Annotated in this window: 51 protein-coding genes and 2 pseudogenes (2 of these 53 cut by a window edge); 22 read left to right on the plus strand and 31 right to left on the minus strand. The window is 70.1% G+C overall.

All coding sequences use genetic code 11. The features are described 5' to 3' along the window. Both ald and AB0J58_RS04365 read right to left on the minus strand, forming a co-directional pair. Nucleotides 1–745: the 5' portion of an alanine dehydrogenase gene (ald, locus tag AB0J58_RS04360; RefSeq protein ID WP_364210078.1), read on the minus strand. It extends 371 nt beyond the left edge of the window; the window shows 745 of its 1116 coding nt (coding positions 1–745); it begins with the start codon at nt 743–745; its stop codon lies off the left edge, out of view. Nucleotides 746–827: 82 nt separating this feature from the next. Then, a complete protein-coding gene (locus AB0J58_RS04365) occupies nt 828–2222 on the minus strand; it encodes an aspartate aminotransferase family protein (protein ID WP_364210081.1) in 1395 nt (464 codons plus the stop codon). A 292-nt stretch (nt 2223–2514) separates the two neighbouring features. Here AB0J58_RS04365 and AB0J58_RS04370 point away from each other — a divergent pair, with 292 nt between their 5' ends. The 5 genes from AB0J58_RS04370 to AB0J58_RS04390 all read left to right on the plus strand — a co-directional run bounded on the left by AB0J58_RS04370 (nt 2515) and on the right by AB0J58_RS04390 (nt 9228). Continuing rightward, nucleotides 2515–3861, plus strand: a complete 1347-nt coding sequence (locus AB0J58_RS04370) for a M20/M25/M40 family metallo-hydrolase (RefSeq protein WP_364210084.1) — start codon at nt 2515–2517, stop codon at nt 3859–3861. Between the two features lie 152 nt (nt 3862–4013). Continuing rightward, on the plus strand, nt 4014–5807 hold the full coding sequence (locus AB0J58_RS04375) for a substrate-binding and VWA domain-containing protein (RefSeq protein WP_364210087.1): 1794 nt from the start codon (nt 4014–4016) through the stop codon (nt 5805–5807). Nucleotides 5808–5917: 110 nt separating this feature from the next. Continuing rightward, on the plus strand, nt 5918–7741 hold the full coding sequence (locus AB0J58_RS04380; RefSeq protein ID WP_364210090.1) for a substrate-binding and VWA domain-containing protein: 1824 nt from the start codon (nt 5918–5920) through the stop codon (nt 7739–7741). Next, nucleotides 7741–8472, plus strand: coding sequence for a hypothetical protein (locus tag AB0J58_RS04385; protein ID WP_364210093.1), 732 nt, complete (start codon nt 7741–7743; stop codon nt 8470–8472). Before AB0J58_RS04380 ends, AB0J58_RS04385 begins: the two co-directional genes overlap by 1 nt. Before the next feature lie 9 nt (nt 8473–8481). Then, nucleotides 8482–9228 (plus strand): PspA/IM30 family protein, encoded by a 747-nt coding sequence (locus AB0J58_RS04390; protein ID WP_343973552.1) that lies wholly within the window; start codon nt 8482–8484, stop codon nt 9226–9228. Nucleotides 9229–9401: 173 nt separating this feature from the next. Here AB0J58_RS04390 and AB0J58_RS04395 read toward each other — a convergent pair whose 3' ends face one another. Beyond that, nucleotides 9402–9926: a cysteine dioxygenase family protein gene (locus tag AB0J58_RS04395; protein ID WP_364210096.1), complete on the minus strand. Its 525-nt coding sequence runs from the start codon at nt 9924–9926 to the stop codon at nt 9402–9404. Nucleotides 9927–10001: 75 nt separating this feature from the next. Between AB0J58_RS04395 and AB0J58_RS04400 the strand changes: the two genes are divergently transcribed. Beyond that, nucleotides 10002–10877 (plus strand): LysR family transcriptional regulator, encoded by an 876-nt coding sequence (locus AB0J58_RS04400; RefSeq protein WP_364210099.1) that lies wholly within the window; start codon nt 10002–10004, stop codon nt 10875–10877. A 44-nt stretch (nt 10878–10921) separates the two neighbouring features. Here AB0J58_RS04400 and AB0J58_RS04405 read toward each other — a convergent pair whose 3' ends face one another. Together AB0J58_RS04405 and AB0J58_RS04410 are read right to left on the minus strand one after the other, a co-directional pair. After that, nucleotides 10922–11875, minus strand: a complete 954-nt coding sequence (locus tag AB0J58_RS04405; protein WP_364210102.1) for an aldose epimerase family protein — start codon at nt 11873–11875, stop codon at nt 10922–10924. A gap of 30 nt (nt 11876–11905) precedes the next feature. Further along, entirely contained in the window at nt 11906–12889 is a 984-nt protein-coding gene (locus AB0J58_RS04410; protein WP_364147459.1) for a LacI family DNA-binding transcriptional regulator, read from the minus strand. A gap of 257 nt (nt 12890–13146) precedes the next feature. On the opposite strand from AB0J58_RS04410, the gene AB0J58_RS04415 reads away from it, so the two are divergent. The 8 genes from AB0J58_RS04415 (at nt 13147) to AB0J58_RS04450 (ending at nt 22649) form a co-directional block, all read left to right on the plus strand. Continuing rightward, nucleotides 13147–14061, plus strand: a complete 915-nt coding sequence (locus AB0J58_RS04415) for a sugar ABC transporter permease (protein ID WP_364210105.1) — start codon at nt 13147–13149, stop codon at nt 14059–14061. Further along, on the plus strand, nt 14058–14939 hold the full coding sequence (locus tag AB0J58_RS04420; RefSeq protein WP_343973570.1) for a carbohydrate ABC transporter permease: 882 nt from the start codon (nt 14058–14060) through the stop codon (nt 14937–14939). The genes AB0J58_RS04415 and AB0J58_RS04420 overlap by 4 nt, the downstream gene beginning before the upstream one ends. Before the next feature lie 48 nt (nt 14940–14987). Continuing rightward, nucleotides 14988–15872, plus strand: coding sequence for an NAD(P)-dependent oxidoreductase (locus tag AB0J58_RS04425; RefSeq protein WP_364210108.1), 885 nt, complete (start codon nt 14988–14990; stop codon nt 15870–15872). Beyond that, nucleotides 15872–16744 (plus strand): 5-dehydro-4-deoxyglucarate dehydratase, encoded by an 873-nt coding sequence (locus AB0J58_RS04430; RefSeq protein WP_364210111.1) that lies wholly within the window; start codon nt 15872–15874, stop codon nt 16742–16744. Before AB0J58_RS04425 ends, AB0J58_RS04430 begins: the two co-directional genes overlap by 1 nt. Nucleotides 16745–16751: 7 nt before the next feature. Continuing rightward, the gene (locus tag AB0J58_RS04435; RefSeq protein ID WP_343973580.1) at nt 16752–17816 is read left to right on the plus strand and encodes a mandelate racemase/muconate lactonizing enzyme family protein; all 1065 of its coding nucleotides are present in this window, start codon (nt 16752–16754) and stop codon (nt 17814–17816) included. 4 nt (nt 17817–17820) lie between these two features. After that, nucleotides 17821–19776: a DUF6807 family protein gene (locus tag AB0J58_RS04440; protein WP_364210114.1), complete on the plus strand. Its 1956-nt coding sequence runs from the start codon at nt 17821–17823 to the stop codon at nt 19774–19776. Between the two features lie 127 nt (nt 19777–19903). Further along, nucleotides 19904–21220, plus strand: coding sequence for a sugar ABC transporter substrate-binding protein (locus AB0J58_RS04445; RefSeq protein WP_364210117.1), 1317 nt, complete (start codon nt 19904–19906; stop codon nt 21218–21220). A gap of 121 nt (nt 21221–21341) precedes the next feature. Continuing rightward, complete coding sequence (locus tag AB0J58_RS04450) at nt 21342–22649, plus strand: pectate lyase (protein WP_364210120.1); 1308 nt, start codon at nt 21342–21344, stop codon at nt 22647–22649. Nucleotides 22650–22861: 212 nt separating this feature from the next. Here AB0J58_RS04450 and AB0J58_RS04455 read toward each other — a convergent pair whose 3' ends face one another. From AB0J58_RS04455 to AB0J58_RS04470, 4 genes and pseudogenes are all read right to left on the minus strand, one after another. Continuing rightward, a complete protein-coding gene (locus tag AB0J58_RS04455) occupies nt 22862–23041 on the minus strand; it encodes a 4a-hydroxytetrahydrobiopterin dehydratase (protein WP_364210123.1) in 180 nt (59 codons plus the stop codon). A 12-nt stretch (nt 23042–23053) separates the two neighbouring features. Further along, entirely contained in the window at nt 23054–23689 is a 636-nt protein-coding gene (locus tag AB0J58_RS04460; RefSeq protein ID WP_364210126.1) for a transposase, read from the minus strand. Then, nucleotides 23599–24123, minus strand: coding sequence for a hypothetical protein (locus tag AB0J58_RS04465; RefSeq protein ID WP_364210260.1), 525 nt, complete (start codon nt 24121–24123; stop codon nt 23599–23601). The genes AB0J58_RS04460 and AB0J58_RS04465 overlap by 91 nt, the downstream gene beginning before the upstream one ends. Before the next feature lie 174 nt (nt 24124–24297). Further along, a pseudogene (locus tag AB0J58_RS04470) lies at nt 24298–24471 on the minus strand (4a-hydroxytetrahydrobiopterin dehydratase); the annotation flags it as partial. Between the two features lie 118 nt (nt 24472–24589). On the opposite strand from AB0J58_RS04470, the gene AB0J58_RS04475 reads away from it, so the two are divergent. After that, a complete protein-coding gene (locus AB0J58_RS04475) occupies nt 24590–25081 on the plus strand; it encodes a hypothetical protein (RefSeq protein ID WP_364210129.1) in 492 nt (163 codons plus the stop codon). 7 nt (nt 25082–25088) lie between these two features. Here AB0J58_RS04475 and AB0J58_RS04480 read toward each other — a convergent pair whose 3' ends face one another. The 9 genes from AB0J58_RS04480 to AB0J58_RS04520 form a co-directional block, all read right to left on the minus strand. Further along, nucleotides 25089–26543 carry an aldehyde dehydrogenase (NADP(+)) gene (locus tag AB0J58_RS04480; RefSeq protein ID WP_364210132.1) on the minus strand — a complete coding sequence of 485 codons (1455 nt, stop codon included), beginning with the start codon at nt 26541–26543 and terminating at the stop codon, nt 25089–25091. Between the two features lie 216 nt (nt 26544–26759). Further along, on the minus strand, nt 26760–27716 hold the full coding sequence (locus AB0J58_RS04485) for a hypothetical protein (protein WP_364210135.1): 957 nt from the start codon (nt 27714–27716) through the stop codon (nt 26760–26762). A 165-nt stretch (nt 27717–27881) separates the two neighbouring features. Beyond that, nucleotides 27882–29756, minus strand: a complete 1875-nt coding sequence (locus tag AB0J58_RS04490) for an FAD-dependent monooxygenase (protein ID WP_364210138.1) — start codon at nt 29754–29756, stop codon at nt 27882–27884. A 513-nt stretch (nt 29757–30269) separates the two neighbouring features. Further along, nucleotides 30270–31004 carry a hypothetical protein gene (locus AB0J58_RS04495; protein ID WP_364210141.1) on the minus strand — a complete coding sequence of 245 codons (735 nt, stop codon included), beginning with the start codon at nt 31002–31004 and terminating at the stop codon, nt 30270–30272. A gap of 60 nt (nt 31005–31064) precedes the next feature. Then, nucleotides 31065–32651, minus strand: coding sequence for an acyl-CoA synthetase (locus AB0J58_RS04500; protein ID WP_364210144.1), 1587 nt, complete (start codon nt 32649–32651; stop codon nt 31065–31067). Between the two features lie 18 nt (nt 32652–32669). Beyond that, the gene (locus AB0J58_RS04505; protein ID WP_364210147.1) at nt 32670–33821 is read right to left on the minus strand and encodes a thiolase domain-containing protein; all 1152 of its coding nucleotides are present in this window, start codon (nt 33819–33821) and stop codon (nt 32670–32672) included. 181 nt (nt 33822–34002) lie between these two features. Next, a complete protein-coding gene (locus AB0J58_RS04510) occupies nt 34003–35022 on the minus strand; it encodes a thiolase domain-containing protein (RefSeq protein WP_364210150.1) in 1020 nt (339 codons plus the stop codon). Then, complete coding sequence (locus tag AB0J58_RS04515; RefSeq protein WP_364210153.1) at nt 35023–35928, minus strand: OB-fold domain-containing protein; 906 nt, start codon at nt 35926–35928, stop codon at nt 35023–35025. Then, nucleotides 35918–37468, minus strand: a complete 1551-nt coding sequence (locus tag AB0J58_RS04520; RefSeq protein WP_364210156.1) for an acyl-CoA synthetase — start codon at nt 37466–37468, stop codon at nt 35918–35920. The genes AB0J58_RS04515 and AB0J58_RS04520 overlap by 11 nt, the downstream gene beginning before the upstream one ends. Nucleotides 37469–37786: 318 nt before the next feature. On the opposite strand from AB0J58_RS04520, the gene AB0J58_RS04525 reads away from it, so the two are divergent. Continuing rightward, entirely contained in the window at nt 37787–38602 is an 816-nt protein-coding gene (locus AB0J58_RS04525; RefSeq protein ID WP_364210159.1) for a crotonase/enoyl-CoA hydratase family protein, read from the plus strand. 91 nt (nt 38603–38693) lie between these two features. Here the strand turns inward: AB0J58_RS04525 and AB0J58_RS04530 are convergent, their stop codons facing one another. Further along, complete coding sequence (locus AB0J58_RS04530) at nt 38694–40490, minus strand: hypothetical protein (RefSeq protein WP_364210162.1); 1797 nt, start codon at nt 40488–40490, stop codon at nt 38694–38696. 251 nt (nt 40491–40741) lie between these two features. Here AB0J58_RS04530 and AB0J58_RS04535 point away from each other — a divergent pair, with 251 nt between their 5' ends. Next, nucleotides 40742–41368: a DUF305 domain-containing protein gene (locus AB0J58_RS04535; RefSeq protein ID WP_364210165.1), complete on the plus strand. Its 627-nt coding sequence runs from the start codon at nt 40742–40744 to the stop codon at nt 41366–41368. A 64-nt stretch (nt 41369–41432) separates the two neighbouring features. Here AB0J58_RS04535 and AB0J58_RS04540 read toward each other — a convergent pair whose 3' ends face one another. The 5 genes and pseudogenes from AB0J58_RS04540 to AB0J58_RS04560 form a co-directional block, all read right to left on the minus strand. Further along, nucleotides 41433–41906, minus strand: a complete 474-nt coding sequence (locus AB0J58_RS04540) for a helix-turn-helix domain-containing protein (RefSeq protein WP_364210168.1) — start codon at nt 41904–41906, stop codon at nt 41433–41435. A gap of 48 nt (nt 41907–41954) precedes the next feature. Beyond that, nucleotides 41955–42743, minus strand: a complete 789-nt coding sequence (locus AB0J58_RS04545) for a thioesterase family protein (protein WP_364210171.1) — start codon at nt 42741–42743, stop codon at nt 41955–41957. Then, the gene (locus AB0J58_RS04550) at nt 42740–44158 is read right to left on the minus strand and encodes an MFS transporter (protein WP_364210174.1); all 1419 of its coding nucleotides are present in this window, start codon (nt 44156–44158) and stop codon (nt 42740–42742) included. Before AB0J58_RS04550 ends, AB0J58_RS04545 begins: the two co-directional genes overlap by 4 nt. Nucleotides 44159–44544: 386 nt before the next feature. Next, the gene (locus AB0J58_RS04555; RefSeq protein WP_364210177.1) at nt 44545–45054 is read right to left on the minus strand and encodes a hypothetical protein; all 510 of its coding nucleotides are present in this window, start codon (nt 45052–45054) and stop codon (nt 44545–44547) included. 22 nt (nt 45055–45076) lie between these two features. Next, nucleotides 45077–45703, minus strand: a pseudogene (locus AB0J58_RS04560) (methyltransferase domain-containing protein); the annotation flags it as partial. On the opposite strand from AB0J58_RS04560, the gene AB0J58_RS04565 reads away from it, so the two are divergent. The 3 genes from AB0J58_RS04565 to AB0J58_RS04575 all read left to right on the plus strand — a co-directional run bounded on the left by AB0J58_RS04565 (nt 45697) and on the right by AB0J58_RS04575 (nt 49081). Beyond that, nucleotides 45697–46905, plus strand: coding sequence for a cysteine desulfurase-like protein (locus AB0J58_RS04565; protein ID WP_364210180.1), 1209 nt, complete (start codon nt 45697–45699; stop codon nt 46903–46905). The pseudogene AB0J58_RS04560 and the gene AB0J58_RS04565 sit on opposite strands and share 7 nt — an antisense overlap. A 171-nt stretch (nt 46906–47076) precedes the next feature. Further along, nucleotides 47077–47463, plus strand: a complete 387-nt coding sequence (locus tag AB0J58_RS04570) for a VOC family protein (protein ID WP_364210183.1) — start codon at nt 47077–47079, stop codon at nt 47461–47463. Between the two features lie 490 nt (nt 47464–47953). Then, a complete protein-coding gene (locus AB0J58_RS04575; RefSeq protein ID WP_364210186.1) occupies nt 47954–49081 on the plus strand; it encodes a PP2C family protein-serine/threonine phosphatase in 1128 nt (375 codons plus the stop codon). 31 nt (nt 49082–49112) lie between these two features. On the opposite strand, the gene AB0J58_RS04580 is transcribed toward AB0J58_RS04575, so the two are convergent. The 4 genes from AB0J58_RS04580 to AB0J58_RS04595 are packed head-to-tail and all read right to left on the minus strand — an operon-like array spanning nt 49113 to nt 52493. Then, nucleotides 49113–50294, minus strand: a complete 1182-nt coding sequence (locus AB0J58_RS04580) for an ABC transporter permease (protein WP_364210189.1) — start codon at nt 50292–50294, stop codon at nt 49113–49115. Beyond that, nucleotides 50291–50950 carry an ABC transporter ATP-binding protein gene (locus AB0J58_RS04585; protein ID WP_364210192.1) on the minus strand — a complete coding sequence of 220 codons (660 nt, stop codon included), beginning with the start codon at nt 50948–50950 and terminating at the stop codon, nt 50291–50293. Before AB0J58_RS04585 ends, AB0J58_RS04580 begins: the two co-directional genes overlap by 4 nt. After that, on the minus strand, nt 50947–51993 hold the full coding sequence (locus AB0J58_RS04590) for a peptidoglycan-binding protein (protein ID WP_364210195.1): 1047 nt from the start codon (nt 51991–51993) through the stop codon (nt 50947–50949). Before AB0J58_RS04590 ends, AB0J58_RS04585 begins: the two co-directional genes overlap by 4 nt. Then, nucleotides 51990–52493 carry a hypothetical protein gene (locus tag AB0J58_RS04595; RefSeq protein ID WP_364210198.1) on the minus strand — a complete coding sequence of 168 codons (504 nt, stop codon included), beginning with the start codon at nt 52491–52493 and terminating at the stop codon, nt 51990–51992. Before AB0J58_RS04595 ends, AB0J58_RS04590 begins: the two co-directional genes overlap by 4 nt. Nucleotides 52494–52597: 104 nt before the next feature. Here AB0J58_RS04595 and AB0J58_RS04600 point away from each other — a divergent pair, with 104 nt between their 5' ends. Together AB0J58_RS04600 and AB0J58_RS04605 are read left to right on the plus strand one after the other, a co-directional pair. Beyond that, nucleotides 52598–53242 (plus strand): response regulator transcription factor, encoded by a 645-nt coding sequence (locus tag AB0J58_RS04600; protein ID WP_364210201.1) that lies wholly within the window; start codon nt 52598–52600, stop codon nt 53240–53242. Then, entirely contained in the window at nt 53239–54423 is a 1185-nt protein-coding gene (locus AB0J58_RS04605; protein ID WP_364210204.1) for an ATP-binding protein, read from the plus strand. Before AB0J58_RS04600 ends, AB0J58_RS04605 begins: the two co-directional genes overlap by 4 nt. Before the next feature lie 82 nt (nt 54424–54505). Here the strand turns inward: AB0J58_RS04605 and AB0J58_RS04610 are convergent, their stop codons facing one another. The 3 genes from AB0J58_RS04610 to AB0J58_RS04620 form a co-directional block, all read right to left on the minus strand. Beyond that, a complete protein-coding gene (locus AB0J58_RS04610; protein WP_030907113.1) occupies nt 54506–55618 on the minus strand; it encodes a nitronate monooxygenase family protein in 1113 nt (370 codons plus the stop codon). A gap of 114 nt (nt 55619–55732) precedes the next feature. Further along, a complete protein-coding gene (locus tag AB0J58_RS04615; protein WP_364210207.1) occupies nt 55733–56479 on the minus strand; it encodes an SDR family NAD(P)-dependent oxidoreductase in 747 nt (248 codons plus the stop codon). A 37-nt stretch (nt 56480–56516) separates the two neighbouring features. Then, a protein-coding gene (locus AB0J58_RS04620; protein ID WP_364210210.1) for an FAD-binding oxidoreductase crosses the window boundary here: on the minus strand, nt 56517–57671 show its 3' portion. 171 nt of this gene lie beyond the right edge of the window; only the last 1155 of its 1326 coding nucleotides appear in the window; its start codon lies beyond the right edge, outside the window; it ends in the stop codon at nt 56517–56519.

Here is a 57671-nt window from a genome sequence, read left to right on the forward strand (position 1 = left end):
CGAGGGTCGGGGCCTTGGCACCGGGGATCAGCACGGCCCCGATGACCAGGTCGGCCGCCAGGACCTCCTTCTCGATCGCGTACGAGGTCGAGACGAGGGTCTTGAGACGGCCCTGGTAGACGGCGTCGACGAAGCGCAGGCGGTCGATGTTGAGGTCGAGGACCGTGACGTCCGCGCCCATGCCGACCGCGATCTGCGCGGCGTTGAGCCCGGCCACGCCGGCCCCGATGACGACGACCTTGGCGGGGGCCACACCCGGCACGCCACCGGGCAGCACGCCGCGCCCGCCGTTGAACCGCATCAGGTTGTAGGCGCCGACCTGCGGGGCCAGGCGGCCCGCGACCTCGGACATCGGGGCGAGCAGCGGCAGGGTGTTGCCGACCTGGACCGTCTCGTACGCGATGGCGGTGACCTGCCGCTCCAGCAGGGCCTCGGCGCACTCGCGACCGGCCGCGAGGTGCAGGTAGGTGAAGAGCACCTGGCCGGGGCGCATGCGGTGGTACTCCTCCGCGATGGGCTCCTTCACCTTGAGGATCATCTCCGCCTGACCCCACACCTCGTCGGCGGCATCAAGGATCTTGGCTCCGGCGGAGACGTACTCCTCGTCACCGAGGTGCGAGCCGACGCCCGCGCCGCGCTGGACGTAGACGTCGTGGCCGTGCCGGACAAGCTCGTACACACCTGCCGGGGTCGCGGCGACACGGTACTCGTGGTTCTTGACCTCGGCAGGTACGCCGATCCTCATGGGAGTTCCTTTCGGGGTTTCGACGGGATGTCACAGTGAGCCTCGGGTGAGCCTCGGGTGAGCCTCGGGCGGCCGCTCGCGCTCAGAGCCGGCTCCACGCCTCCTTCAGCACCGAGCGCAGGATGGACTCGATCTCGTCGAACTCCCTGGGTCCGCAGATGAGCGGCGGGGCGAGCTGGATGACCGGGTCGCCCCGGTCGTCGGCGCGGCAGTAGAGACCCGCCTCGTACAGGGCCCCGGAGAGGAAGCCCCTGATGAGGCGTTCCGACTCCTCGGTGTCGAAGGTCTCCTTGGTGACCTTGTCCTTGACGAGTTCGACGCCCCAGAAGTAGCCGGAGCCGCGCACGTCGCCGACGATCGGCAGGTCGCGGAGGCGCTCCAGGGTGGAGCGGAAGACCGGCTCGTTGCGGGTGACATGGCCGAGCAGGTCCTCCCGCTCGAACAGGTCGAGGTTGGCCAGCGCGACGGCGGAGGAGACCGGGTGGCCGCCGAAGGTGTAGCCGTGGGCGAACATCTCGGTGCCGTTCTTGAACGGCTCGAAGAGGCGATCGGAGGCGATCATGGCGCCGATCGGCGAGTAGCCGCTGGTCATGCCCTTGGCACAGGTGATGATGTCGGGGACGTAGTCGAACTTCTGCCCGCCGAACATGGTGCCGAGGCGGCCGAAGGCACAGATGACCTCGTCCGAGACGAGCAGGACGTCGTACTCGTCGCAGATCTCACGGAGGCGCTGGAAGTATCCGGGCGGCGGCGGGAAGCAGCCGCCGGCGTTCTGCACCGGCTCGACGAAGACGGCGGCCACCGTGTCGGGGCCCTCCATCTCGATGGCGCGGGCGACGCGCTCGGCGGCCCAGTAGCCGTACTGCTCCGGTGTCATGCCGGGCACGCCGGTGATCTCGTCGGCGCGGTAGTGGTTGGTGTTGGGCACCCGGACCGAGCCGGGGACCAGCGGCTCGAACATCTGCTTGAAGGCGGGGATTCCGGTGATCGACAGGGCGCCCTGCGGGGTGCCGTGGTAGGCGATCTGGCGGCTGATGACCTTGTGCTTGAGCGGCTTGCCGGTCAGCTTGAAGTACTGCTTGGCGAGCTTCCACGCGCTCTCGACGGCCTCGCCGCCGCCGGTGGTGAAGAAGACCCGGTTGAGGTCGCCGGGGGTCTCGGCGGCGAGGCGCTGGGCCAGCTCGACCGCCTTGGGGTGCGCGTACGACCAGAGCGGGAAGAACGCCAGTTCCTGGGCCTGCTTGGCGGCGGCCTCGGCCAGCTCGCTGCGGCCGTGTCCCGCCTGGACCACGAAGAGCCCGGCGAGGCCGTCGAGGTAGCGCTTGCCGTGCACGTCGTAGATGTAGGAGCCCTCGCCCCTCACGATCATCGGCACCTCGGCGCCCTCATACGAGCTGTGCCGGGTGAAGTGCATCCACAGGTTGTCCTGCGCGGCCTTCATGAGTGAGGTCACGTCGGTGTTTTCAGGGTGCTTCATCACGATCTTCCCTCGTTTAGCTGAGCCCTCAACAGTCTGCCTGCCAGAACCGCTCTTGCCAAGTGAAAACGTGGTATTGAAGTGTTTAGAGCGTCGAAATCCGCAAAACATATATACAAGAACGACGAAATCCGTCATCGGATGCCGGTGCCCGACACCGGCGCCCGAATCTTACCCAACCCCCTGTCCCACTTGGCGGAACCCTGGCGCGCCGACGCCATGTGCGAGCGCCTCCGCGTCGGCGGCTGTGATCCAATAGGGCGGACCAGATATTCAGATGCGAGGGAAAGTCGTGACTCCTGACGAGATCGAGAACGCCGTCACCGCCGGCCTGCCCCAGGCGATCGCGGACCTCAAGAGGCTCGTCGCCATCCCCTCCGTGGCCTTCCCCGGCCACCCGGAGGAGCCTGTGCACGCGGCCGCCGCGCTGACCGAGGAACTGCTGCGGAGCACCGGCCTGCCCCGCGTCCAGCAGATCCCCGTCGAGGGGAGCTTCCCCGCCGTCTACGCCGAGGCCCCCGCCCCGCCCGGCGCGCCGACCGTCCTGTTGTACGCGCACTACGACGTGCAGCCCACGGGTGACCTCGTGCTCTGGCGCACCCCGCCCTTCGAGCCGACGGAGATCGATGGCGCGATCTACGGTCGCGGCGCGGCCGATGACAAGTCCGGCGTCATCTCCCATGTCGCGGCGCTCCGCACCTTCCAGGGCCGCTTCCCGGTCGGTGTCAAGGTCATCATCGAGGGCCAGGAGGAGTACGCCGGCGAGCGCCTGGAGTCCTTCGTCGAGCGCAACCCCGAACTGTTCCGCGCCGACGCGATCGTGGTCGCCGACACCGGCAACCCTCGGGTGGGCGATCCGTCGGTGACGACCTCGCTGCGCGGCATGGGCGCCTTCACCATCGAGGTGCGCACCCTCAGGGAGTCGCTGCACAGCGGCTCGTTCGGCGGCGCCGCCCCGGACGCCCTCGCGGCACTGATCCGGATGCTCGCCGCCCTGCACGACGACCACGGCGACATCCGCGTTCCCGGCCTGCCGCGCGGCAGTTTCCTCGGCTCCGGCCCGTCGGAGGAGGACTTCCGGTCCACCGCGGGCGTGCTCGACGGCGTCTCCACCATCGGCTCGGGCTCGCTGGCCGACCGTCTGTGGGCCTCGTACGCGATCACGGTCACCGGCCTGGACGTGCCGCCGGTCTCCGGCGCCGTCAACGCGGTCCAGGCCGTCGCCAGGGCCCGGGTGACCGTGCGGGTGCCCCCGGCCGGCGACCCGAAGACGACGATCGAGGCGGTCGTCGACTTCCTGCGGCAGGTCGCGCCCTGGGGCGTCCAGGTGGAGGTCGGCGACTACACCATGGGCTCCGGCTATCTCGCCGACACCGGTGGCGCGGCCCGCTCCGCGTTGAACCGGGCCATGGAGCGCGCCTTCGGCCGCCCGCCGCGCGACGTCGGCGCCGGTGGCTCGATCCCGCTCGTCTCCACCTTCGCCAGGCAGTTCCCCGCCGCCGCGATCCTGCTCTTCGGCGCCGAGGACGACGACGCGGCGATCCACGCCCCCAACGAGCGGGTGAACATCGAGGAACTCCGCCGCACCGCCACCGCCGAGGCGCTCTTCCTCCAGGAGTACGGCTCCTCGACGGTCTGACCGTCCAAGGTCCCGGCACGACGCCCACGGGTTCGTGCCGGGCTTTCTCCTTGTGCGACCGCGCGATCACCTGGCGGGCGGGCCCCGTCTTCTCCGGCTTTCCAGGGGGCTACCGTCCGGCGAGAAATCGCCATTGGTCGTACGATCACCTCGTGGTCTATCCCCCTGCAAGACCCCGCCGGCGTGTCCTGCCGTACCTGCTCGCCGTGGTGCTCGCCATCGCTCTGATCGCCGGGCTGCGCTGGTACTTCGGCGGCGGCCCGGGGGGCGAGCCGAACGGGCCCACCGCCTGTTCCGGCGAGTCGACGCAGATCAGGGTGGCGTCCTCGCAGGACAAGATCTGGATCCTGCGCGAGGTCGCGAAGGACTACAGCGGCCGTAGCGTGGCCGGGCGCTGCGCCGACGTGGTCATCGACGAGGCCAACTCCGGCACCGCGATGCGGGCGCTGGCCAAGGGGTGGGACGAGAGGACCGACGGCAGGCGGCCGGACGTCTGGTCGCCCGCCGCGTCGGCCTGGGTGACGCTGCTGCGCCAGCAGGCCTCCAACACCGACGGCACCGTACCGGTCGCCGACGGCAGACCGAGCCCGATCGTCACCGCTCCCCTGGTCTTCGCGATGCCCAAGCCGATGGCCCAGGCACTGGGCTGGCCCGGCAAGGCGATCGGCTGGTCGGAGCTGGCCGAGCTGGCGGCCGCCCCGCGGGGTTGGGCGAAGTACGGCCACCCCGAATGGGGCCGCTTCAAGCTGGGCAAGACCAACCCCAACTTCTCCACCAGCGGCCTGAACGCCACCATCGGCGCCTACTTCGCCGCCACCGGTACCACCTCGGACCTGACGGCCCGTGACGTGGCCGACCCGAAGACCCGGCGGTTCGTCCAGGGGGTGGAGCAGTCGATCGTGCACTACGGCGACATCTCCATGACGTTCCTGGGCAACCTGCTGCGCGCGGACGACCGGGGCGAGTCGATGGCCTACATCTCCGCGATCACCGTCGAGGAGAACTCGGTCACCGACTACAACCGGGGCAACCCCTCGGGCAACCCGGCCACCCTGGGCCGGCACGCCCCGCCGCGCACCCCGCTGGTGGCGGTCCAGCCCAAGGAGGGCACGCTCTACTCCGACCACCCCTACGTGCCGCTGACCTGGATGGACGCGGCCAAGAAGGCGGTCGCCGACGACTTTTTGAGCTACCTGCACAGCCCCGGGGTTCAGGCGAGGTTCCAGGAGTACGGCTACCGCTCCTTCGAGGGGAAGCCCGGCCCGCAGGCCACCGAGCAGAACGGCGTCATCCCGGGCGCCAAGATCACCACGCTGAGCCCACCCACCCCGGTCGTCCTGGACAGGGTCCTGCGGAGCTGGTCGGAACTGCGCAAGCGGGCCAACGTGCTGATCGTGGTGGACAAGTCCGGCTCGATGGAGGAGGAGGCGTCCGGCACCGGAGAGACCCGCCTGGAACTGGCCAAGAAGGCGGCGATCAACGCGCTGCCCCAGTTCCGGGGGGATGACAAGGTCGGCCTGTGGGCCTTCTCCACCGCGCAGGACGGCGAGAAGGACTATCTGGAGCTGGTCCCGATCGACCGGGTGTCGAAGATCGGTGGCGCTCTCCGCGACCGGTTGAACGGGCTGACCGCCGGGGGCGGAACCGGGCTGTACGACACCACGCTGGCGGCCGTCGAACGGATGCGCGGCGCCAGGGACGAGGGGGCGATCAACGCGGTGGTCTTCCTCACCGACGGCAAGAACGAGAAGAACGGCGGCAGCGACCTGGACAACCTGCTCGGCAGGCTCAACCCGGAGGTGCGGCTGTTCACCATCGGGTACGGCGAGGGCGCGGACCAGGGGGTGCTCAAGCAGATCGCCGAGGCCACCGACGGGGCCGCCTACGACTCGTCCCGGGCGGACACCATCGACCAGGTCTTCACCAGCGTGATCTCCAACTTCTGACCGCGAGGAGAGGACCTCTCCGATCGCGGAGAACGAGGACTTTCGACCGTGGCGAACTCCGAAGGCGGTTCATTCGTCGGATAAGTACAGACATCCCCCGGGAGGCAGGGTTGTACCAGCAGCCGCAGCGACGGCGTAGGAACTTCGCCCCGTTCATCGTCGCGATCATTCTCGCCGGAGCTCTGATCGTCGCCCTGCGGATCTTCGTCGGCGCGAACGAACCCGGAGGGCCGGGCGCGTCGGAGGCCGGCGAGCGGCCCAAGGCGTGCGACGACGGCGTCACCCTGACCGTCGCCGCCTCGTCGGAGAAGGCCGAGCTGCTCAGGAAGATCGCCTCCGGCTACAGCGGCAGGACCGTGGAAGGGCGCTGCGCCGACGTCGTCATCGAGACCAAGGCGAGCGGCGGCGCGCTGCAGGCCCTGGCCAGGGGCTGGGACGAGCGGCAGGACGGCCCCCGCCCCGACGTGTGGTCACCCGCCAGCAGCGGCTGGGTCACCCTGCTCCAGCAGCGCGTCGCGGGAAGGGACACCGGTTCCCTGGTCGCCGCCGAGAACCCGTCGATCGCCAAGACGCCCCTGGTCGTGGCGATGCCCATGCCGATGGCCCAGGCGCTGGGCTGGCCGGACAAGAAGCTCGGCTGGTCGGACCTGCTCGCCGTGTCGGCCGGGTCGTGGGCGAAGTACGGTCACCCCGAGTGGGGCCGTTTCAAGCTGGGCAAGACCAATCCCAACTTCTCCACCAGCGGCCTGAACGCCACGGTCGGCGCCTACTTCGCGGCGACCGGCCTGTCCGGCGACCTGTCGGAGAAGAACGTGGCCGACGCCAGGACCAGGGACTTCGTCCGGGAGGTGGAACGCTCGATCGTGCACTACGGCGACACGACGCTGACGTTCCTGTCCAACCTCCAGCGGGCCGACGACGCGGGCGCGGGCCTGAGCTACATCTCCGCGGTGGCGGTGGAGGAGAAGTCGGTCTGGGACTACAACCAGGGCAACCCGACCGGTGACCCCGCGACGCTGGGCAGGCACGCCAAGCCCAAGGTGCCGCTGGTGGCGATCTATCCCAAGGAGGGCACGCTCTACTCCGACAACCCGTACGCGGTGCTGACCGCCTCGTGGGTCGACGACGCCAAGCGGGCGGTGGCGGCCGACTTCCTGGCGCACCTGCGGGCTCCCGAGCAGCAGGAGCGGTTCGCCGAGTTCGCCTTCCGCTCCCACGACGGCAAGGCGGGCAAGCTGATCACCCAGGCGAACGGGCTGCTGCCCGCCGAGCCGAAGGCGACCCTCAGCCCGCCCGCGCCGAACGTGCTCGACAAGGTGCTCACCAGCTGGGCCGACCTGCGCAAGCCCGCGAACGTCCTCATGGTCATCGACGTCTCCGGCTCGATGGGCGCCACCGTGCCCGGCACCGGCAAGAGCAAGCTCGACCTGGCCAAGCAGGCCGCGATCAACGCGCTGCCCCAGTTCGCCGCGCACGACAAGGTCGGGCTGTGGATGTTCTCCACCAAGCGGGACGGCGACAGGGACCACCTGGAACTGGCCTCGCTCTCCGCCGTCGACGACGCCCAGCGCAAGAAGCTGCGCGCCAGGCTGGACGGCCTGACCCCCGACGGCGGCACCGGCCTGTACGACACCGCCCTCGCCGCCCACGAGCGGGTACGGAAGCTGCGGAACGGTGACGCGATCAACGCGGTGGTCTTCCTGACCGACGGCAAGAACGAGGACCCCGACAGCCTCGCCCTGGAGAACCTGCTGCCCGAACTGCGCACCGAACCCGGCCAGGAGACGGTGCGGATGTTCACCATCGCCTACGGCCAGGACGCCGACCTCGACGTGCTGCGCAAGATCTCCGAGGCGACCAGCGCCGCCGCGTATGACTCTCGCAAACCTGGAAGTATCGACCAGGTGTTCACCGCGGTGGTATCCAACTTCTGATGGCACGCTTCGTCGACGAACTCAAGGACCCCTGGGGCCTGCTGCTGGCCGCGACCGCCGGCGGCGCCGCGTGGGCCGTCAGCGTGCATCCGGTCGCCGCCGGGTTCGTCGGCGTCGTCGTCTGGCTGGCCAAGGCCGGGATCTCGGCGTTACCGGAGCGCGGGAGCCGCGACCGGCCGGCCGTCACCGCCGGCAGCCAGGAGGAGTACTGGCTGAGACGGGCGGGATCCGCCGCCTACGGCTTCGCCGAGCTGAGCGCCTCGATGGGGCAGGGGCCGCTGGCCGAGCGGATCGCGCTGATGCGCCCCCAGGTGGACGACTCGACGGCCACCCTGGAGCGGCTGGCCGAGCAGGCCTCGCTCACCGGCACCGCGCTGGCCAGGTTCGATCTCGACAAGCTCGGCCACGAGCAGGCCCGGCTGACCCGAGCCCGCGCGGAGGCCAGGAAGGCCCTGGTCGCGGACCTCGACCGCGCCCTCGCCTCGCTGGCCTCCCAGCGGGCCGTGGTCGACCGGCTCGCCTCGGCCCGCGAGCAGGTGCTCGCCCGGATGGAGTCGAGCACCATCAGCATCGAGGAGCTCCTCGCCCGTGTGGTGGAGCTGTCGGCGGTGTCGGCGAACGGCCGGCTGGAGCCGACCCGGGTACTGGACGAGCTCGCCGACGCCCTTGAAGGAGTCCGCCAGGGCCTCCACGAAACCGAGCAGATCACGCGCGACGCGCTGGATCGATAAGGAGCCCCCATGTTCAAGGTCATCCGCAGGGCCTGGCGTTACCTGGTCTTCGCCCTCTCCGGGCGGCTGGACGAGCTGTCCGACCCCCGCGTCCAGATCGAGCAGGCCATCGCGGAGGCCAAGGAGCAGCACCAGCGGCTGAGCCAGCAGGCCGCCTCGGTCATCGGCAACGAGCGCGAGATGGAGATGAAGCTCGCCCGCTCGATGGAGGAGACCGGGAAGCTCCAGGCCAACGCCCGCCAGGCCCTCCTGCTGGCCGAACAGGCGCGGTCCGCGGGCGACGAGCGCAAGGCCCTGTCGTACGAGGACTCGGCCCGGGCCTTCGCCTCCCGCCTGGTGGCGGCCGAGGCCGCGCAGCAGGAGTCGCAGCTGACGTACGAGCGGGCCAGGCAGTTCTCCGCCCAGGCGCGCGCCGCGGTCGAGAACAACGCGATGGCCCTGCAGAAGAAGATCGCCGAGCGGATGCGGCTGCTCTCCCAGCTCGACCAGGCCAAGGTCCAGGAGGAGCTCAACAAGGCCATGGGCGATCTGTCCGGGCTCACCCCCGCCGGTGAGACGCCCACCCTGGACCAGGTCCGCGACAAGATCGAGAAGCGCTACGCCCGCGCACTCGGCGAGGCCGAGCTGACCTCGGGCTCCGTCGAGGCCCGCATGATCGAGGTCGAGCGCGCCGCCATCGACGTCGAGGGCGCGGCCCGCCTGGAGGCCATCAGGGAGAGCCTGAACACCGACAGGAAGCCCGAGATCGGGAAGTAGGCCCCGCGGTGGATCGACCGCCGCCCAGCCCTCGCCGGACCGGGTTCCCCGCGCCGGCGACACGCCCCTCGCAGGGGCGCACCCGGCGGGACGGGGTGGCCACGGACCCGCTCGCCGAACCTGCCTCGCGGCGAACGTACGACCGGGGCGAGGGTGCCCGCTCCCGGCGTGGTTCAGCGGACGGGCAGGTCGTAGACGCGCCGCACGCTGGTGGGGGCGGCACTGAGGTCGGCCCCGTAGATGTGCAGCGAGATGGCGGTCTCGTCCCCCGTGTTGTGGACGCGGTGGATGTCGCCGGGCGGGGCGAAACCGCTGACCTCTCCGGTCTGGTTGGCGGTCCTGCCGATCTCGGTCAGGTGGTCGCCGTGGTCGCGGTAGAGCGTCTCGTACTCGACACCCCGCAGCACGCCGAACACGCACCAGGCGATGTGGTCGTGGATCGCGGTCCGCTGACCGGGCCGCCAGACCACGGCCACGATCGAGAAGCCCTCCTCGGCGTGCAGGGTGTGGCCGATGTAGCCGTCGGGGTCGCCGAGGCGCTCCTCCTCGGTGAGGATCTCGGGGGACGGCAGCCGTTCGCGCAGCAGGTCGGCTACCGCGAAGGCGGTCGCCCTGGGGTCGGCGGACGGATCGACGAGTTCCCTGACCCCCTCGACGATCTCGGCCAGGCCTGGACGGGTGCGCGTCAACGTCTTCATGGCCCCAGGATGCGCCGAGGGGATACATAACGTCTAATGCCCATTTTTCCGTTCATTCATCGATAAAGTTGATACATGCTCGATATCGTGCGGCTTCGTGTCCTCGCCGCGGTGGCCAGACACGGCTCGGTGACCGCGGCTGCCAGGGAACTGCACTACTCCCAGCCCTCGGTCAGCCACCATCTCGCGAAGCTCGAGGCCGAGACCGGGGCCAAGCTGATCCAGCGGGTCGGCCGGGGCATCCGGCTGACCGAGGCGGGCCGTCTGCTGGCCGAGCGGGCCACCGAGATCATCGGCCGCCTGGACTCCGCCTCCGCCGAGTTGTCGGCGCACGTGGGCCTGCGCGCCGGACGGGTCAGACTGGCCGCCTTCCCCTCCGCCCTGGGCACGTTCGTGCCACAGGCCGCCGCCGCCCTCGCCCGGGAGCACCCCGGCCTGGAGTTGCGGCTGACCGAGACCGAGCCCCCTGACGCGCTGCGCATGCTCCGGGCGGGCTACGTGGACGTGGCGGTCATCTTCCGCTTCGAGAACACCGACCCGGAGGACGACGGGATCCGCCTGCTGCACCTGCTGGACGACACCAGTTACCTGGTCACCTCCGGCCAGAGTGACGACGGCGGCGATCTGGCCTCGCACCGCGGCTCCCGGTGGATCGGCGGCTGCGACCGGTGCCGCAGCCACCTGCTGGAACTGTGCGCCAGGGCGGGCTTCGAGCCGGAGATCGCCTTCACGACCGACGACGCCGTCGCGGTCCAGGCCCTGGTCGCCGCCGGGATCGGGGTGACCGCCCTGCCGAGCCTCGCCCTGCGGGCCCACCGGAACCCGGAGGTCACCCTGACCGAACTGCCCGGCTCGACCCGCCGCGTCTACGCCGCCACCTACGGCGAGCCCCCCGACCCGCCGGCCACCGCCGCCCTGCTCGCCACCCTGACCTCGGTGACCCGCCCTTAGCCGCCGGCCGTGGCCGACCGCCCGCGCCCGCCGGCCCCGGAGACTCAGCGGAAGCGGTAGGTCGTGGTGGAGGTGAACTCCTCGCCGGGGCGCAGGACCGTGGAGGGGAAGTGGTCCTGGTTGGGCGAGTCGGGGAAGTGCTGGGTCTCCAGGCAGAGGCCGGCGTGCCTGCCGTACGCGGTGGCGATGCCGTCCAGCATGTTGCCGGAGTAGAACTGCACGCCGGGCTCGGTGGTGGAGACCTCCATGACGCGCCCGCTGACCGGTTCGCTGACCTCGATGCCGCCGCGCAGCACGTAGCAGTGGTCGTAGCCGCCCCCCAGCAGCGGATCGTCGATCCTGTCGCCGATCTCCCGCGGGGTCGTGAAGTCGAACGGGGTGCCCGCCACCGGGGCCAGCTCACCGGTCGGAATCTTGGTGGAGTCGACGGGGAGGTAGCGGTCGGCGTCGATCCGGATCACGTGCTTGAGGATGTCGCCGCCGCCGGCGAGGTTGAAGTAGGAGTGGTTGGTCAGGTTCAGCACCGTTGGCGCGTCGGTGAAGGCGCGGTAGTCCAGCCTTAGCGCGTCCTCGGTCAGCGTGTAGGTGAGCGAGGCGGTCAGCATGCCCGGATAGCCCTCCTCGCCGTTGAGGCTGACATATTCCAGCGTGATGGCCGAGGTGGAGACCTCGGTCACCCGCCACACCCGGTTGGAGAAGCCGCCGGGGCCGCCGTGCAGGCTGTTGGGGTCGTTGTTGACCGGCAGTTCGTGGTCACGGCCGTCGAGGGTGAAACGCCCGTTCGCGATGCGGTTTCCGTACCGGCCGACCACGGCGCCGAAGTAGCGGCTGCGCGTCAGGTAGTCGTCGAGGCCGGTGTAGCCGAGGACCACGTCGACGCCGTGGACCTCCAGCGACTGCAGGATCGCCCCGTAGCTGAGGATCGAGGCGCGCATCGGCCCGCTCGACAGCACGTGCCGCTCGACATGCTCCCCCGTCGGGGTGATTCCGAAGTTCATCAAAAACCTCCAACGTGGAGACCTGGGGCCTCAGCCCCGGGGGAAAAGCGCGGCACGGTCTGTGGATTCACGGACGACCAGGTGGGTGTCGAGGGTGGCCAGGGTGGGGGTGGCGCCCTCGTCGAAGGACTGCAGCAGCAGATCCACCGCCATCCGCCCGGCGGCGGCCGTGGGCATGGCCACGCTGGTCAGCTTGGGCCGGTTCAGCCGCCCGGCCACTATGTCGTCGACGCCGACCACGCTGATGTCGTCGGGGACGCGCACACCCCGTTCGTACAGCCCCTCGATGAGCCCGATGGCCACCAGGTCGTTGTAGGCGAGCACGCCGGTCACGCCGGAGGCGATCACCTCCTCGGCGACGGCGAGGCCGCCCCGCTCGGTGGGCGCGTTCGGGCCGAGGATCACCAGTTCGACGCCGTCCATCGCGGCCGCCGCGGCACGCATCTCGCCGCTGGTCCACGAGCCGCTCGGCCCGGACAGCAGGGCGATCCTGCGGTGGCCGAGCCCGGTCAGGTGCTCGATGGCGAGGCGGGCGCCCTGGCCCACGTCCATCAGTATCGTCGGCATGCCCTTCACCCTCCGGTTGACCACCACGAACGGCACCTCGGCGTGGAGACGCTCTATGACCCGGTTGGAGAGCCGCGGGCTGCAGAGCAGGACCCCGTCCACCTGCTTGGCGAGGGTCTGGATCAGCTCCTCCTCGACCTGCGGATCCTCGTCGGTGTCGGCGACGAACACGTGGTAGTCGCGGGCTCTGGCGTGCGCCTGGGCGGCCTTGATCAGCGGCGGGAAGAACGGGTTGGAGATGTCCGCGACGATGAGGCCGATGTTGTGGGTCCTGCCGGTGGTGAGTGCCCGCGCGGCGCGGTTGGGCCGGTAGCCGAGGTCCTCGGCGACCGCGAGCACGCGATTGCGGGTCTCGGCGTTCACCAGGTGCGGCGCCGAGAAGGTGCGGGACACCGTCGAGACGTGCACTCCCGACGCCCGCGCCACATCTCTGATCGTCGCTGCCACCGTGCTCCTCCGTCATGGCCCTTCACCGGCCTCTGAGCACATTAGTGCAAGCGGTTGCGTAACTGTCAACGCCGGAACCGGACCGGGATCGGGCCCCGCAGTAGGGGGCACGGGGCGATGAAAGTTACAAATAACGAAAAATCCGCAGATAAGCGGTGGTTTACAAAATTGGGCCCTTGACGTTGCCGGGATATGTCCGCCATGTTTCATGCAACCGGTTGCAGCCCCTGACGCCGACTCGGAAGGAGTTGCCGGCGATGGCAATCACCACGGCGAATCCCCGGATACGCCGCCGCCCGGGCCACGCGGCCAGGACCCCCTACCTGCTGATCGCCCCCGCGGTGATCGCGATGCTCGGCTTCCTCGTCTACCCGATGGCCAGCGTCATCTACTACAGCCTGCAGACCTACAACGTCACCAAGCCCTGGGACAACGGCTTCGCCGGCCTCGACAACTTCCGCAGGCTGCTGTTCGAGGACCCGCTGTTCTGGCAGAGCCTCGGCTTCAGCCTCAAGTGGGTCGGCGTCGAGGTGTTCCTGCAGCTGGTGTTCGGGCTGGTCCTGGCGCTGATCGTGAACGAGACCTTCGTCGGCCGCGGCCTGGCACGGGCGACCGTGTTCTCCCCCTGGGCGGTCTCCGGGGTGCTGACCACCGGCATCTGGATCCTGCTCTACAACCCGACGACCGGCGTCTCCCGCTACCTCGCCGACCTCGGCCTCATGCAGTACGGCGCCGCGCCGCTGGCCAACCCGGACACCGTCTTCTGGGCGGCCGTGCTCGCCGAGCTCTGGCGCGGGGTTCCGTTCTTCGCGATCCTGCTCCTGGCCGACCTGCAGAGCATCTCCAAGGAGCTCTACGAGGCGGCCTCGGTGGACGGTGCCTCGCGGGTGCGGCGGTTCGTCCACATCACGCTGCCGCACCTCAAGGACGCGATCATCCTGTCCACGCTGCTGCGCTGCGTGTGGGAGTTCAACAACGTCGACCTGCTCTACACGCTGACCGGCGGCGGCCCGGCGCACGCGACCACCACACTGCCGCTGTACGTGGCGGCCAAGGCCGTGCAGTCCCACGACTTCGGGTACGGCTCGGCGCTGACCACCGCCGCCTTCCTGATCCTGACCTTCTTCTCGATCGCCTACCTGCGGCTGAGCAAGTTCGGAGCGAAGTCATGACACTCCAGACGGCCGAACGGCCGCGCCTGGCCCCGTCCGCGCTCGCGCCGCGTACCGGCCGCAGGGAGAAGGGGAAGGTCGGCCGCTGGGAGATCTGGGTCCCCCTCGGGCTCTACCTGCTGTTCACGCTGGTCCCCTTCTACTGGATGCTGGTCTTCGCGTTCCGGCCCAGGGGATCGACCTCGCTGCTGCCCTGGCCGATCACGTTCGACAACTTCGCGACGGTCTGGAACGACCTGAGCTTCGCGGTCTTCTTCAAGAACAGCCTGATGGTGGGCGTCGCCTCCCTGGTCATGACGACCGTGGTCGCGCTGGCCGGCGGCTACGCCCTGGCCAGGTACGAGTTCCGCGGCCGGAAGCTGTTCATGGTCGGGATGCTCTGCACCCAGTTCATCCCCGGCGCGATGATGCTGATCCCGCTCTTCGAGATCTTCCGCGTCCTCGGCCTGGTCAACTCGCTGTGGAGCCTGGTGATCGCCGAGACGGTCTTCCAGCTGCCGCTCTCCCTCATCCTGATCAGCGGCTTCATCAGGAACGTCCCGGTGGAGCTGGAGCAGGCCGCCTGGGTGGACGGCTGCGGCCGGCTGCGCGGCTTCTTCGCCGTGGTGCTGCCGCTGCTGCGCCCCGCCCTGGTCGCGGTCGGCTCGTTCGCCTTCATCCACAGCTGGAACAACTTCCTGTTCGCGCTGATGTTCGTCAGCGAGCAGGAGAAGTTCACGGTGCCCGTCGGCCTCGCGTACACCCTGGGCGAGTTCAGCGTGGACTTCGGTGCCCTGGCCGCGGGCGGCGTCGTCGCCGCCGTACCGGTGGTGCTGGTCTTCGCGGTGATCCAGCGCTATCTGGTACAGGGCATGTCCGCCGGGGCGGTGAAGGGATGAGTCCCCTGGCGGCGAGTCCCATGTCGACTAAGGAACGGTGAGCGACCAATGACACGAACTCTCGTCACCGGGAGCGCCGGGCGGCTGGGCCGGAGCGTGGTCACCGCGCTGGCAGACGCCGGGCACGAGGTGATCGGCGTGGACACCGCGCCGGGCACCCCCTCGGCGGCCGCCGCGGTGCTCCCCGCCGACCTGACGGATCTGGGGGAGTCCTTCGAGGTGATGACCAGGTTCCGGCCGGACGCCGTGGTGCACCTGGCCGCGATCGCCACCCCGTTCAGCAGGACGGACGCCTTCACCTACCGGGTCAACACCCAGCTGGCGTTCAACGTCTGCGAGGCGGCCGCCGGGGTCGGGGTCGAGCGGATCGTGGTCGCCAGCAGCCCCACGGTCATCGGGTACGGCACGGAGGGCTGGGTCCCCTCCTACCTGCCGCTCGACGAGGACCATCCGGTCGCGCCGTGGAACGCCTACAGCCTGTCCAAGCTGGTCGCCGAGCAGGTGATGGCCACGTTCGCGCGCAGTTCGAAGGCGAGGTTCGCGGCCGTGCGGCCCTGCTTCGTCGTCGCCCCCGAGGAGTGGGCGGGCGCGCCCACCCAGTCGGGGCACACGATCGCCGAGCGGCTGGACCGGCCGGAGATCGCGGGGACGTCGCTGTTCAACTACATCGACGCCCGTGACGCCTCCGACATGGTGCTGGCCCTGCTGGACAAGCTGCCCGGACTGCCGAGCGGCGAGGTGTTCTTCGCGGGCGCGGCCGACGCGCTGGCCCGTGAGCCACTGGCCGAACTCCTCCCCCGGGTCAACCCCGCGACCGCGGGACTCGCGGAGAAACTGACCGGCTCGACGCCTGCCTTCTCCTCGGCCAAGGCCGGGCGACTGCTCGGCTGGCAGGCGAAGCGGAGCTGGCGCACCGAGATTGGAGCCCTGTGATGAACCTCAGCGGAGTGCTGTTCTTTCCCGTCACCCCGTTCCGCGCCGACGGGTCGGTGGCCGGTGACGTACTGGCCGAGCATGTGCGGCGCGGGCTGGAGCACGGTCCCGGCGGGGTCTTCGTGGCCTGCGGGACCGGCGAGTTCTCCGCGCTGTCGGAGGCGGAGCACGCCCAGGCGGTGCGGATCGCGGCCGAGACCGTGAACGGCCGGGTGCCGGTGCTGGCGGGAGCGGGAGGGCCGATCGGCGCCGCGCTCGCCCAGGCCAGGGCGGCCAGGGACGCCGGCGCCGACGGGCTGCTGCTCATGCCGCCCTACCTGGTGAACGGTACGCGCGAGGGCTACTCGGCGTACGTCTCGGCGGTCGCCGGGGTGCTGCCCACGATCATCTACCAGCGCGGCTCGGTGGTACTGGCCCCCGAGCAGGCGGTCGAGCTGTCCCGGATCCCCGGTGTGATCGGGATCAAGGACGGCGTCGGCGACATCGACCGCATGCAGCGGACGGTGCTGGCGGTGCGGGAGGAACGGCCCGACTTCCTGTTCTTCAACGGCCTGCCGACGGCCGAGCTGACCATGCCGGCCTACCGTGGCATCGGGGTGGAGCTGTACTCCAGCGCGGTCTTCTGTTTCGCCCCCGAGATCGCCACCGCCTATCTGGGCGGCGACGAGCGGCTGATCAGGGAGTTCTACGCCCCCCTGGTCCGGCTCCGCGACCGGGTTCCCGGTTACGCGGTCTCGCTGGTCAAGGCCGGGGTACGGCACCGCGGCCTGGATGTCGGCGGGGTACGGCCGCCGCTGGTCGACCCCTCCACCGAGCACGTGGAGGAGCTCGCCGGGCTGATCAAGTCCGGCCTGGCCCTGGTCGGGCGGTGAGCGGCCGATGACCGCGCGGCCAGTGATCACCTCCCTGGAGACGACGCTGCGGACCGTGGCGCTGCCGCGGCCGTGGGGTGCCGACGTGCCCGCCAACCACGTGGTCGTCGTACGGCTGACACTGGCCGACGGACGGAGCGGGACCGGGTTCTCCTGGACCCCGCAGATCGGGGCCCGGGCGGTGCGGGCCCTGCTGGACGGCGAGATCGGCGAGGCCGTCGTCGGTCTGGAGCCGCATCCGGAGGTCGTCTGGGACCGGCTCTGGCGGCACCTGCGCGAGGCGGGCGGCGGCGGGCTCACCACGATCGCGATGGCCGGGGTCGACCTGGCGCTGTGGGACCTGCGCTGCGGCGAGGCGGGGCTGGTCGACACGCTCGGGCGGCGCCGTGACAGCGTGCCGGTGTACGGCAGCGGCGTGAACCTGCACTACTCGATGGAGGAGCTCGTCGCGCAGGCCGGGCGGTGGCGGGCCGCGGGCCACCCGGCGGTCAAGGTCAAGGTGGGCCGCGACTCGCTGGCCGAGGACGTGGCGCGGGTCGCCGCGGTCCGCGAGGTGATCGGGCCGGACACGCTGCTCATGGTGGACGCCAACCAGCGCTGGGACCTGCCTCGGGCCCGGCGGGCGATCTCCGCCCTGGCGGAGTACGGACTGCACTGGGTGGAGGAGCCGCTGCCCGCCGACGACGTGACCGGGCAGGCCCGGCTCCGCTCCTGCGTCGAGGTCCCGATCGCCGTGGGAGAGAGCGCCTACTCCGTCTACGACTTCCGGGACCTGCTCCTCGCCGGGGCCTGCGACGTCCTGCAGCCGAACGTGGTGCGGGTCGGCGGGATCACCCCGCTGCTCAGGATCGCCGAGCTGGCCAGGACGTTCGGGGTGCCCGTCTACCCGCACCTGCTGCCGGAGATCTCCGGGCAGCTCGCCCTGGCCCTGCCGCTGCCGTGCATGACCGAGGAGGTCGAGGACGCCTCCTTCGCGGCGCTCGGCCTGATCGAAGAGCCCTACCCGGTCTCGGTGGAGAAGGGCGAGCTGCGCGCCGGAGACCACCGGGGCCTTGGACTGCGATGGAGGTGACCTGATGAAACCGGTTCGCGTGGTGCTGGCCGGGGCGCACGGGCACGGCTGGTGGCACCTGTCGAACGTGCGGCGGCTGACCGAGGCGGGGCTGGTCGAGCTGGTCGGGGTGTGCGACGTGCGGCCGGCCTGTGACCTGCCCGCCGGGGTGGAGTTCTCCGGCGACCTGGCCGGGCTGATCGGGCGTGCCTCCGCCGAGGTGACGATCCTGTGCACCCCCATCCACACCCACGCGGAGCTGGCGGAGCGGGCACTGCGCGCCGGCTCGCACGTGCTGCTGGAGAAGCCGCCCGCCGCGACCTACGCCGGCTACGAGCGGATCGCCGCGGTGGTCGCCGAGACCGGGCTCGCCTGCCAGGTGGGATTCCAGAGCCTGGGCTCGGCGGCGATCCCCGCGATCCGGCGGATGGTCGCCGAGGGAGCGATCGGCCGGGTCACCGGGATCGGTGCCGCGGGCGCGTGGGAACGCCCCTACACCTACTACAGCCGGGTGCCGTGGGCCGGCAGGCGCGAGGTCGACGGGGTGCCCGTGGTGGACGGCGCCCTCACCAACCCGCTCGCGCACGCGACCGCGACCGCGCTGGCCATCTCCGGGGCGGAGGTGGGAGACGTCGAGGTCGAGCTCTACCGGGCCAACGCGATCGAGGCGGACGACACCTCGTCCGTGCGGATGCGGATGGACGACGGGACCGTGGTGACCGTCGCGGTCTCGCTCTGCGCGGATCGGCGGCACGAGCCGTACCTGATCGTGCACGGCGAGGAGGGACGGATCAGGCTGACCTACACCGAGGACCGGGTCGAGTTCGACGGGACCTCGGCCGTGCACCCGAGGACCGACCTGCTGGAGAACCTCGTCGCGCACCTCCGCGACGGCACGGAGCTGCTGGTACCGCTGGAGCGGACCCGGGGTTTCATGCGCGTCCTGGAGGCGGTCCGGCTGGCGCCCGAGCCCACCGCCATACCGGACGTGTTCCAGGAGGTCGGTGCGGAGCGCCGGGTGCTGCCCAGGATCGCCGAGGTGACGGCGTCGAGCGCGGAGCGGCTGGCGCTCTACTCGGAACTGCGGGTGCCCTGGAGCGGGCGCCCCCGCCGTACGGAGGGAGCCACCGCGGCCGGTGCGGGACGGACGGTTCCCCGGCCGGGCGACGCCTTGCGGCCGGTGCTCGTGGCGCACGGGCGACAGGTCGCCGAGTACGTCGTGGCGCCTGAGCTGCCGCCGACGTCGTCGCCCCGGCCGTACCTGCACCCGGTGCGCACCCTCGGCGGTACCACCGTGACCGAGGTCGCGCCGGAAGACCACGTGCACCACCTGGGAGTGAGCATCGCGATCTCCGACCTGGGCGGGGGCAACTTCTGGGGCGGGCGCACCTATGTCCGCGACGCCGGTCCCACCTGGCTCGGCGACCACGGCACGCAGCGGCATCTCGGATTCTCCTGGCGCGACTCCTCCGGGTTCGGGGAGTCACTGGCCTGGGAGGGGCCCGACGGCGTCGAGACGGCCCGCGAGGCGCGGAGCGTGCGGGTGGTGGAGCTGGACGGTTGCTGGGCGCTCGACATGTCGTTCGCGCTGACGAACCTCACCGGCGAGCCGCTGCCCGTCAGGAGTTCGGCCACCAAGGGCCGCGCGGGGGCCGGGTACGGCGGTTTCTTCTGGCGGGCGCCGGGGACGGCCGCCGGCCGCCAGGTCTTCACGGCGGACGCCGAGGGCGAGGGCGCGGTGCACGGGTCGACGGCCCCGTGGCTGGCCATGGCCTCGGCGGAGTGGACCCTGGTCTTCGTCCAGCGGGACGATCCCTGGTTCGTCCGGGTCGTGGAGTACCCGGGCGCCGGCCCCGCCCTCGCCTGGGACACGCCGCTGCTCATCGAGGGCACCCTGAGGCGAAGGATCGTCACCGTCGTCGCGGACGGCCGGCTGGACCCCGGCGACGCGGCGGCGCTCGCCGCGGAGGTCGCCCGGTGACGGGCCAGAGGCGGTACGGCATCTCACGCGATGTGACCGACCCGGGACAGCGGAGTGCCTCGGGCGGAGTTCGGCACCCATACGGTCAAGCAATGTCGGGGGACACGACACAGAGAGGTAGAGAGCAATGACTTCACCCTCAAAGCGCCTGGCGATCCTGGCCACGGCCTTGACGCTCGGCACCGGGCTCGCCGCGTGCGGCGCGGAGGAGCCGGAGTCCTCCGGCGGGAAGACCACGATCACCTTCTGGGACGACAACGGCGGCCCGGCGCGCACCCCGGTGTGGCAGCACATCATCGCCGAGTTCCAGAAGGCGAACCCGTCCATCGAGGTGAAGTACGTCGGCATCCCGATCGCCCAGACGCAGCAGAAGTACGACACCGCGATCGCCGGAGGCGGCCTGCCCGACGTGGGCGGTGTCTCCACCGCGATGCTGTCGAGCCTGGTGGCGCAGAAGGCGCTGGAGCCGGTGGACGCCCGGATCTCCGGTGGCGCGCTGAACGGCAAGCTGAACGAGCAGGTGGTGAGCACGGTCAAGGGCACCGTGCCCGACGGCAAGACCTACCTGGTTCCCATGTCTACAAATATGGGTGTTTTCTGGTACCGGACCGACTGGTTCAAGGAGGCCGGCCTCAAGACGCCCACGACCTGGAACGACTTCTTCACCGCCACCGAAAAACTGACCGACACCGCCAAGAACCGCTACGGCTTCACCATCCGCGGCGGGGCGGGCTCGATCGCGCAGATGCTGGAGGTGGTGTACGGCCAGTCCGGCATCACCGAGATCTTCGACGCCTCGGGAAAGGCGACGGTCAACGACCCGAGGAACGTGGCGGCCCTGGAGAAGCTGGCCGGGCTGTACAAGAAGGTCACTCCCGAGGCCGACATCAGCAACGACTACACGAAGATGGTCGCCCAGTTCGACGGCGGCAACATCGCGATCATGCAGCACAACCTGGGGTCGTACCAGGACCACGTCAAGACGATCGGCGCGGGCAACGTGGCGGCCATGCCCGTACCCAAGTCCGACGGCGGCGTCCAGGCGATCCTGTCCAACCCGGTCTCGGGCATCGGCGTGTTCGCCTCCGGCGAGAAGAAGGACGCCGCGTACAAGTTCGCGGAGTTCGCCGCCTCCAAGGAGATGAACAGCTACTGGTCGGAGCAGACCGGCGTGCTCCCGGCCAACACCGACGTCAACGACGAGCCGTGGATCGCGGGGCTGCAGCACATCGCCGCGGCGGTCAAGGTGCTCAATGACCCAGCGACGAAGATCGTGCAGATGCCCTACCACCTGCCGGAGTTCAACGCGATCACCAAGACCGACATGGAGCCGGAGTTCCAGAAGGTCCTGCAGGGCACCCTGTCCCCCAAGGACTTCCTGGACGCGTTCGCGGCCAAACTGACGGAGGCCCAGGCGTCGTACAAGCAGCGTAACGGCGGCTGAGCCTGACCATCGGGGCGGGCGCGCCCATCCCTGACCTGGGCGCGCCCGCCTTCGCCATTCCGGAAGGCTCCCGAGGTTCTCACGGAGCCTCCCCTCCCACCTGACCTGTGGAGGAACCACCATGAAACGAGCCGTCGTGCTCACCGCCCTGCTCTCCCTGGCGGTCCTCACCGCCCCGGCCGCATCCGCCGCCGTCCCGGAGACCCCCACCGCCTCACCCGCCGGGCGGAAGGCGGACCTCGGCCGCCAGACCCTGCCCGCGAACGACGGCTGGGCCGCCGAGGGCACCGGAACCACCGGCGGCGCCGCCGCGCCGGCGTCGAACACGCACACCGTGTCCACCCGGGCCCAGCTCGCCGCCGCGCTCGCCGCGCCCGCACCGAAGATCATTTACGTGAAGGGCACCATCGACACCGACAGGACCTGCGCGGACTACGCGACCGGCGGCTACACGCTGGAGGCCTACCTGGCCGCGTACGACCCCGCGGTGTGGGGCAGGGACACCGAGCCCTCGGGCCCGCTGGAGGACGCGCGGGCCGCCTCGGCCGCCAGGCAGACCGCCAACATCAAGCTCAAGGTCGGTTCCAACACCACGATCGTCGGCCTCGGCAAGGACGCGCGCATCCGGGGCGTCAACCTGCACATCGACAAGGCGGACAACGTCATCGTCCGCAACATCGACTTCGAGGACACCGCCGACTGCTTCCCGCAGTGGGACCCGACCGACGGCGACGAGGGCAACTGGAACTCCCTCTACGACAACATCTCGGTGACCGGCTCGACGCACGTGTGGGTGGACCACAACACCTTCACCGACGGCGACAACCCGGACTCGAAGCAGCCGCTGTACTTCGGCAGGCCCTACCAGGTGCACGACGGGCAGCTCGACATCACCAGCGGCTCCAACTACGTGACGGCCTCCTGGAACCGGTTCGCCGACCATGACAAGACGATGCTGATCGGCTCGACCAACAACCCGGCGACCGACGCGGGCAAGCTGAAGGTCACCGTCCACCACAACCACTTCGACAACACGCTCCAGCGGCTGCCCCGGGTGCGCTTCGGCCAGGTGCACGTCTACAACAACTACTACGAGATCCCGGACGCCTCGACCTTCGTGTACGCCCTCGGCGTGGGCGTGCAGTCGCAGATCTTCGCCGAGAACAACTTCTTCCGGCTGAGCCGGGCCGTGGCTCCGGCGAACCTGCTCTACAACTGGGGCGGCACGTCCCTCACCGCCAGGGGGAACGTGCTCCGCGTCGGCGGGCCCGTCGTCCCACTCGACCTCGTCGCCGCCTACAACGCCGCCCACGACCCCGACTTCGGCACGGACGCGGGCTGGACCCCCACCCTGCACACCGCGATCGAACCGGCCTCGGCGGTGCGCCGGTCCGTCTCCCGGCACGCGGGCTCAGGCAAGATCGGCTAACGCTCCGTACCTGAGCGGAGATCGCGAACGTGCGGTCGAAAACCTGAGCGCGGTGGACCGGTGAGGTGGCCCCTTCAGAAGCCGCCCACCGGACCGAACGGGCCGGCATAGTGCCCCGCAACACAGCGAAAGGTGCCGGACACCTACCAAGGTGTCCGGCACCTTTCGACTGGGAGACTCCGTGACACAGCGAGATCGCTCCGATCGTGAGTTCAGACCGTTTCGGCGCCGTGGCCGGCGGCGATCACGTCAATGTGGCGGGCGAGTTCGAAGTCCTTGGCTGTGAGGCGGTTTCCGGCGTCGTGAGTAGTGATCACGAATCGGATCCGCTGCCAGGTGATGTCAGCTTCTCGGCCCTGAAGGGACCGAGCTTGCAGCTCCTTGCCGTGCATGGGGTGCACGGTTCAGGCCGCGTCGTCGGCAGCGTGACTCACTGCCCTGCGACCGATGTTGATCGCAGCGTTGTGGTCGGCGGGGCCGGCGAACCCGCAGCCGAGGCATTTGAAGTCGTCCCGGCTGGGACGGTTGCGCTTGTCGCAGTGCCCGCACCGATGACAGGTGCGAGAGGTGTTACGAGGATCGACCAGACGCAAGGGCACGCCCGCGAGGGCGGCCTTGTAGGTCACGAACGTGCGCAGCTGGTGAAACGCCCACGAGTGCAGGTCGGCACGCCGAGCCTTGTGAACCGTTACCCGATCACGGATATCTTCGAGGTCTTCGAGGGCGATCCCGGTCCGGGTGTCTTTGGCTTTACCGACCAACTTCTTGCTGATCACGTGGTTGACGTCCCGGGCGAACCGGGACTCAATGCGCTTGCGTTTCTTCAGGAGGCGCTTGGCGGACTTGGTGCCCTTGGCCTGCAGGCGGGCGCGCAGACGGACGTTACGCCGCCGGACGGTGCGTACGCCCTTACCGGTGTGGGTTTCGCCGGTGGAGTCGGTGGCCAGGTTCACGATGCCGAGATCCACCCCCAGCCACTCGTCCGGCTCGTCACCCCGCCGTGCTTCGGGCACGTCGACGACGACGGCGAGGAAGAACATGCCGTCGCGGCAGAGGAGATCGGCCTGTCCCCGTACGGTGCGGTCGTCGACCAGCGGCCCCGGTAGACGACGGGGACGACGACGCGGCCGGTGAGGGTGAGGACGCTGACCGCGTCGCGGCCTTTCCAGGTGAGGATTCGCTGGTCGTAGGCGACCGCACCCAGCTCACGAAACACCGGCTTGATCTTCTTGTCGCGCTTGTAGGCCTCGCATGCCTTGGCGATCGACCGGATGGCCATCTGCGCCGACAGACCGAACCCGGCCCGCAGGTCGGCGTACACCAGCTTCTGCAAGGCGATCTTGCTGGCGGTGCGGTGCTCGAACGCCACCTCGGCGGCACGGTTGGCGGCGGCGTTGCATGCCCGCATCGTCGCCAGCAGCGCCTCGCGCTGCTCAGCACTCGGGGCGAGTTTCAGCATCTCCGTCACCAGCACGCGCCGAGTATGCCATTCGCTGGTTCTTCCGTTCCGTGTTTCCTCTACACGACTCGGAAAGAACCCGATCGACATGACTGACCGGTCAGGGCACACTCGGGCCTGGACGGTCCTCCCGCTCCCGATTCCTCCCCGGCCTGAAGGCCGGGGCATCCTCGGGAGGTTCAGGTGAATATCAGGGTGGTGGCCGACTTCGCGAGCCTTGGCCGCGACGTACATGGCCAGATGTACGCACTCGTGATAGGCGTGCTTGAACGTTCGGACTATGGCCTGCCCCTCACGCTCCCACCCTGGCAGCTCGGCCAGATGGGCGACGATCTGCTCTTCGGACAACAGCTGAGGGGCCATCGGTATCTCCGCGTCATACGGTCAGTTGAAGTGAGAAATGATCTCATTCAGTTCTCTGCCAGACGAGGTGTCTGCCCAAGCAGTCGCGCGGCGAGGGATTTCCCTCAGCGACGACGGCGTGGCCGTCGTCCCTCGGGAGGACTGGAAGCCCCTCGGCGACGACGAGGCCGACCGGCTGCGGCCCGATGACACCACCCCGACCAGCGTGGTGATCGAGCTGGTCGCCCAGCCTCTGCCGGTGTTCGCCTTCGATGATCTACAAGGCCGTGTGGACGCCGCGACCGCTCTCGACCCACTGGAAGGCCGCTGGCCGCGCAGGCGCCTCGCCTGCGCGGCCAGCCCGCCCGGGCGGCTCACCGGCACCGAGGACTCCACGACTGGCCACCGGATCGGACTGCACGTCGACAACTTCGACCGGCTGCCCTACCCCGCCCGGCAGAACAGCCGCCGACGCCCCTGCCTCAACCTGGGACCCGGCACCCGCTATCTCCTGGTCGGCGACCGGGACATCAAGGAGAGACGAGGCGGTCCTGCGCCCGTCGGCGGCCGGCTCCCCGCGAGGGGGGCACAGGCCACCGGGCAGGTCGGAGGAGCAACGGCCGGTAGGTGACCCGCGTCTAGGAGACGACCCCGTCGACCCGGCGGGGGATGCCGAGGGGGTTGTCGTCGCGCAGTTCGGGCGGGAGGAGCTCGGCCGGCCAGTCCTGGTAGGCGGTGGGGACCAGCCACCTGCGGATCGCGGCGGCGCCGACCGAGGTGTGCGCGGCGGCCGTACTCGCGGGCCAGGGGCCGCCGTGGTGCATGGCCCAGCGGACCGCGACACCGGTCGGCCAGCCGTTCCAGATAAGCCGGCCCGCCTTCCTGAGCAGCACCTCGGCGCTATCGCGCGCCTCACCGGGGTCGGTGGCGTGGATCGTGGCGGTCAGCGAGCCGTCCAGCCTCTCCAGTACGGCGGGCAACTCCGCCGCGTCGTCGTAGACCACGACGACGGAGGCCGGGCCGAAGCACTCCTCGGCGATGTCGGGCAGGGCTCCGGCGAACGACGCCAGGTCGGTGACGAACACCTGCGGCGCCACCGCGAAGGCCCCCTCGCCCGGCCGCCCCTCGGCCAGGGTGGTGAGCTTGCCGAGCCTGGCCAGCCCGTGCAGGAAGCCGCCCCGGATCCGCTCGGTGAGCATCGGCCCGCCCGCGGTCGCGGAGACCGCCTCGGAGATGGCGGTCAGCAGTTCGGTGTCGTCGGGGACGAAGACCAGTCCGGGGTTGGTGCAGAACTGGCCGGTGCCGAGGGTCAGCGAGGCGGCGAACCCCTGGGCGAGTCCTTCGCGGTCGGCCGAGGGCAGCACGACGACGGGGTTGACGCTGCCCAGCTCGCCGTAGAAGGGGATGGGTTCCGGGCGCTCGGCGATGAGAGCCTGGACGGCCTTGCCGCCGGGGATCGAGCCGGTGAACCCCACGGCCACCACGGAGGGATGCGTGGCCAGCCGCTTTCCCGCGTCGAGCCCGCGAACCAGGCCCAGGAGTGCCGGATCGGGCAGCGCGCTCTGGATGATCTTCTGTGACAGCTCCGAGGTGCGCGGGTGCCCGTCGTGGGCCTTGACCACCACCGGGCATCCGGCGGCCAGTGCCGAGGCGGTGTCACCGCCGGCGACCGAGAAGGCGAACGGGAAGTTGCTCGCCGCGAAGACGCCGGCCACGCCGGGCAGCGGGTGGTTCATCCGGCGCAGGTCGGGGGCCGGCGGCTGGGCCGTCGCGTGGTCGATCACCGCCTCCACGTGCCCGCCGTCCCGCAGCACCTGGGCGAAGAGCCGGAACTGGCTCGCGGCCCGCCCCACCTCGCCGCGGAGCCGGGTCTCCCCGAGCGCGGTCTCGGCGTCGGCGGCGCGCCAGAGCTCCTCGACGCCTCCCTCCAGCGCCGCCGCGACCGCCTCCAGCACAGGCGCCCGGTCGGCGGAACGCCAGGCGGGCCCCGCCGCGTGGGCGGCTCCGACGACCGCGTCCACCTCGCCGTCCGAGGTCAGGGGGTAGGGATCACCGGCGGACTCGCCGGTCCTGGGGTCAACCGAGTGGATCAACACGAGAGCCTTTCTGCAATGACGTCTGTCACGCCACGGGGGCCACCCTCTTACGGTAAGCGCTTTCCCTCATCGAGGCCACCCAACGCGCGACGGTTTCCAGAACATTCAACGGCACCAACCCCGGCACCTTGAACATTCCCCGATTCGCGGAAGGGCGGCCTTCGACGGAAGACCGGTATCCGGCTCTCGTACCGCTCGTGACCCTCGCCGCGCTCAGCCGCGCGCCGCCCTGTTGACCCCGGCGCGAGCGGCGACCTCCGCGGCATAGCGCGACAGGCCGTCACCCTCCCGGAGGAAGAGGCGAGGTACGACCAGTTCACACTCCAGCAGGACGGGAGTTCCCAGATCACCCGGCAGCGCGTCGACACGGGCGAAGAGCAGCTCTCCGTAATGCTCGGTGAGTGTGTTCACGACGTGGGCCGCCCAGTCCAGCTCCGCGCGCTTCGGCGTGACAGCGGCGATCGTTCCTCCGAAGAGTTCGTGGGCGAACCAGCCGTCGTCGGCGACACGTTTGTGGACAGCATGACTGAAACCACCCCCCAGGAAGATGTAGGAGGTTTCTCCAGCGCCGAGGATACCCGGCAGGAAGGGCTGTACGCCGATGGTGCGCTCGGCGAGCAGTTCCTCGAACAGCGACTCCGCCTTTCCGTCGTCGGGCAGCAGGTGGTGGTCCTCTCCCCGCCGGTCGGCGCCCCTTCCGGTGCCTGCCCGGAACGTCCGCCAGGATCGCGAGGAGACGGCGGGCTTCACCACGACGTCCTCCCAGCCCTCAGCCGCCATCACGCCCGTCAGGCTGCTGGGAGTGCCGCGCTGGAGCCATCTGGTCGGCACGGTGGCGATGCCCGCGCTTTCCAGCATCGGAAGGTAGACGGACTTGTCGTACCCACTGGGAATCAGTGTGGACGGGTTGACGAGGACCCCGGGGCCGCCGACCTTCTCGACATGGCGGCCGAGCACGGAGACCCGTTCGGCGAAGTCATCATGTTTCTGGAAGCCGCGGCACATTCTAAGGTTGACCAGGTCGAAGCTCGCCCAGTCGGTACGGTCCATATCGTCCAGGTGGACGGGGACCGCGGAGACTCCCCGCTCTTCCAGGGCCTTGGCCACCTCTGGGAATTCATCATGGGTCTGCCCCAGATGCACGTAGGCGACTTTCGTTGTGAGGGGCATGCGAACATTCGCCTTTCGTGAATTTCTGACTTGTCTGGCTTCGAATGAAGGGGAACGCGCGAAGAGGCTGATCCGTCGTCGACTCAGCAGGAGGCGACGCGGATGGCCACAGCCCGGCGACGACGGTCAGCCGATTCGCACTCGTGTGCCGTCACCGCCGACGGGCTATTCCGGGCGCACAGCGCCGGCCTTCTCCGGCGACGCGAATCTTTTGCGGTGCCGGCGCCGCCGCACGGCGGTGTCAGCGGCGTCGACCGCGTATCCAGCGATGATCAGCATGGCCAGGGCGTGGGTGCGCAACTTCAGCACGAGGGAGAATCGCCGCCACGTGCCGATCGGCAACCTGGGACGTGACTCCCTCGCCTTGCCCAGCCGGATCTCCCGCGGTGAGACGTAGTCGGTCGAGGAGACGTCGACGGTCCTCGTCGGCTCGGCCAGCAAAGCGCGCCAGAGGCGGGGGAAAGGGCGGGTCAGCGATATCTGGCAGTACGTTCCGGCGACCCGCTCGCCGTGTTCGACGCGCCAGCGGGCCCGCTCCGCCAGGCCCGCCTGCATGCGTCCCTGCCAGCGACGAACCGACGCGACGGGAAGCCAGCCCCAGATAGGGGCGTTCGAGTAGAACAGCCGGCGTTCACAGAATTTTCGGCTGGCGGCCGTCCTGCGATCCTCCAGGGCGCTGTGGCCGCCGGTGGCGCTCAACCAGTGACACCAGCGGGTCCTGGCGGTGCCGTTGGACCAGATCACCAGAAGATCGAGCATGTGGGAGAGCAGGAAGAAACGCGGATCGGCTATCGCCGGGGTGTACTTCTCACGGACCATGTTCCGGATGATGAGCCAGTCCTGGTACGTGCTCTTGTTGACTCGCCTTATGTAGCGGGTGTCCAGGCGGTCTTCCTTGAGATCCCTTTCGATGATGTTCGCCAGATGCCATGAGGTCTGGCACGACTGGCCGATTCCCTGACTGTAGTACGCGTCGATGATCGAGGAGGCGTCACCCACCATCGCATAGCGTTTCGGGTGTATGAACGTGTCGGTCAAATACTGCACGTTGCGATACGACCGGAACTCGAGCAGCGTCTCCTCGGAGAGAACTCCGTCGAAAACGGGGTAGCGGCGGATTATCTCCCAGAATTTGTCGCGGGGGGTCCTTCCCGGCGGCTGGCACCTTTGATCGTACGTGACCCCGACGCTCACGCGTTGCCCGGAGAGGCGGATGATCCAGATCCAGTATCCTTCACCCCACAGGTGCAGGGTGTACAGATCGCGGCGACTCGAAGCCCCGTCCGGGTCCTGATAGCGCCACAGGGGTTCGAACATCTCCTCTTCGAGCCCGGAGAACTGGCCCCAGAGAGCCGTCGTCTGGAAGCCGTCGACGAGTTCTCGTTTTTCCGCCACATGATCGAGTGAACGCGCCAGCACCCGGTTCCTGCCGGAACAGTCAACGACCCACCGAGCGCGTAGTCGACCGCTCGTGTTCGCTACGGAATCAGCCCACGAGACCGTGTGGAAGGCACCATCGGATATGCCCGGGTCGGTAATACGCGCACTGTCCTTGAAATCAATTCCAGGGTGGTCGCGCACCACCTTCAAAAGCACGTCCTCGGTTTCCGGACGGCAGATCTGCATATCGACGGTCAGCGACCGGAACCACTTCTTGTCCTCGGCCATCCGGTAGAGATAGTGGTCCTCATGGCTGTCCGAAGGATGCGACACGGTGTACTCCGACAGCGGCGCGATCACCCACTCCGCCGGGGAGTCGAATTCCTTCTTTCCCTCCATGCCATAGGTGAACCAGACACCGAGCTTGGTGAAGCACTCCTCGTTGAGGAAATCGTCCAGCTCGCCGACGGTCCGCGCGAAACCGGTGGAGACGAGAAACGACTCCCCGACCTTGAAGCTCCGCTTCTGGCGAACCACGTCGTCGACTATCGTCACCCGCAGACCTCGCTTGGCGAGGCTCAGGGCGTTGAGCAGTCCGATGATCCCCGCTCCCATGATGACGACATCCGTCGCCTCCGAAAGCTCCTCCGTACCACCCATATCGCGGTAACAGTTCCCTTCAGCCCAGCGCGTTGACTTGCCCGACCTGCCGCGGGCGCGGCCTCCGGCAATCGCAGAAATCTCGACACAGTCATCGGACCTCCTACCTCGCCGGTCCAACACCACAACCCCAGCAAGATCCTCTTGGAAACGGCTTGAACCAGATTGGGAGCGGTATGACCAGGACGGATTCACCTATTCGGATTCATGACACGGGGCGCGCTCAAGTCAGCTGCAAGCGGGCCCGGCGGTTTCGGGCGGGGCCGGCACCGCCCGGCTCGAATCCAGGCGCGGGGGCGGCGCTCCCCTCACCGGCAGGCCGGCCTCCGGCACCTCGCCGACGACGCCGCCCGGACCGTCCGCGACCGGTGTTCCGCGAACCGAGGCTCCCCGCGCGGGACGCCCTCGGGCCCGTGGAAGCCCGGTGTTCCGGCCCACGGGCGGGCGGCCTGCTCAGCGGTGAAACGTTGGATCATTCTCACCGGCAGAAGAACGCCTCGGATATTCCGTGAATCACGGAAGCTCGGCCTTCCAGCTGGCGATCAGCGTCCGCTTCCCGATCCTCGCCTCCACGTTGTCCTCGGCCGCGCCCAGGGCGGCCCGCAGCGTCTTCGCCTCCTGCCCTCGGTAGACCCGGGAGGTGATCCAGCTGTCAGGCGTGGGCAGGGCCGGCGTGGGAACACCCTTGGGCCAGGTCATCCGCCGTACCGGGTCGGTGTTCTCGTCCTGGTAAAGCGTCACCTCGATCGGCGCGGTGCGGTCCGGCGTGCCGGTGGCCCGGATCCGGCCGGTCAGCGCCGTGAGCCGCTCACCGGCGGCGACGATCCGCTCGTCCTCCACCAGCGGCGCCCCCTCCAGCCGGTTCTCGTGGACCTTCCCGTCCTGGCCGGTCACGGTGATGACGGCGAAGGGCTGGTCGGTGGCTCCCCCGGTACGGTCGAGGGTGCCCTCCCGTCCCGCCAGGGCCTCGACGAGCCCGGCCCGCAGGTCCCCCAGCTCGGTCGCGGAGAGCCGGACGGCGACCAGCTCCCCGTCCCGCAGCGAGACGGCCCGCCCGTCGCCGGTGACGCTCAGGCTGTCACCGCCGACGCAGGTCATCGGGCCGCACCTGAGGAACCGGACCACGACGTCGTCGGTCTGGGCTCCGGTCCGCGCGACGGTCGCGGTGGTTTCGGGGGTCGCGGTGGTTTCGGCGGTCGCGGAACAGCCGGTCAACAGGAGCACGGCGGCCAGCAGAGAACGGATCACATCACTGTGACGACCCGGGAACCGACTTGGTTCACCCGCCTTTCCGCCACGGGAGGCGGGTCAGGACCTGGCGGCCTGGGCGGTTTCCCTGGCCCAGCGGTAGTCGGCCTTGCCCGCCGGGGAGCGGACCATCTCGTCGACGAAGGCGAAGGTCCTGGGCACCTTGTAACCGGAGAGCCTCGCCCGGCAGTGCGCGTCGAGGTCCGCCACCGAAGGGGTCGCGCCGGGACGGAGTTCGACCACCGCGGCGACCCGGCTGCCCCAGCGTTCGTCGGGGATGCCGGTGACGACCGCGTCGAAGACCGCCGGGTGCCCCTTGAGCACCGCCTCGACCTCCTCGGGGAACACCTTCTCACCGCCGGTGTTGATGCAGACCGAGCCTCGCCCGAAGATCGTGATGGTACCGTCCTCCTCGACCTGGCCCATGTCGCCGGTGAGCAGCCAGCGCACACCGCCCGAGTCGGTCACGAAGGTCTTGCCGGTCTTGTCGTCGTCCTTGTAGTAGCCGTAGGCGATCCGGCCGCTCCTGGCGACCATGCCCAGCTCACCCCCGCCGGGCTTGACCGGCTCCAGCCTCTCGTTGAGCACGGCCAGGTTGACCGCGACGTTGGCCTGGAAGCGCTGGCCCGACTCGGGCGAGGAGCCGGGGACCGCCGAGGCGGTGTATCCGGACTCGCTGGACCCGAAGTTGTCCAGGATCATCCTGCCGGGCAGCAGCTCCGCCAGGCGGTCGCGGAGGGAGCCGGTCAGGATGGCGCCGGTGGAGCTGAGCACGAACAGCGACGACAGGTCGTAGCCGCCGCCCGCGAGCTCGTCGATCAGCGGACGGGCCATCGCGTCGCCGGTGATGTTGATCGTCAGGACCCCCTCCCGCTCGATCGCGCGCAGTACCTCGGCCGCGTCGAACTTGCGGACGTAGACCATGGTCCCGCCCATCCACCAGGTGATGAAGGTGGCCATCTGGGCCGCGCCGTGCATCAGCGGGGCCGCCGCCAGCATGGTGACGGGCCCGGAGGCCGCCGCCGCCTCGATCACCTCCTCCGGCGTCGCCCGCGGCTCCCCACCCGGATTGCCGCCGCCGAAGGCGAAGAACAGGTCCTCGACCCGCCACATCACGCCCTTGGGCATGCCGGTCGTGCCACCGGTGTAGATGATGTAGACGTCGTCGCCGGACCGCGCGGGGAACCCGCGCTCCGGCGACCCGGCCGCCAGTGCCTCCTGGTACGGCACCGCGGTCTCGACCTCGGACACCCCGCCCACCGCGATCAGGTGCCGGAGCCGCGGGACCTGCGGGGCGATGGCCGCCACCCGGCTGTCGAACTCCACGTCGAACAGGAGTGCCACGATGTCGGAGTCCTGGTAGAGGTAGAGCAGCTCGGCCTCTACGTAGCGGTAGTTCACGTTGATCGGCACGGCCCGGATCTTGAGCGCGGCCAGCATCCCCACCAGGTACTCGATGCCGTTGTAGAGGTGGATTCCCACGTGCTGACCGGCCGAGACGCCCCGGTCGAGCAGGTAGTGCGCGAGCCGGTCGGCCTCCGCGTCCAGTTCCGCGTAGGTCCGGCGATCATCTCCGCAGATGGCGGCGGTGCGGTCCCCGACCGCGTCCACGATCCCCTCGAACAGATCTGCGTGGTTGAACTCCATGTGCCCCTCCCGGGGGGATCAGGGTCTGTCGCTGCCGACCATCCACATCGCGAAGAACTGGGCGCCTCCCCCGTACGCGTGCCCGAGGGCCCGCCTGGCGCCGTCCACCTGGTGTTCCCCCGCCATCCCCCTGACCTGGAGCGCCGCCTCGGCGAACCGGATCAGCCCGGAGGCGCCGATCGGGTTGCTCGACAGCACGCCGCCCGAGGCGTTCCACGGGATGTCGCCGTCCAGCGCGGTCGCCCCGGACTCGGTGAGCTTCCAGCCCTCCCCCTCGGCGGCGAAGCCGAGGTTCTCCAGCCACATCGGCTCGTACCAGGAGAAGGGCACGTACACCTCCGCCACGTCGATCTCCCTGCGCGGGTCGGTGATGCCGGCCTGCCGGTAGACGTCCGCCGCGCAGTCCTTGCCACCCTGCGGGTTCACCGTGTCGCGGCCCGCGCGGAAGATCGGCTCGGAACGCATCGCGGTGCCGAGGACCCAGGCCGGCGTGCTGTCGGTCAGCTTGCCGGCGGCGGACAGCACCATCGCGCAGGCGCCGTCGGAGGACGGGCAGGTGTCGAGATATCGGATCGGTTCCCAGAGCATCGGGGTCGACTCGACCATCTTCAGGTTGATCCCGGGGATCCTCAGATGGGCGTACGGGTTCTTCAGGGCGTTCTGCCGGTCCTTGACGGCCACCAGGTGGCCGATGTGCTCGGGGGCGCCGGAACGGCGGATGTACTCGCGGATGTGCGGGGCGAAGTAGCCGCCCGCGCCGACGACCAGCGAGGCGCTGAACGGCTGGTGGGTGGAGAGTGCCCAGGTCGCGTTGGACTCCGACTGCTTCTCGAAGGCCACCACCAGCACCCGGTCGTGCACGCCGCCCTGGATCAGCGAGGCGCCGACGAGCGCGGTGGAGCCGCCGACCGAGCCCGCGGTGTGGACCCGCATCATCGGCTTGCCCGCGGCGCCCAGCGCGTCGGCCAGGTACGCCTCGGGCATCATCACGCCCTCGAACAGGTCGGGCGCCTTACCGATGACCACCGCGTCGATGTCCTTCCAGGTCAGGCCCGCGTCCTCCAGAGCGCGCAGGGCCGCCTCGCGGACCAGGCCGGCGATGGAGACGTCGCGCCGCTTGGTCGTGTAGCGGGTCTGACCGACACCGATGACGGCACAGGGATTACTCATGGTCGCTCACCGCTCCTCGCTCGCTCCGCGAACCGCTTGCTCCGCCGCGCGGCCCACTCCGCTCACTGCGTCGGGTTCGCTCCGCCCCATGGTCGCTCACCGCTCCTCGCTCGCTCCGCGAACCGCTTGCTCCGCCGCGCGGCCCACTCCGCTCACTGCGTCGGGTTCGCTCCATGGTCGCTCAGACCTCCATCACGGTGACGAGGTTGTGCTGGAGGCAGGGGCCGCTGGCGGCGTGTCCGAGGGTGCGGCTCGCGGTGCCGTCCAGGATGTGCCGGGCCGCCTCGCCGATCCTGATGAGGCCGGTGGCCATGACCGGGTTGGCCGCCAGGGGGCCGCCGCTCGGGTTGACCCGGGTGCCCCCGGGAAGCTCCAGCGCCCGGCGCAGGATGATCTCCTCGTGGCTGAACTGGGCGTGCAGCTCGGCCACCTCGACGTCACCCTTGCCGACCCCCGCCGCTCGTGCGGCATCGGCGGCGGAGGCCGACCGGGCGAGGTCCCTCATGCCCAGGTAGTGGGGTTCTATGCGGTGCGCGATCCCGGTGATCCACGCGGGGCGCTCGCACAGCTCCCTGGCCAGGTCTCCCGCCGCCAGCACCACCGCGGCGGCGCCGTCGGTGATCGGGGCGATGTCGTACGGCCGCAGCGGCTCGACCTCGCCCCCCTCCCCCGCCGGTTCCGGCAGGTCGAGGGCGTAGGGGTTGGCTCTCCCGTCGGCGCGGCTGCGCCGCACGATCTCGTCCAGCTCGGCCCGCTCCGCCCCGGTGGCCGACGCCTGGAGCGCCGCGAAGGAGACCTGGTCCAGGCCGAGGGGGGCCAGGTAGTACGGGTCCAGCTGGAGCGTCATGATCTCCCGCAGGTCCCCCTGGGAGGACTTGCCGAAGCCGTAGACCAGGGCCGAGTCGACGTCGCCGTGCTGCAGCCTGACCCAGGCCTCGTACAGCGCCCAGGCCGCGTCCATCTCGACGTGGCTCTCCGAGATCGGCGGCCAGGCACCGAGCGCGTCGAGCGCGGAGACGAAGGAGAACGGGGCGCCCGCCAGGTAGTCACACGACCCCGAGCAGGTGAAGCCGAACTTCCGCAGCCCCGTGGCGGCTCTGACCGTCTCCAGCAGGGGCAGGATGAGCTCGGACTCGCTCTGCCCCTCGTCGACGGCGCTGTGCCGGGTCTGCGCGAACGCGACGACCGCTATCTCACGCATCTACAGCTCCACGTCCGGCTCGCCGGTGGGGGCGAACCACTTGATGTTCGACATGGACGTCGTCCGTTCCTCCTCGGGCACCCACACGGCCCGCACCCGCATGCCCTGGCGTACCTCGTGGGCCGCGATCCCGCCGACCAGGGCGATCATCGGGATGTCGGTGCCGTCGAGCTGGATGTAGGCCGAGACGAACGGCACCTCGGGGGCGCGCGGGTCGGGCAGGTTGTTGATGGCGAAGGTGGTGACCGTGCCGGTGTCGGGGACGACCACCTCCTCGGTGATCGAGACTCCGCACTCGGGGCAGGACAGCCGGTAGGGCACGTAGACCTTGTGGCAGCCGCCGCACCGGCAGCCGATGAGGACACCCTCGGCGACGCCCTGCAGGAACCGGGCCAGCGCCAGGCCCGGCCGGAGCGAGTACTCGACGCGGACCTCGGAGACGATCCTGGTGACCTCGGGAACGAAGCTCTCGATGTCGGTGATGTGCCCGGTGCGCTCGGCCCGCCAGCGGGGGCGTACCCGCAGCCCGGGGCGCATGGCCTTGACGTCTCCCGCGTCCACCGCGTGCACCAGCGCGGTGTCGGCTCCGTCCAGCCGGATCAGTGCCCAGGCGAACGGCCGGTCCAGCGGATGGCCCTTCCTCGGGGTGTTCACCCACGCCCAGCTCTCGACGGTCCCGGCCGGACCGACCTCGACGAACTCCTCGGTGACGGCGTCGCCGGTGTCGGGGTCGTACTCCAGCGGCGGCACCAGGGTCCGCCCGGCCGCCGTACGGACCCCGACGACGCGTCCGTCCCGCAGCTCGGTGAGAAAGCGTCCGATCACCGGTCCCGTCGTACGCGTGTAACCGCCGGGGAACTCCAGCGCGTGCCGGGCCCGCAGGGTCGTTGGATCGCTAGATGGCACGTTCGTGTCCCTCCCAGTACGGGTCACGTAGCTTGCGTTTGAGGAGCTTGCCGTTGGGCTCGCGGGGCATCTCGCCGATGAAGTCGATGGACCTGGGCCACTTCATCTTCGACAGGCGGCCTCTCAGCGACTCGAGGAGCTCGGCGGCCAGCTCGGGCGAGGGCGCCACTCCCGGGGCCGGCTCGACCACCGCCTTGATCTGCTCGCCCCACTCCTCGTCGGGGATGCCGAACACGGCCACGTCGCCGACCTTGGGGTGGACCATCAGCTCGTTCTCGATCTCGGCCGGATAGATGTTGGCCCCACCGGAGATGATCATGTCGGCCTTGCGGTCGCAGAGGAAGAGGAAGCCCTCCTCGTTCAGGTAGCCGATGTCGCCGACGGTGAAGTAGTCCTGCAACCGGCCGGCCTCGGTCTTCTCCCGGTCGCCCTTGTACTCGAACCTGACGCCCATCATCTTCATGTAGACGGTGCCGGGGGTCCCGGTCGGGACGGGCTCCATGTCCTCGTCCACGATGAGCAGCTCGCTGATCGGCCAGGCGGTGCCGACGGTGCCGGGGTGCTTCTTCCAGCCCTCCGGGGTGGCGATGGTGCCGCCGCCCTCGGTCGCCGCGTAGTACTCGTAGATGCAGTCGCCCCACCACTCGAACATGGCCCACTTGACCGGGACCGGGCAGGGGGCCGCGGCGTGGATCATCCATTTGAGGGAGGAGAGGTCGTACCGTGACCTCACCTCGTCGGGGAGCGCGAGCAGCCGCTTGAAGTGGGTGGGGACCATGTGCGAGTTGGTGACGCGGTACCTCTCGCAGAGCCGGAGCGTCTGCTCGGCATCCCATTTGTCCATGTAGACGAGCGTGTGCCCCATCTGCAGGGCCGTCCCGCCGAACTGGGTGACGGCCGTGTGGTAGTTCGGTGAGGTGACCAGGTGGACGTTCTCCTTGCCCGGCGTGATGCCGAACAGGGCGAGCAGGAAGGTCATCAGCTCGGCGGCGTCGTCGGGGTCCATGCCGTTGAGCGGGCGGCGCACGCCCTTGGGCTTGCCCGTGGTGCCGGAGGTGTAGTGCATGGTGGCGCCCGCCGTACGGTCGGCGGGTGCGGTGTCCGGCTGCCCGTCCGTCAGCTCCGCGGCGGGCCGCACCCCGTCCACCTGGCCGAACGCGAAGACGCGGTCCCCGGCGATGCCCGAGGAGGTCACGCCGCGCAGTCCCTCGGTGGCGTGGCGCTCGTCTATGAAGAAGGCCTGTGCCTCGCTGTCCGCGACGATGTAGCCGATCTCGGGACCGGTGAGGTGCCAGTTGATCGGGGTGTAGTACCAGCCGGCCTGCAGGGCGGCCAGGTAGAGGACCAGCCCGTCGGAGCCGTTGGGCACGAGACCGCAGATGCCGTCGCCGGTCTTCAGCCCGAGCTCTCTCAGCCCGTGGACGAGGCGGTTGGCGCGGGCGAGGAGGTCGCCGGCGCGGTGTTCCGTGCCGTCGGGATCAACGGCGGCCACCCAGTCGGGGTCCGCCTGTGCCAGTCTCCAGAAACCGAGCGTACCCATCGGAAATCCTCTCTGTCGAAAGGCCCCGGCTCGCCGGAGTGAATCACGTTCTCTTTATGGCGACAAGCCCTGGCGGAAAGGGGTAAATAGAACAGGAATCTGTTCTTGTACGCATGGGCAGACTAACCCCAGGAAGCACACCTAGCAAGCGCTTGATACGACCCCTGGCCACCGGATGGACCTTGACCATTTCACGATGATCCGGCCCCCGGAAGGTGTCCGGGGCGGACTTCTCACAGCCGGGCGGCCTGGCGGTGCGGACCGCGCCGGACCTAGGATTGCCTACCAAGCGCTTGGTAAAGTAACGGAGGTCTTCCCGTGGAACTTCTGCCGATCAGCACGCCGCACTGCCGGATCGAGCGCGACGGTCATGTCGTCGTCGTCACCCTGGACCGGCCCGAGGCGAGGAACGCGCTCTCCTCGGACATGCTGGTCGGCCTGGCCGACGCCTGGTCCTACGTCTCCGGCGAGCCCGAGGTCCGCGTCGCCGTGCTGACCGGCGCGGACGGGACGTTCTGCGCGGGCGCCGACCTCAAGGCCATGGGCACTCCTTCGCAGGACCCCCGGGTCAGGGAGCGGGCCGCGGCCATCCCCGACTTCCACTGGAAGGGCCTGCTCCGCGATTCGGACGCGCTGCCGACCAAGCCGATCGTCTGCGCGGTCGAGGGATACGCCGTGGCCGGCGGCACCGAGCTGCTGGTCGGCACCGACCTGCGGGTGATCGCCGAGTCCGCCACCCTCGGCCTCTTCGAGGCCCGCCGCGCGCTGTTCCCGATGGGCGGCTCGGCGATCCGGCTCCCGCGCCAGATCCCGTACGCCTTCGCCATGGACATCCTGCTGACCGGCCGCGCCGTCACCGCGCAGGAGGCGCTGAGCATGGGCCTGGTCAACCGTGTCGTCCCCGACGGGCAGGCGCTGGCCGTCGCACTGGAGATCGCCGCCCAGGTCGCCGAGTGCGGCCCACTCGCCGTCCAGGCCATCCTGCGCACCTACCGCGAGACCCTGGGCATGCCCGAGGCCGAGGCGCTCAAGGTCTCCGACGGCATCGGCTGGCCGGTCATCGGCTCACAGGACGCCAAGGAGGGCTCCCGCGCCTTCCGCGAGAAGCGCCCGGCCGTCTACCGGGGCGAGTGAGACCGCCAAGCCCGGGAGGCCTCACACGGAAGAGGGGACGCCCGGCGGGCGCCCCCTCTCATCGGTTCATCGCGGGTTGTCGCGACTCAGCTCAGCTGAGCGCGTCCGCCAGGTCGCGAAGAGCCTTGATCAGCGCGGCCTGCGCGCTGTCGGCGGCGTCGAGCTGGTTCGAGACAGCCCTCAGCTGCGCCACGGCGGCCTTCTTCTGCGGGCCGTCCTTGAACTTCTCGGCCCGGTCGACGAACTTCCGCACGTTGTCGGCCGTGTCCTGCTGCATGGTGCCGGTACGCAGCGCCTGCGCGTAGTACGCCCGCACGACCTCGAAGCTCGGTGCCCACGTCACCTTCGGCTGGGTCTGCGCGTTGAAGCCGTCGTAGCGCACCAGGGCCGCGGCGTCGACCTCGGCCTTGTCCAGGTGCTCGCTCGGCGTCAGCGCGAGCACGTCGAACCCACGGGCCATCTCGCTGCCGTAGATGTGGCCGTTGTAGTAGTAGCTGGACCAGACACCACCGATGGTCAGCGAGGTGGCGTTGACCGGACCGCGGTCGAAGAACGCGATCTCCTTCGGGTTGGCCGAGTCGGTGAAGTCGAAGGCCGAGATGCCGCCCTGGTACCAGGCCTGGACCATGATGTCGCGTCCGGGCACGGGGACGAGCGACCCGTTGTGGGCCACACAGTTCTCCTGGTTGACCTGGGCCACCGGGAGCTTGTAGTAGCTGCGGAACTGCATCTTGCCGTCGACGATGTCGAAGATGGCGTTCGCGCCCCACGAGGGCTCGTCGGTCGTCCGGCAGCGCGCACCGGTGCCGCCACCCCACTCGTCGGTGAAGACGATCTTCGTCCCGTCGTTGTTCAGGGTCGCCGAGTGCCAGTAGGCGAAGTTCGGGTCGGTGACCTCGTCCAGCCTGACCGGGTTGGCCGGGTCGGAGATGTCGAGCAGCAGACCGTTACCGGCGCAGGCCGCCGCGGCCAGGCCGATCGCCGGGTAGGCGGTGATGTCGTGGCAGTGGGTCGTGACCGGCTGCGGCGACCAGGTCGAGCCGGACGGGTGCCGGGGCGCGGGCGGGGTGTTCTGCAGGCCGTTGATCGCACCGGTCTCCCGGTCGGCGAACAGGCGGGGGTTGCTCACGATCGCCGCGTTCTGCGGCGCGGCCAGCGGCACCTTGATGACGTCGATCCGCCACTGTGCGGTGTTCGGGTCCGTCGCGGCCCCGTTGACGCAGCCGGCCAGCTCACTGCCGGACCGGATGCTGGAGGTGCCCGAGACGTAGACGTAGAGGTTGTCCGGGTCGTTCTTGCCGGTCACCAGCGACAGGGTGTGCGATCCGCGGCAGGTCTGGACCGCGGCCACCTGCACCGGGTTCCGGACGTCGCTGACGTCGAAGACCCGGACACCCCGGAACCTGTCGGGGTTGACGGTGCCACTGGCGCCCTGGGTGCCACAGTCGAGCCGACCGCGCGTCTCCTCGACGGCCATGAACAGCAGGTTGCCGTGGACCGACACGTCGCCCTGGCCACCCGGGCAGACCACCGAGGTGGTCAGGGTCGGGTTCGCGGGGGTGGAGATGTCATAGATGTTGAAACCGTGGAAGTTGCCCACGAAGGCATGGTCGCCGCTGAACGCCATGTCCGAGTTGGCGTACGAAAGATTGCCGACGTTCGTCGGCTGGAAGAACCCCTCCGGCTTGTCGCGGTGTGCCAGGAGCTGCAGTCCGGCGCCGGCCTCCTGCGCGTCCAGCCATCCGGCACCGAGACCGATCCGCGGATCGACGTCGGCCGCCACGGCCGTGGCGGGCAACATCCCGACCACGACCGCCCCCGTAGCGATCACCACCCCTAGCTTGCTCAACTTGGCACGTCCCCAACGTGCCGCACGGCCCTCACTCATGGGTCGCTGCTCCTTATCTAGTGTTCCATTGACGTGACCCAACGCAGTGCGATAGGGGATCTCGAAGCTCATATCTATACAAGCATCCAAGATCAGCACGTCAGCATAGAAACAGTAACGGAGCGTCGAGAGATGTGCTATACCCTGCGATATCGATTGATTACGGACTTTCAGCACCAATAAGTCGAAAGCGGGTTTATATCATGTTCTCATCACTCCCGCTACGGCGAGTCATACCCCTTATTCTTATCGTGACAATCCTCTCCGCCTGCACGTCCGAGGACGCCGAGAAGACCGCCGAACGCGCCCCCGTGGTCGTACAGCCGGGCGTCCCCGGGAAGTCAGGTCAGGTGCTCACCGGCGAGAAGCTGCCCCAACCCGAGGAGCAGCAGTACACCGAGGCCGACGTACGCTTCATGCAGGGGATGATCCCGCACCACGCGCAGGCCCTGGTGATGGCCGAACTCGTCCCCGCCCGCAGCACCCGCAAGGACCTGTCACTGCTCGCCAAGCGGATCAGGGCATCACAGCAGGACGAGATCCTGCTGATGCAGAACTGGCTCCGGGCACGCCTCAAGCAGGTGCCGAACGGGTCCTCCGGCCACGCGCACGGCGGGATCATGCCCGGGATGCTCACCGAGGCGCAGCTCACCGAACTGGAGAAGGCGAGCGGCGCCGAGTTCGACAAGCTCTTCGTCCAGTTCATGATCCGCCACCACACGGGCGCGCTGAGCATGGTGGAGAAACTCTTCGCCGACGGCGGCGGCCAGGAACCCGAGACCTACCGCTTCGCCACCGACGTCGACGCGGACCAGCGCATCGAGATCGACCGCATGCAACAACTCCTCGCCCAAATGGGCGGCACCCCACTCGACTGACCGTTCACCGACCGTCCCGAGAGTCGTCGAATGCGGGTGGCTCACCGCACCGCGGGAACAACCGCTACTCGGCGGTCTCCATGTGCGGGGCATTTCCCGCTCTCGCCCCGCGGCCGCTGGGTGAGTGAGCGCCGACGCGGGCCTCGCCGCCGCAGTGGCGGCAGATGACCATCGCGTCGAGGGCCTCGCCGCAGGAGTGCCGCCAGCGGACCGGGGGGTCGTCGGGATGCAGGTGGCGGTCGCCCCACCTCATGAGCGCGATCAGGACGTCGCACAGTTCGACGCCCGCGGGCGTGAGGTGGTACTCGAAGCGTACGGGGTGGTCACTGTAGCGCTCCCGCCGGATGATCCCGGCCGCCTCCAGCTTGCGCAGCCGGGCGGTGAGGATGTCGCGGGAGGCTCCGGTGTTGAGCACGATGCCGTCGAACCGCCGCACGCCGTAGCTGAGCTCGCGGATCACCAGCAGGCTCCACCGCTCGCCGACCAGGTCCAGGGTGTCGGCGATGGAGCACTCGCGCGGCTGAGCCTCCTTTGGCATGTCGTGCAGTTTAGCCGCCGTTCTCACCGGACCCGGCCGGCCCATGGCTCAGAGCCTTCGATCCGTCACCAGGCGGAGCTGCCGGGCGGAACCCAGATGGTCCCCGTCGGGCCCCCAGGCGTCGATCCGCTCGTCGAGCCAGCCGTCGGCGCCCGCCTGATGCGTACGGGCGTGCAGGAGTACCCACGGCGACTCCGCCCGCGCGAGCCCGGCCCCCGGCCGTACGGTGAACTCGACGGTGGGAATGGGCAGCAATTCCGGCAGGACCGCGGAGTAGGAGGGCGCCAGCCCGTCCATCAGCAGGATCAGGCGATGCGCGTCCGGCGGCTCGGAGTCCTCCACCAGGCGGATCCAGGCGGTCAGCTCGGCGTCGGCTCCGCCCGAATACGGACGGTTCGGCCCCACCGCACGGATCTCCATGACCGTGGAGATGGCCACGAACTCGGGCGGGATCGTGAAGATCTCGCAGTCCTCCGGCAGCGGCACGGCCGGCGCGACGGGCGAGACGACCGGCCAGGAGGCGCGACCGGGAGACCCGAACATCGCCGAGGCGTCGACATGGACGCCCTGCCCCGTCGTCGCCCGGCCCGCGAGCGAGGAGAGCGTACGGCCGGAGCGCACCGGTGAGACCTCGACGCGGAACTCCCGGTAGAGGGGGCGGTGGTAGCGCGCCGTACTGCTCTGCAGCAGCGCACCCGGCACCTGCTCCCCCATCGCAGCCGTCAGCAGCGCGAGCGTCAGGCCACCGTGCACCCCGCCGAAACCCCACAGCTGCTTTCCCGGATCGACAAGGTCGTCCACCGGTTTCCTGAGCAGGGCGGCGACTTCCGCGGTCACGAGTTCTCCCCTCCCGAACGACGACGTACGCACAGGCCGGCCACGGCGGCCGCTGCCGTGGCCAGCAGCGTGAGGTGCCAGCCGGCGTCGAACGCGTCGAGCGCCTCCGCCGTGCCACGGGGCACGCCCAGTGCGGCGACCAGCATCGCGACACCGAGCACCGTGCCGACCTGCCGCGCCATGGTCACCACGCCGGAACCTGTCGAGAAGCTCCGCGGCGGGAGCGCGGTGACGGCGGCGCCGATCAGCGTGGGCAGGGTCAGGCCGACCCCGATGCCGGTGAGCAGCATGCCCGGCAGCATCCCCTGGGCGTATCCGGCATCCGGCGTCAGCTGCCAGGCCCACCAGGCGATACCGCCGGCGAAGAACACGCACCCGGCCACCGCGATCGGGCCTGCGCCCACCCGCCGCACGATCGGACCCGCGCCGATGGCCAGCGCCGGCACCATGATCGGACCCGGCGCGATGGCCAGGCCGGTGCGGAGTGCGGACCAGTGCCAGATCTGCTCACACCACAGCACCACCGAGAGCAGCATCGCCGCGAAGGCCACCGCGAAGAGGACGTTCGCCACGGTCGCCGGCCCGAAACCGGGGACGCGGAGCAGTGGCAACGGCAGCACCGGCGACGGATGGCGTCCCGACCGGTACACGAACCAGGCGAACAGCAGCGCGGCGACCGCCAGCGTCCCGGCGACCCCGCCGGGGCCCCAGTCGTCCCCCTTGACCAGGCCGAGGGCGAGGAGGGCGATCGCGGCGGTGAGGAGGGCCGCCCCCGGCAGATCCGGACGCGCCGTGTCGGCCCGGCCCCCGCCGGCCGTCCGCGGAAGTACCCGCGGTCCCGCGACCAGGACGGCGACACCGATCGGCACGTTCACCAGGAACACCCAGCGCCAGTCGAACTGGGTCAGCACTCCGCCCACGACGGGACCGAGCGCGGCGGCAAGACCGCTGATCGCCGTCCAGGCGCGGACCATCGAACCGCGCCGCTCGGGCGGGGCCGAGGCCAGCAGCAGCCCCAGCGAGGCGGGCATCAGCAGGGCCGCCCCGGCCGCCTGCGCCACCCGGGCCGCCACCAGCGTCCAGACTCCCGGCGCCACCGCGCACAGCACCGAGGCCACGGTGAAGACGGCGATGCCGACGAGGTAGGCGCGCCTGGGCCCGGTACGGTCCGCGAGGTTCCCCGCGGGCACGAGCAGTGCGGCGAAGACCACCGCGTAGGCGTTGAGAACCCACGACAGCGACGACAGCGAGGCGTCGGCGAAGTGCCCGCCGATCCGGGGCAGCGCGACATTGACTATGAAGACGTCCAGGTTGGACATCGCCACCCCCGCCGCGACAACGGCGAAGACCACACCGAGCCTGGGCCGGGCAGAGATCTCAGGGGGTACGACGGTCCGAGTATCCGGTGGGTTCACGATTCTCCTGTAGGGTTGGATTTTCCAACTAACCCAACGGGAGGACCGTAACAGCAGTCAGTTTGAAAATACAACCCTCCACTCGCGGGCGGCGGCCGCCCCGGGGGATGACGCCTACCGGCGGCGTTCGGGCGGACTGGTGACCCGCACGTGGTGCCCTGGCTCCCACGCTTGACAGTCGCCGGGAATCCCACCGGCTCCCGGAACGAGAGAGCGGGCCGATAGGGCGGACGACTCGGAGAACCCGCCGTTCCCGACCGGTGGACAGCCGGACACGCTCCTGTCGTGGCCGGCGGCCGTGGAGGTGCTGAGGCAGGCCGTTCTCGCCAGGGACTCGCGGGGAAGACGCGGATCCGCACCGCGGTCATGTCGGCGCCGGCGGTCGATCACCTGGCCGTGCCCGGGGCCGGGCGACTCGTGGTCGCGGGCGGCGGCCGGACGGAACCCCGGTGGAGCTGGTGACGGGGCGGCTCGTCGCCGACCCGGCCGACCAGCATCGCCACGCGGACATGTTCGGTGAACGGCCGGTGCCGCTCCAGGGCGCGGCGGATCCGCTCGGCGAAGAGCGGTCGCCGATCCGGCGCCGGCAGCCGGTCGACGGGAAGCGCCGAGTAGACGCCGCCGACGATCCGGTCGAGGTCGAGCTCGTCGGTGTAGTCGACGCCGATCTCGCGCACGCCGAATCCCGCGCCGGCCAGGCTGTCGCGGTAGCGCCGCCGGCTCGCCTCGTCGGTGCCGCAGGCATGGCCGACCTCGAACCCGAGCCACTGTTCCAGACAGCCGCGCAGCGCCCGCGACCAGGCGGTGTCCTGCAGCCACAGCGGAGTCCCGTTGGCCACCACGGCCACACCGCCGCCGGCGCGCCAGCGGAGCCAGCGCGCGGAACAGCTCGTCACGGTCCATCCAGTGCAGTGCCTGGCCGATGGTCACCGCGCCCACGGCCCGGTCGCCGAGCAGGGCGCCCAGCGCCGGTACGTCGGTGTCCGCCCCCAGCATCCAGCTCAGGTTCGTCAGGCCCCGCTCGCCCGCGGCCCGCCGGGCCCGGAGCAGCATGTCGGGCTCCGGATCCACGCCGACGACCGCACGCACCCGCTCGGCGATCGGCAGGGCCAGCTGGCCGGTTCCGCAACCGAGGTCGATCACGATGTCGTCCCGGGTCAGCTCGAACGCCTCCACCAGCGCGTCGATGGCGGCCCGGGGGTAACCGCGCCGATACCGGTGGTAGAAGTCCACCACTTCACCGCGAAAGCCCAGATCCATGCTCACAGCATGCCCGCCGGGGTCCCCGCCGCGACGGCGATTCGGCTCGCGGCGTCGGTCCGGCGGGAACCGGCGCCGCGTTCGCGGGCCGCGGGCAAGGTTCGCGTGGATTCGCACCCGGGCCGGCCGGCCGCCCTCGCGGAGCCTGCCCGGCGGATGGATTCCCCGCCGGACGAAGGTCCCCGCGGATTCCTCCGGGCCCCGGCTGGATAGGCTTCGGCCAAGCCGTTCGCGAGCGGATCGGCCCCGGTCGGGCCGACGGCGATCCGGGAGGTCCCATGACATACGACGTGGCAGCCGTACGGGCGTGTTTCCCCGCCCTCGACGAGGGCGCGGCGCACTTCGACGGGCCGGGAGGCTCGCAGGTTCCCGAGCAGGTGGCGGACGCCGTGGCCGGCGTCCTGCGGGCCGCCGTCGCCAACCGCGGTGCCGGAACCGTCGCCGAGCGCCGGGCCGACCGCATCGTGGCCGAGGCTCGCCAGGCGATGGCCGACCTGCTCGGTGGCACGCCGACCGGCGTCGTGTTCGGCCGGAGCATGACGCAGCTCACCTACGACATGGCCCGCACGCTCGCCAAGGGATGGCGTCCCGGTGACGAGGTCGTGGTCACCAGGCTGGACCACGACGCGAACATCCGCCCGTGGGTGCAGACCGCCGAGGCGCACGGGGTCGCCGTCCGCTGGGCCGACTTCGATCCGGAGCGCGGCGAGCTGGACGTCACCGCGATCGCCGGCCTGCTCACCGAGCGCACCCGGCTGGTGGCCGTCACCGCCGCGTCGAACCTGCTGGGCAGCCGGCCGGACATTCCGGCGATCGCCGAGCAGGTACACGCGGCCGGAGCGCTGCTCTACGTCGACGGCGTGCACCTGACCCCGCACAGCCCGGTCGACCTCCAAGGGCTCGGCGCCGACTTCTACGCCTGCTCGCCGTACAAGTTCCTCGGCCCGCACCTGGGCGTGCTCGCCGCCGACCCCGCACTGCTGGAGACCCTCCGCCCGGACAAGCTGTTGCCCTCCAGCGACGCGGTGCCGGAACGCTTCGAGCTGGGCACCCTCCCCTACGAGCTGCTCGCCGGCACGACGGCGGCGGTCGACTTCCTCGCCGGCCTGGTACCGGGCCCGGGCACCCGGCGCGAACGCCTGACCCGCTCGATGGCCGCGCTGGAGCGGCACGAGGAGGCCATGCTCGGGCGGCTCGACGCGGGCCTGGCCGGGATCGGCGGGGTGACCTCGTACGGCGCGGCCTCACGCAGGCGGACCCCCACTACGCTCTTCTCCATCGACCGCGTCAGACCCGCCGACGCCTACCTGTCCCTGGCCGAACGCGGCGTCAACGCGCCCGCCGGCCACTTCTACGCGCTGGAGTGCTCCCGCCACCTGGGCCTCGGCGACACCGGCGCCATCCGCGCCGGAATCGCGCCCTACACCGACGAGTCCGACGTGGACCGGCTCCTGAAGGGCATCCAGGAGCTGGCCGGGCAGGGCTGATCCCCAGAAGCAGCGCCCCGCGCCACGGACGTACTGGTCGCGGCCCCAAACGGCGGGAAAGTTCAGCCCGGTGATGACGGTTGAGCCATAGGCGCGGCCATCCGCGCACCATCTCCTGGGCAGGAGCCTCAGAGGCCGATCGCTTCGGGTGTTTCGGGGAAGGATCTCAGCATGTCAGTTGAGTTGAACCACACCATCGTGGCGGCCCGGGACAAGAAGGCGTCCGCCGAGTTCCTGGCGGGCGTCCTGGGCCTTGAGGTCGGGGCCCCCTACGGGCCCTTCATCCCGGTGGCGACCGGCAACGGCGTCACCCTGGACTTCGCCGACAGCCTCGAGGAACAGATCACCGCCCAGCACTACGCCTTCCTGGTCTCCGAGCAGGAGTTCGACGCCATCTTCGGACGGATCCAGCAGGCCGGCATCACCTACTACGCCGATCCCTTCCACCGGCAGGCCGGGCAGATCAACCACCACGACGGCGGCCGCGGCCTCTACTTCGAGGACCCGAACCGGCACAACCTGGAGATCATCACCCGCCCCTACGGCAGCGGCGGATGACACGAAGGCACCGACCCCGCCACGAGACCTTGCTCCGGCCCTACAGCGCACCGCGGGCAACCCTGCGCTCCTTTCGGAGGCGACGCTTCAGCTACGGCGATTCACGCTGAGCGATCTCGTACGGATCGCTTCAGCCCTACGGAGAACACCGGACGATCCGTAAGGGAGCGACTACGGTTCGCTCCCTTACGGCGGGACCGGAGCGCGCACACCCGACCGGCCAACTCATCGCTCCCCGCGCCCGGCGCGCGACGGTCGGCTGAACGCGGGTGACACCGGGGGATCGACCAGGCCCCTCGAACGAACCAGGTAGAGCGGAACCACGCCGAGCGGCACGCGTGGACGTGAGAGTCACCGGAGTCCGTTCTACGATGCGAGAAGAGCGGAACGCCGCCCCCCGCGCACCACGAGATGGCGCGTGCCGTTCCGCCGAGGCCGGACAGATGACGAGATCCTCCGGCGAAACCGACGGCGGAGGGCAGGGGCAACGGTGCGCACTTCTGACGGCCCGCCGGGAAACGGCGGGAAACGGAGCGAGACCGCCTCCTCCACGCTCAGTTCCACCGTTCTGCTGTACTGGCTCCTTGGCCTCACCGTGCTTCTCGTGGTGTCCGGCTACCTGAGCGACAGAGAGAGCCGGCTGGTCCCCTTCCTCATCATCCTGCCCGCCTTCGTCGCCGGGGTGGGGACGGTGCGGCAGACCGTCCTCACCGCCGGATGGGTCGTCCTCGTCGTTACCGGCTCGGTGCTCTACCACCCGCTGCAGACGGCCGCCAACCTGTCACTGATCGCCTTCTCCATCGTGCTCGGCGGGTTGAGCGTCGCGGGATGCCGGTGGCGGATCCGCAAGAACGAGGAGATCGCCCGGCTGCGCTCGGCGTCGGCGGCCCTGCAACGGCAGATCCTGCGTCCGCTGCCGTTGCTCACCGACCAGCTCCTGGTCGACGGGCTGTACGAGCCCGCCGAGGAGGACAGCATGGTCGGCGGCGACGTCTACGAGGTGGTGGCCTCGCCGTACGGCAGCCGGGTGCTCATCGCCGACGTCCAGGGCAAGGGCCTGCCCGCCATCGGCACCGCCTTCGCGGTGCTGGGCGCCTTCCGGGAGGCCGCCTTCCGGGAGCCGGACCTCCCCGCGGTGGTGGACGCCCTGGAGAACGCCGTGCTGCGGCACAACGCCTTCGCGAAGCAGACCGGCGACCCCGAACGCTTCGTCACCGCCCTCGTGCTGAGCGTCGACAGCGGGTACAAGGCCCAGGCCGTCAACTGCGGCCATGTTCCGCTGTACATCCTGTACGGCGAGCGGACCGGCCCGGTTCTCTTCCGTGATCCGGGTGTCCCCCTGGGGCTGGGCTCCCTCGCCTCGGAACCACGTCCCGTCGAATGGTTCGACTTCCCTTCCGGCGCGACCCTGCTGCTCTGCACGGACGGCGTCACCGAGGCCCGTGACCCGTCCGGCGCCTTCTACCCCCTGGAGGAGCGCCTGGCCCACTGGCGTGACGCCTCCCCCGAGCAGGTGGTCAGGACCCTGCGCGCCGAACTGCTCCGGCACACCCTGGGCAACCTCCGCGACGACCTCGCCGTACTGGCCGTCCGCCGGAACTCCCCGGCCGCCCACTGACCTTCCGTACACCGCGGCTGTTCGATCGCTGTCAGGTCGTGGACAGGGCGACCGTCGGGGACAGGCGGGCCGCGCGCATGGCCGGGTAGATGCCGGCGAGAGTGCCGATGACCAGGGTGGCACCGACCGCGCCGCCGATCGTCCACGGTGGCACGACGGGAGGCCAGTCACGGGACAGGGCATAGCCGACGGTGGCCAGGGTGCCCAGTGCGGCCCCGACGACGCCGCCCAGAGCGGACAGCAGCAGGGACTCCACCAGGAACTGAACGCGGACCTGGCCACGGGTGGCCCCCAGGGAGCGACGCAGGCCAATCTCCCGCCGACGTTCCAGCACCGAGATCACCATGGTGTTCGCCACGCCGACCCCGCCGACCAGCAGGGCGACCGCGCCGAGCCCCAGCAGCAGGTTGGTGAAGGCCCCGGCTGCGGCGGCCCTGGCGGCCAGCGCGTCGGATGGCCTGCTGACGTTCACCTCCCCCGGGTTCTCCGGGTTCACCGTCCGAGGCAGCACGGAGCGTACGTCCGTCACCGCCTCCTCGGCGGACCGCTCGTAGATCGTGGTGGGATGCCCGTCGAAGCCCAGCAGTTCCGCCGCGGCGGGGAACCCGATGAGCGCCGACCGTTCGATCTCGGGCGCGAGCGGCATCGGTTCCAGGATGCCGATGACCGTGAACCACCGGTCGCCCATCCACACCCGCACCCCGGTCCTGGTGATGCCCAGTCGCTCGGCGGATTTGGCACCCAAAACGACCACCGGTTGCCGTTCGGTGGCGGCGTTCAGCCAGGTACCGCGCTGGACGGTGCCCTCCAGCGTGCGGAGCAGTTCGACGGTGGCGGCCTGTACCGCGATGCCTCCGGTGACCGCTTCGGGAATGTAGCCGGTCCTACGCACCGACGTCCTGACGAGTCCGGTGGCCGAGGCGGTGCTCACCGGGCCGATGCGCTTGATCATCGCGACCGATTCCCTGGGCAGCTTGGCGTCCTTCCCGAAGATCGTCTGGCCCGGCGCCACGGTCAGCAGGTTGGTGCCCAGCCGGTCGAGCTGGCGGAGCAGTTCCTCCCTGGAGGAGGAGGAGATCCCGATCACCGCGATCATGGTGGCGATACCGATGGCGATGCCGAGCGCGGACAGGACCACCCTGGTCGGCCGGGCACGGAGCCCTACCGCGCCGACCCGCAGCACGTCGGAGAGGCTGAGCCTGGCAGGCTTCACGTCAGCACCTCCCCGTCCCGGACCCGTACCTGCCGGGGGCACCGGTCGGCGATCTCGCCATCGTGCGTGATGATCGCGACCGTGGTCCCGCCCTCGTGGAGCTCGCGCAGGATCTTGAGCACCTCGGCGCCCGAGGCGGAGTCGAGGTTGCCGGTCGGCTCATCGGCCAGCAGCAGCGGCGGGTCGCCGACGACGGCCCTGGCCACGGCCACCCGCTGCTGTTCTCCACCGGAGAGTTGGTCGGGCCGGTGGTCGAGCCGGTGCCCGAGGCCGACCCGCTCCAGGGCCGCCGCGGCCCGTGCGCGTCTGGCCCGCAGCGGCGTCCCGGTGTAGAGCAGTCCGTCGGCCACGTTGTCCAGGGCGCTCACTCCCGGCGCCAGATGGAACTGCTGGAAGACGAACCCGAGGTGGCGGGCACGCAGCGCCGACAGCTCGCGATCCGACAGGGTGGCGACGTCGTGGCCCGCGATCCGGACGGTCCCCGAGGTGGGCCGGTCCAGGGTCCCGATCATGTGGAGCATGGTGGACTTGCCCGAGCCCGACGGGCCGACGATGGCCAGCAGCTCGCCCTCCTCGACCAGCAGGTCCACCCCGCGCAGCACCTGGACATGGCCGTTGTAGGTCTTGGTCACCCCGCGTAGCTCGATGATGCTCATCCCTCCGGCACCCCGACCTTCATGCCCTCCCCGAGGCCCTCCCCGGTGATCTCGACCATGCCGCCGCCGAACGCCCCGACCTTCACCGGCACCGGCCGGGTACGGGAACCCTCGACGATCTCGACGCCGAACCCGCCCTCGCGCAGCGCGAGCAGCGCCTCCACCGGTACGGCGAGCACGTTCTCGCGCCGCTCGCTCACCAGCTCCACCTCGACGGGGGCCTGGTCCAGCCTGCTCTTCGGCTCCTTGGCGAGCGTGATCTCGACCTCGATGTACGTCCTCTCCGCCGCCTGCTTGGCCACCGTGCCCACGTCGGTGATGCTCCCCGCCGCCTGCTCGCCGTCGGGCAACTCCACGGTGACCTTCGTCCCCTTCTCGGCGAGCGTCTGGTCGCCCGCGTCGAGGTCGAGCCGGACCAGCCGGTTCAGGTCGCTGACGGCGAGGACCTGCCGCCCGGGGGCGGTCCTGCCACCGACCACGACTTTCACGTCGATCACCCTGACCGCCGAGGACAGGAACACCACCTGGGTGTCGTCCACCCGGCCGGTCTCGGTCAGCCCCCGGTCGGCCTGCCACTTTCGCACCGCGAGGTGGGTGGCGTAGTCGAAGTGCTCGTCCACGGTGAGGTTCTCGCCGTAGCCCAGCGTCCTGAGGTTGCGTTCGAGCTGCTCGACATCGGGTCCGTCGGAGACGCCCCGGCTCAGCGGCCGGTAGAGGGGCAGCCTGCCGTACATCAGGGTGACCGGCCGGCGATCGACCTTGAGCAGGGGGTGGCCCCGCCGCACCACCGCGCCGTCCTCTGGTACCCACGTCACCGTTCCGGCCGCGCCGGTGGTGAGATCGCGCCGGCCCGAGTAGGTGAGCGCGCCGGTCACGGTCTTGGTGTCCAGCAGGTCCTGCCTGGTGATCACCGCTGTGGCGGCGACCCGCTCCGTGGCGGGCGCGGCCACTTCGGTGCCGCCATCGGCCAGTACGGCCATCGCGGCCCCCGCGGCCACGATGGCCAGCAGAGCCGCCCCTGACAGGAGGGCTCCCTTTCTCACTGCCCGTCCCCCTGCATGGCGGGCTGGAACTCCTTGCAGGCCACCTCGGCCGCCTTCAACTTCTGCTCGCCGCCGTCGGGCAGCTTGAGCCTGAGCTTGCCGTTGGGGTCCGGGTCCTCCATCTCGATGCCCTGCTCGCGCATGCACTGCACGTACCTGACCATCTCGTCGCGCCGCTTCGGGTCGGCTGCCGCGCCCTTGCCGCCGGCCGCGTCCTCCATGAAGTGCTGGCACTCCTTCATCGCCTTCTCCAGCTTGCCCTCCTCCCCCTTCTGGGCCTGGACGCGGATCTTCCCGCTGCCGTCGGGGTCCGCCATGTCGACGCCGTTCTCGCGCATGCACCGGGCGAACCTCAGCTGCGCCTGCCCCTGATCCGCCGAAGCCGAAGCGGAAGCGGAAGCGGCGCCGTCCCCCTTGCCGGCGACACCCGAGGTGGTCGGAACCGCACCGCACCCCGCAAGCAGCAGCGGTACGGCGAGCAGCAACAGTCGAGCTTTCACGGCGATCTCCCTGGGTTGGTTGAGGGCCAACTTCAACGGAGACGGTGTTAGACCCGGGTAAGCACTTACCCGGCGCTAACACCCGGTGCGTCACTCTCGTCATCATGCGAGTGCTGATCGTGGAGGACGAAGAGCAGCTGGCCGACGCCGTCGCGCGGGGCCTGCGGCTGCACGCGATGGCCGTGGACGTGGTCTACGACGGCCGGGAGGCGCTGGAGCGGGCCGGGTACGTCGACTACGACGTCGTCGTCCTGGACCGTGACCTGCCCGAGGTACACGGCGACGACGTGTGCGCCGAGTTCAGGCACCGGAGCCGCGTCATCATGCTGACCGCGGCGGGACAGGTGCACGACAGGGTCGACGGGCTGACCCTGGGCGCGGACGACTACCTGGTCAAGCCGTTCGCGTTCACCGAGTTGGTCGCCAGGATCAGGACGCTGGCCCGCCGCTCCCTCCGTGTCGCCCCGCCGGTCCTGGAGCGGGCCGGGATCAGGCTCGACCCCGCCCGCCGTGCGGTCACCAGGGACGGACGGCCGATCGGACTGAACCGCAAGGAGTTCGACCTGCTGCGGGAGCTCCTGGCCGCCGACGGTGACCTGGTCACCTCCGCCGAGCTCCGCAGAAGGGTCTGGGACGAGTACGCCGAGGGCGGCACCGGCGTGTTGCGCGTCGCGATCACCTCACTGCGCAAGAAGCTCGGCGCTCCCCCGGTGCTGCACAACGTGCCGGGGAAGGGGTACCGGCTGTGAGACTCGGCCTGCGCATGCGGCTCACCCTGCTGTACGGCGTGCTGTTCTTCGTGGCCGGGTCGACCCTGGTCTGGTTCACCTACCTGCTGACCGCCAAGGCACTGAACCAGCGGTTCCTGACGGGAAGCCAGAAGATCATCGAGGAGGCGGAGGATCCTCCTCCGCAGCAGGCCCTCACCGGACTACGGCTGCGGACGCAGCCGCAGGACGTGGAGGCACGGGCGACCGGCGTCCTCGACGAGATGCTCCGCTCCTCGCTCCTGATCATGGTCCTCGTCGGAATCGTCGCGACCGTGGTCGGCTACCTGATCGCCGACCGCGCGCTCCGTCCTCTCGACCGGGTCACCGAGACCGCGCAGCGGCTCTCCGAGGGCAACCTGCACGAGCGGATCGCGCTGCGCGGACGGCCCCGGGACGAGATCAAACGGCTGGCCGACACCTTCGACGCGATGCTCGACCGGCTGCACCGGGTGTTCGAGGCCCAGCGCCGGTTCATCGCCAACGCCTCGCACGAGCTGCGCACCCCGCTGGCGATCAACCGCACGGTCCTGGAGGTCTCGCTGGAGGAGCCCGAGGCGTCACCGGACCTCAAGGCGCTGGCCCGCGCGCTGCTCGGTACCAATGCCCGCCACGAGCGGCTGATCGAAGGGCTGCTCCTGCTGGCCCAGTCCGAGCAGGAACTCACCTCGCGCAGGCCCCTCGAACTCGACCAGGTGGTACGCGCCGCCCTCGACCAGCTCGACCCGGTGCCCCGCAACCGGCCCGTCACCATCCACCGGGACCTGAGCCCGGTGACCGTCGACGGCGATCCGCTCCTCCTTGAGCGCGCCGTCTGCAACCTGGTGGAGAACGCGATCAAGTACAACGTGCGGGACGGGCAGGTCTGGATCTCCTGCGACCGGGGCGGCCTGGTGGTGGAGAACACCGGGCAGTCGGTCCCGCCGTACGAGGTGGCGGATCTCTTCGAGCCCTTCAGGCGGCTGCAGGGCGACCGCGTCCGCTCGGCACGCGGCGCGGGGCTCGGGTTGTCGATAGTCCGCGCCATCGTGGACGCCCACGGCGGCACGGTCGGCGCCACCGCACGCCCCGAGGGCGGCCTGCGCGTGGCGATCGCGCTACCCGTTCCCGCGACGCCGTCGACCGATTCCGGCGGTACCCGAATCCCCGTCCGAACCGGCTGACGGCGAACACTGCAAAAGCCCCGGCCGCCCCCGCGCTCCTTTCACAGGGGCAGCGCACCCTCGACCGGCTCCGACCCGAGAGCTACTCCCCGGTCAGCCGACCCAGTCGCTCGGTGGCCTCGATGTACTCCTCCACCAGCCCGAACACCACGTCCTTGGTCGACCGTACCTGGTTCATGGTCCCGATGATCTGACCCGCCGGGAAGGTGGCCAGCTCGGCGGCGTCGGAGCGGGCGATGCGGCGGAGCGCGTCGGAGATCAGCATGAACTGCAGCGGCATCGGCAGGGTGCCGGGCGAGTCGGGCGCCTCCCAGGCGTCGGTCCACTCGTTCCTGAGCAGCCGGGCGGGCTTGCCCGTCCACGAGCGGGAGCGCACGGTGTCGCGTGAGGTGGCCTCCAGGATGCGCTGCTTGGCCATCGCGGGGGTGTCGGCCTCCTCGACGGCGAGCCAGATGGAACCGGTCCACACCCCCTCGGCTCCGAGCGCCATGCCCGCCGCCATCTGGCGGCCGTTGCCGATGCCTCCCGCGGCCAGTACGGGCACGTCCACCGCGTCCACCACCTGCGGGATGAGCACCATCGTGGAGATCTCCCCGGTGTGCCCGCCCGCCTCGGTGCCCTGCGCGACGACGATGTCCACGCCGACCTCGACCTGCTTGACCGCGTGCCTGGGGGTGGACGCCAGCGCCGCCACCTTCACGCCCTTGGCGTGCGCCAGCTCGACCACGTCGGCGGGCGGCGGGCCGAGGGCGTTGGCCAGCAGCGCGATCGGGTGCCGCAGCGCCACCTCGACCTGCGGCCTGGCGGTGGCGTCGGTCCAGCCGAGCAGGGCCCGGCCGGCCTCCTCGCCGGACAGCGGGCCGACGCCGTGCGAGGTCAGCAGGTTGTCGACGAACGCGCGGTGCCCCTCGGGGATCATCCCCTGGAGCCGTCCCAGCAGGTCCTCGGGCGAGTCGACGCCCAGGTCGGCTCCCGCGTAGGAGGCGGGCATGACCACGTCGACGCCGTACGGCTTGCCGTCGACGTGGTCGTCGATCCACTTGAGCTCCATCTCGAGCTCTTCCGGGGTGAAGTAGAGCGCGCCGAGCACGCCCATCCCGCCGGCGCGACTGACCTCGACGACGACGTCCCGGCAGTGGCTGAAGGCGAATATCGGAAGTTCGATCCCGAGCATGTCCGTGACACGTGTCCGCATGCGCCCACGGTACGACCCGCCCTCAGCAAACTGCAACGTGTTCTAGTCTAGAATGTTTCGTCGGTATTGTTGGGAAAGCAAAACAATGCCGGGAAAGTACAACGAGAACCTGTTTCACCGAGGCATTCGGCGCCAGATCGCGCGCGGCAGCACGCGCATCACCGCGAAGAACACCCGCAGCCTGCCGGGAACCCAGACGACCTCGGCGTCGACGCGCAACCCGGCGATCACCGCGTCGGCGACCTGGCCCGGAGTGGACGACATCGGCGCGGGAGACATCCCCTCGGTCATCCTGCCGACCACGAAACCAGGCCGGACCACCATCACCCGGGCACCCGATCCGTGCAGGGCGTCACCCAGCCCCTGCGCGAACCCGTCCAGGCCCGCCTTGGCCGAGCCGTACACGAAGTTGGCCCGGCGCACCCGCACCCCGGCCACCGAGGAGAGCACCACCAGCGTGCCGTGGCCCTGCTCGCGCAGCCGCCGCGCGGCGAAGAGCCCGGCGGACACATGCCCGCCGTAGTTGACCGCGACCGCCTCGGCGGCGGCCACCGGATCGGCGTCGTAGGTCCGCTGGCTGCCCAGCACGCCGAAGGCGGGGATGACCACGTCCAGGTCGCCGACCAGCTTCGCGGCGGCCTCGATCACCTCGCCGTGCGTCTCGGGCCGGGAGGCGTCGAAGTCCAGCAGGTGCACCTCGGCGGCCCCGATCACCGGGGGCGGCCCGGCGGTGGCGTCACGGGCGGCGAGCACGACCCGGCGGGCACCGTCGCGGACCAGCCGCTCGACGATCGCCAGCCCGATCTCGCTGCGCCCGCCCAGCAGCAGCACGGTGTCCACCGCGCCCAGGGCGTTCTTCATCCGACCAACCTCCTCATCGGCGTCCCGGAACCGGTTCTCACAGGGAGAGTCTTCTCGCCAGGTCCGAGCGGAACACCCCGCCCGGATCCACCTCGTCACGGACCGCCCGCCACTCCGCCAGCCGGGGGTACATCGCGGCCATCGTCTCGGCCGACATCCGCGAGTCCTTGGCCAGGTAGATCCGCCCGCCCGCCCCGGCCACCCAGCCGTCGAACTCGCGCAGCAGCCCGGCCAGCCCGCGCCGGCCGGCGGGGATGTCCAGGGCGAGCGTCCAGCCGGGAGCCGGGAACGACAGCATCCCCGGCGTGCCGGGACCGAACCGCTTGAGCACCGTGAGGAAGGAGACCACCCCGAGAGCCGACAGCCGCGAGACGATCCGCCGCAGCGTCGCCTCCTCGCCGAACGGCACCAGGAACTGGTACTGGACGAAGCCGTGCGAGCCGTAGACCCGGTTCCAGCCGTCCACCGAGTCCAGCGGGTGGAAGAACGGCGCGAGCCCCTGGATGAGACCGGTGCCGGGACGCGACTTCCGGTACCAGGCCTCGTTGAAGGCCCGTACGGTCACCTGGTTGAGCAGCCCGTTCGGCGCCCAGGCGGGGGCCCTCACCACGGAACCGGGAGCGAACGCCAGCGGGTCGGCGCCACGCGGCAGTTCGTCGCGGGTCGCGTGGTCTCCCCTGGTGAGCACGCTGCGGCCCATCCGGGCGCCCGCGGCGAGCAGGTCGATCCAGGCGACCGTGTAGCGGTAACGGTGATCGGTGGCCGCCATCGTCTCCAGCGTGTGGTCCAGGTCCCGGGTGCGCGCCACGTCCACCCGTACCCGGGAGGTCTCGATCGGCAGGCACTGGAACACCGCCTCGGTGATCACACCGGTGAGCCCCATCCCGCCGACCGTGGCCCAGAACAGGTCGTCGCCCGGTGCCAGCGTACGGCCGACGCCGTCGGCCGTGACGAGGGTGAGGGAGCGCAGGTGGGCGCCGAAGGAGGAGTCGGCGTGGTGGTTCTTGCCGTGCACGTCGGCCGCCACGGCCCCGCCGACCGTCACGTACCTGGTGCCCGGGGTGACCGGGACGAACCAGCCCAGGGGCACCAGGGCGGTCATCAGATCGTGCAGGCTCAGCCCGCCGGCGGCGGTGACCAGGCCGGTCGTCCCGTCCAGGGACCACGAGGTCAGCGCGGTGCAGTCGAGGAC

The sequence above is a fragment of the Streptosporangium sp. NPDC049644 genome (assembly GCF_040675205.1).
Classification (GTDB): Bacteria; Actinomycetota; Actinomycetes; order Streptosporangiales; family Streptosporangiaceae; genus Streptosporangium; species Streptosporangium fukuiense.

Bases quoted from the DNA above. Each gene is read 5' to 3' on its own strand.
- AB0J58_RS04365 (WP_364210081.1), bottom strand. From the start codon at position 2,222: ATGAAGCACCCTGAAAACACCGACGTGACCTCACTCATGAAGGCCGCG.
- AB0J58_RS04385 (WP_364210093.1), top strand. From the start codon at position 7,741: ATGGCACGCTTCGTCGACGAACTCAAGGACCCCTGGGGCCTGCTGCTG.
- AB0J58_RS04390 (WP_343973552.1), top strand. From the start codon at position 8,482: ATGTTCAAGGTCATCCGCAGGGCCTGGCGTTACCTGGTCTTCGCCCTC.
- AB0J58_RS04395 (WP_364210096.1), bottom strand. From the start codon at position 9,926: ATGAAGACGTTGACGCGCACCCGTCCAGGCCTGGCCGAGATCGTCGAG.
- AB0J58_RS04400 (WP_364210099.1), top strand. From the start codon at position 10,002: ATGCTCGATATCGTGCGGCTTCGTGTCCTCGCCGCGGTGGCCAGACAC.
- AB0J58_RS04405 (WP_364210102.1), bottom strand. From the start codon at position 11,875: ATGAACTTCGGAATCACCCCGACGGGGGAGCATGTCGAGCGGCACGTG.
- AB0J58_RS04415 (WP_364210105.1), top strand. From the start codon at position 13,147: ATGGCAATCACCACGGCGAATCCCCGGATACGCCGCCGCCCGGGCCAC.
- AB0J58_RS04420 (WP_343973570.1), top strand. From the start codon at position 14,058: ATGACACTCCAGACGGCCGAACGGCCGCGCCTGGCCCCGTCCGCGCTC.
- AB0J58_RS04425 (WP_364210108.1), top strand. From the start codon at position 14,988: ATGACACGAACTCTCGTCACCGGGAGCGCCGGGCGGCTGGGCCGGAGC.
- AB0J58_RS04430 (WP_364210111.1), top strand. From the start codon at position 15,872: ATGAACCTCAGCGGAGTGCTGTTCTTTCCCGTCACCCCGTTCCGCGCC.
- AB0J58_RS04435 (WP_343973580.1), top strand. From the start codon at position 16,752: ATGACCGCGCGGCCAGTGATCACCTCCCTGGAGACGACGCTGCGGACC.
- AB0J58_RS04440 (WP_364210114.1), top strand. From the start codon at position 17,821: ATGAAACCGGTTCGCGTGGTGCTGGCCGGGGCGCACGGGCACGGCTGG.
- AB0J58_RS04445 (WP_364210117.1), top strand. From the start codon at position 19,904: ATGACTTCACCCTCAAAGCGCCTGGCGATCCTGGCCACGGCCTTGACG.
- AB0J58_RS04450 (WP_364210120.1), top strand. From the start codon at position 21,342: ATGAAACGAGCCGTCGTGCTCACCGCCCTGCTCTCCCTGGCGGTCCTC.
- AB0J58_RS04455 (WP_364210123.1), bottom strand. From the start codon at position 23,041: ATGCACGGCAAGGAGCTGCAAGCTCGGTCCCTTCAGGGCCGAGAAGCT.
- AB0J58_RS04460 (WP_364210126.1), bottom strand. From the start codon at position 23,689: ATGTTCTTCCTCGCCGTCGTCGTCGACGTGCCCGAAGCACGGCGGGGT.
- AB0J58_RS04485 (WP_364210135.1), bottom strand. From the start codon at position 27,716: ATGCCCCTCACAACGAAAGTCGCCTACGTGCATCTGGGGCAGACCCAT.
- AB0J58_RS04490 (WP_364210138.1), bottom strand. From the start codon at position 29,756: ATGGGTGGTACGGAGGAGCTTTCGGAGGCGACGGATGTCGTCATCATG.
- AB0J58_RS04500 (WP_364210144.1), bottom strand. From the start codon at position 32,651: ATGGAGTTCAACCACGCAGATCTGTTCGAGGGGATCGTGGACGCGGTC.
- AB0J58_RS04505 (WP_364210147.1), bottom strand. From the start codon at position 33,821: ATGAGTAATCCCTGTGCCGTCATCGGTGTCGGTCAGACCCGCTACACG.
- AB0J58_RS04510 (WP_364210150.1), bottom strand. From the start codon at position 35,022: ATGCGTGAGATAGCGGTCGTCGCGTTCGCGCAGACCCGGCACAGCGCC.
- AB0J58_RS04520 (WP_364210156.1), bottom strand. From the start codon at position 37,468: ATGGGTACGCTCGGTTTCTGGAGACTGGCACAGGCGGACCCCGACTGG.
- AB0J58_RS04530 (WP_364210162.1), bottom strand. From the start codon at position 40,490: ATGAGTGAGGGCCGTGCGGCACGTTGGGGACGTGCCAAGTTGAGCAAG.
- AB0J58_RS04540 (WP_364210168.1), bottom strand. From the start codon at position 41,906: ATGCCAAAGGAGGCTCAGCCGCGCGAGTGCTCCATCGCCGACACCCTG.
- AB0J58_RS04565 (WP_364210180.1), top strand. From the start codon at position 45,697: ATGACATACGACGTGGCAGCCGTACGGGCGTGTTTCCCCGCCCTCGAC.
- AB0J58_RS04570 (WP_364210183.1), top strand. From the start codon at position 47,077: ATGTCAGTTGAGTTGAACCACACCATCGTGGCGGCCCGGGACAAGAAG.
- AB0J58_RS04585 (WP_364210192.1), bottom strand. From the start codon at position 50,950: ATGAGCATCATCGAGCTACGCGGGGTGACCAAGACCTACAACGGCCAT.
- AB0J58_RS04600 (WP_364210201.1), top strand. From the start codon at position 52,598: ATGCGAGTGCTGATCGTGGAGGACGAAGAGCAGCTGGCCGACGCCGTC.
- AB0J58_RS04610 (WP_030907113.1), bottom strand. From the start codon at position 55,618: ATGCGGACACGTGTCACGGACATGCTCGGGATCGAACTTCCGATATTC.
- AB0J58_RS04615 (WP_364210207.1), bottom strand. From the start codon at position 56,479: ATGAAGAACGCCCTGGGCGCGGTGGACACCGTGCTGCTGCTGGGCGGG.